The sequence below is a fragment of the Paracoccus sp. J39 genome (genome assembly GCF_000518925.1).
GTDB lineage: Bacteria > Pseudomonadota > Alphaproteobacteria > Rhodobacterales > Rhodobacteraceae > Paracoccus.
Genome location: NZ_JAEN01000008.1, coordinates 55877 through 112658 on the forward strand (window position 1 = coordinate 55877; position 56782 = coordinate 112658).

Below are 56782 nucleotides of genomic sequence, written 5' to 3' on the forward strand. Positions count from 1 at the left end.
AGCAGCGGCAGGCCGGTTTCGTCATAGTCGAACCAGCCCGAGACCGGCGCCGTGCCGCTGGCAAAACCCGTGGCCAGAATCGGCGCATGGGACGAAAGCCAGCTGCGCCCGTCGCCCGCAAGGATGCGGATGCCGCCCGGCTCCTCTTCCAGCGCGACGACCTCGGCGCCGTCGGTCAGCGTGATGGCGCCGCCCTTCATCGCCACGTCCAGCCGCTGGCGGGTAAAGGGCGACAGGGCGCGGCTGGGATCCTTGTCGCCGTCCTGCCAGGGCGCCGCCCCGCGTTCCAGCACCGTCACCCGCTTGCCCGCGCGGGCAAGGCCAAGCGCCGCGTCGATGCCGCTTTCATAGCCACCGATGACGAAGACCTCGTCGCCCGGCACATCCTGCCAACGGCCGACCGCGGCGTAGTGGCGGGCATGTTCCGCACCGATCAGGCCGCCATCCGAAGGGGTGCCGAACTGGCCGCAGGCCCAGATCACGAAATCCGCGCCGATCTCGCCGCAGCCCGTGCGCAGGGCGAATCCCTCGCCATGCGGCTCCAGCCCCAGCACCTCGATGCCGCATGCGACGTTCAGCCCGAAGGCCAGCGCCGCCTGCTCCAGATATTGGGCGTAGCGCCCGCCGTCGGGATGTTCGCGCTTCAGCGACCAGCCGGGCGAGCTGTCATAGCTGATCGCGTTCAGGTCGGTCAGGCCGAAGACATTGCCGGGAAAGGACGGCGTCAGCAGCCGCGTGCCCGAGGGCCAGCGCAGGAAGCTTTGCCCGATCCGGCCGCGTTCCAGCACCCAGACATCGGGGATCGCCAGGTCGCGCAGCACCCGCGCCACGCCCAGGCCCGCCGGCCCCGCCCCGACGATGGCCACGGTGACGTGATCGGGGATGCGACGGTCTTCGGACAGGCTCATGGCGTCACCTCGGCGGAAAGATAGCCGACGGGCAGCACATGCTCGGACACGGCAACGGAGTTCAGGGCGGAGAAGAGATCCCGCAGCTCGGGATCGGTGAAGTCGCGCAGGATCAGCACCAGTTTCGAGCGGCGATCCTCGCCCTGCCAGTCGGTCAGCAGGACCGGCGGATGAAAGATGTGCTGGACGCCGTGGACCACGAAAGGATGCGGCACGCCCTGCAGGTGGATCAACCCCTTGAAGCGCAGCAGATCGGCGCCGCGCTGCGCCATCAGCATCTCCATCCAGAGATCGAAGGCCGTGGCCGAAATCGGCTCGTCGATCACCCAGGAGACCGAGCGGATCGCGTCCAGATGCCTGAGGGCGTCAAGATCGGCCAGCTTCGGAACCGGAACGGCCTCCTGCCGCAGCCAGCCCTGCGCCTCGGCCGACTTCATCGTCGGATCGAAGTGCCCCAGCCCGGTCAGCCGCCGGGGATCGATCCGGCCCTGCAACGCGATCTGGACCGGCGCAGCGGAGTTCAGCGCCGCGATTTCGCGGCGGGCGGCGGGCTCGTCGGCCTCGGGCAGGTCGGTCTTGGTCAGCAGGACAAGATCGGCCAGGGCAACCTGGCGCCTTGCTTCCTCGTGCCGGCGCAGGGTGTCCGGCCCCGTCGCGGCATCGACCGTCGCCACGACGCCATCGGTCACGAAACGCTCGGACAGGTCCATGCTGGTCAGCAGCGTGTGCAGGATTGGCGCCGGATCGGCCAGCCCGGTGGTCTCGATCATCACCCGCTCGAAGTCCAGCTCTCCCGCCTCGCGCCGTTCCGCAAGTTCGACCAGCGTGTCCAGCAGATCGCCCCGCAAGGCGCAGCACATGCAGCCCGACTGCAGCAAGACCAGAGTCTCGGTCGTCGAGACGACCAGTTCGTGGTCCAGCCCGATCTCGCCGAATTCGTTGATGATGATGGCCGTGCGGCCGAAATCGCGATGGCGCAGCAGCCCGTTCAGCACCGTGGTCTTGCCGCTGCCAAGAAAGCCGGTCAGCAGCGTGACGGGAAGAGGCGTCGGGGAAGGGTCCGTCATGCCCGCCCCGCCCTTATCCGGCCCTGGCGCTTGGGGACGGCGGCGGCATCCCGGCAATCGGCGCAAGTTCCCTGCAATTCGATGACGCGACGTCCGACCTGGAAGCCCAGCGAAGCCGCGCGTTCGGAAAGGACCTCGGCAAGGCCGGCCAGTTCCAGTTCCACCGTGGCGCCGCAGCTGTTGCAGAGAAAGAAGAGACCGGCATAGCGATCCTGTGGATGCGCCGAGGGGACAAAGGCGTTGCGCGTCTCGATCCGGCTGATGAACCCCTGCTCCAGCAGAAAGTTGAGCGCCCGATAGGCGGTCGGCGGGGCCAGGGGCCGGCCCAGCCTGTGGCCCAATGCCCGCAACAGCTCGTAAGCTCTGACGGGGCCGTCGAATTTCAGCAATACCTCAAGCACCGTCCGCCGCAGCGGCGTGAAGCGGACGCCCCGTTCGGCGCAGATGCGCTCGACCGCTTCGATGCTCAGGGTGTGAGCAGGACTGGGACCGGACCCCGACATGCAACTGCCTCGCCAATGGATGAACGTAATGTTATTACGTTACCAAAACGCGCGCAAGCCTCGCCGGCATGAATGGCCCGCGGCCGGATCAAGGCGGACCCCGCAGGCCGCAACCAGCTTGATTGGCAACCCCTCTGGTCCTGTCGGGTAGACGCGCCGGGATCGGCGCAGTTCAGAACGGCGTCTGGAGCAGGCGCAGCGCCGTCGAGAAGGCAAAGATCGCCACGAGACCGCCGAGGACGATCTCGACCAGGCTGGCAAGGACCGGCGCGCGACCAAAGGCCGGCAGCGAGACATGCACGCCGCGACGCAAGCCGACCGCGACGACCGCGGCAAGGCCCGTCACCATCATGGTGCCGATCCCCATGGCATAGACCCCGGCGATCCCGACGGCGTCCAGACCGAACCGCCAGGTCAGGATCAGCAGGAACAGCGCCCCGGTGCAGGGACGCAGGGCCACTCCGGCGACCAGCGCGGCAGCTTCGCGCCACGAGCGGGTCGCCAGAACCTCCTGGGCATCGGGGACATGGGCATGGCCGCAGCCGCAGGTTTCGGAATGCGCGTGACCGTGCCGATGCCGGCCGGCGGCCAGCCTGCGCAATCCCCGCCAGCACAGGATCACCCCCAGCAGGGCGATCGCCGCGGCCGAGAACGGTTCGAGACTGGCCGAGGCGCCCTCGACGCGGTCGCGCGCGCCGCCGAAGATCCAGACGCCGACATAGACGAGGACCACCGCCACCGTCGCCTGCGCAAGGCTGGTGATCGCGGCCAGGCTGACCATGCGCTTCATCGGCACGTCGGTCGCGACCCCATAGGCGCCGATCAGCGCCTTGCCGTGTCCCGGCCCCAGCGCATGCAGGAAACCATAGGCGAAGCAGATGCCCAGAAAGGTCGTGACCGCCCCGGCCTCGCCGCCCCGCAGGGCGCGCAAGGCACGCGCCAGCGCGTTCTGATAGTCGCGCTGCCAGCCCACCGCCATCCGGGCGACTCGGTCGTCCAGCCCGGTCCAGAAGACCAGGCCGGCGGCCACCGCAAGAGCCAGCAGGGTGACGGGGATCACCTTGCGCATTCCAGCCTCATGTCGTCAGCGAAATCGCCGCCCACATCGGGATATTTGCCCTGATCCATGATCTCGTCATTGGTCAGCTTGGCCAGTTCGTCGCCATATTTGCGTTGCGCGGCGGCGATGTCGGCCTTTTCGATCTCGATCCGGCAATCGTCCCGGCCGTTGATCCGGGGGGCTCCGGCCAGGTCATAGAAGGTGTAATAGGTCGGATCATAGACCTGCGCCTCGATCCGCTCGTCCTCGGGCCTGATCCGGTCCAGAAGCGCACGGATATGGGTCACGATGATCCGGCCCTGCTGATAGCGCACGGCAATGTCCAAAGGGCCGGACAGCGCAACCGGCTTGCCGTCACGGGTCAGATAGAGGTCGCCCGCGAAATCCTCGGGCCAGTCGCTGAACATGGCGGTGAGGCGGGCGATCTCGTCATCCGTCAGCACGCCATCGCCGTCCTTGTCCATCTCCATGTCCTCGACCATCAGCATCGAGGAGAAATCGTCGAAGGCCCAGACCACGCTGACGGCGCCCAGCCTGCCCTCACCGTCGAAGCGGAACGTCAGCCCGGTGTCGATGAAGACATGCGGATGCGCCTCGGCCTTTCCGAGCGAAAGGACCGACAGCAGACACAGTGTAGCAAGCCCGAGACAGCGCATGGAGCCTGCCTTATGCGCTGGCGTCCGCCTGGACAAATCACAAAACCGGCGTCTCGGCAGTTCCCCGCCGGAGTCTCGGCCCGCTTTCACGTGCCGTGCCACCCTCTCGGACGGAAGCGGAGGGTTGTTGAACCTCGTCTCTTGCCGTCGCAGTTCGGTAATGTAATAACATCACGCAAATTCGAGTCTGTCATGCAGCGACGCCCGGAGCCGCCTGAAATGAACCCCCGCACGGCCGATGCCTGTATCACCTTCGAGGATCTGACGGTCGGCTATGGCAGCCATGCCGCTGTCCATCACCTGAACGGCCCGGTTGCGGCCGGCGCGCTGCTCGCCGTGGTCGGGCCGAACGGATCGGGCAAGTCCACGCTGGTCAAATGCATCACCGGGCTGCTCAATCCGCTCAGCGGCAGCTGCCGCATCGCGCCGCGGACCAGCCTGGCCTATCTGCCGCAGCAATCCGAACTGGACCGCAGCTTTCCGGCGCGGGTGGTGGACCTGGTCGCGCTTGGCCTGTGGCGCAAGCGCGGCCTGCTGGGCCGGCACCGGGCCGAGGATCGCAAGGCCGTGGCGGATGCATTGCGCGCCGTAGGGCTGGAGGGCTTCGAAGGGCGTCCCATCGACAGCCTGTCGGGCGGTCAGTTGCAGCGCGCCCTGTTCGCCCGGGTGCTGGTTCAGGATGCCGATCTGATCCTGCTGGACGAGCCCTTCAACGCCATCGACGAAAAGACCATCCGCGACCTCATCGGCCTGATCCTGCACTGGCATGGCGAAGGGCGCACGGTAGTCGTGGTCGTCCATGACCTCGACCTGGTGCGGGCGCATTTCCCGCAGGCGCTGCTGCTTGCCCGCCGTCCCATCGCCTGGGGACCCACCGCCAAGGTCGTCACGCCCGCAAACATGCAGCGCGCCCGGCAGTTCCAGGAAGCCTGGGACGAGAAGGCGCCCTGGTGCGAGCCGTCCCCCGCCCCGGCCAGAGGCGCTGCGTGATGTTCGACTGGGTCGTGGCGCCTTTCATGGAATTCGCCTTCATGCAGCGCGCGCTGGCGGGGGCGCTCTTGCTGTCGCTCTCGGCCTGCCCGGTCGGCGTCTTCCTGATGCTGCGCCGGATGAGCCTGACCGGCGACGCCATGTCCCACGCCATCCTGCCGGGCGCGGCGGCGGGCTTCCTGCTTTACGGGCTGGAGATCGTGCCGATGACCATCGGCGGGCTGATCGCCGGTGCCATCGTGGCGCTTGGCGCCGGCGCTGTCGCACGGCTGACGGTGCAAAAGGAGGACGCCTCGATGGCGGCCTTCTACCTGGTCTCGCTGGCCATCGGGGTCGTCATGGTCAGCCTGCGCGGCTCCAGCGTCGATCTGATGCATGTTCTGTTCGGCACGGTGCTGGCGCTGAACGACGATGCATTGCGGCTGATCGGGCTTGTCGCCGCCGTCACGCTGGCGACCACGGTGCTGCTGTGGCGTGCGCTGGTGGCGGAATGCCTCGATCCGCTGTTCCTGCGTTCGGTCTCGGGCCTGGGGGGCGTGGTGCACTTCGCCTTCCTGGGGCTGGTGGTGCTGAACCTGGTCGCCGGGTTCCAGGCGCTTGGCACGCTGCTGTCGGTCGGGCTGATGATCCTGCCGGGCGCTGCGGCGCGGTTCTGGGTGAACACGACCCTCGCGATGTGCGTCGTCTCGGTCGGGATCGGCATCGTCTCCTCGCTGGGCGGGCTCTTGCTGTCCTATCACGCCAGCCTGCCCTCGGGTCCGGCGATCATCCTCTCGGCAGGGGTGGTCTATCTCGTCTCGCTTCTGGCGGGGCCGCGCGGCGTGCTGCGGCCCGCCCTGCCCCGCCGCCACCACCGGACGGCCTGACGCCATGAAAGGATATCCCATGAAAGACTGGCTCTTCCGCATCGCCGCCTGCTCGGCAATCACGCTTTCTTCCTTTGCGGCTGCGCAGGCGGAACCGCTGGACGTGGTCGCGACCTTCTCGATCATCGGGGATTTCGCGGCAGAGGTCGGCGGCGATCGGATCAGGCTGAACGTACTGGTCGGCCCGGATTCCGACACGCATGTCTATGAGCCGCGCCCGGCCGACGCGATCGCGCTGGCCGGCGCCGATGTGGTGCTGACCAACGGGCTGGAGTTCGAGGGCTTCCTGACCCGCCTGATCGCCGCCAGCGGAACCGATGCCGCCGTCGCCACCCTGACCGACGGGGTTGAGACCATGGAGGAGCCGGGCGGCGGCCATTACCACTATATCGACGGCAAGGCGATCTTCCATGCCGGCGCGCATGATCCCCATGCCTGGCAATCGGTGCCGAATGCCAAGATCTATGTGCAGAACATCGCCGCCGCCTTCTGCGCCGCCGATGCCGAGGGCTGCCCCGCCTATGAGGCGAATGCGGCCCGCTATGCCGGCGAACTGGACGCCCTCGATACCCAGATCCGCAGCGCCGTCGCCGCCCTGCCCGAGGACCGCCGCACCGTGGTGGTCGCCCACAACGCCTTCCGCTATTTCGAAGCCGCCTATGGCGTGGATTTCCTGTCGCCGCAGGGCATCTCGACCGAATCCGAGGCCGCTGCGGCCGATATCGCGGGCCTGATCCGCGAGATCCGCGACCGCAAGGCCGCGGCCATCTTCGCCGAGAACATCAGCGACACGAGGCTGCTGGAGCAGATCGCGCGCGAGGCCGGACTGCCGCTGGCCGGCACGCTCTATTCCGACGCGCTGTCCGGGCCGGACGGTCCCGCGTCCGACTACATCGCGATGATGCGGCACAATGCCGGTGCCATCACCGCGGCGCTGGCCGCCGACTGACCCGACCGCGCCGGGCCGCTTCAATTCCTTCATCCCGAACCTCATCAAGGAGAGACCATCCATGTTCAGACAACTCGCGGGCGCCAGCACCCTGGCGCTGATCCTGGCCGGCGGCGCCGTCGCCCAGGATCACGACCACGACCACGATCACGACCATGGCGACGTCACGCTTTACCGCGTCTTCGTCGGCGACCATGAAAAGGGTCAGGTCACCGCGTTCGACCTGTCCGAACCCGACCATCGCTGGACCTTCCCGACCACCGGCCAGGTCAAGCTCTATTCCGTTGCCGGCGGCGCGGTGGTGGCCGCGGTGCAGTCCGATGCCGATACGGTGCAGTTCATCCGCAGCGGCATCTCGTTCCACGACCACGGCGACCATCGCGACATCGAGGTGGGCGATCCCGCGGCCATCGACGCCAGCCTGACCGGGCCGCGCCCGTTCCACTTGGTCGAGCATGACGGCAAGGTGGTGCTGAACTACGACAATGGCGGCTATGCCGAGATCCTCGACGGCGGCGCGCTGGCCGAGGGCAAGGTCGAGCCGGTGAAGTTCCCGCAGGCCCGCGCCCATCACGGGTTCGTCGCGCCCTTGGGGGGAAGCTGGCTCTCCACCGTCGCCTCGGACGAGAAGGTCGAGGGCGACGCCTCGGTGCCGCGCCTCGGCCTGCAGGCCTTCGATGCCGAGGGCAATCCGGCGGGCGAGCTGGCCACCTGCACCGCGATCCATGGCGAGGCCTTCTCGGGCGCCTATCTGGCCGCCGGCTGCAAGGAGGGCGTGCTGACCGTCAAGGCCGGCGCGAACGGCCCGGAATACAAGCTGCTGCCCTATCCCGAGGATCTGCCGCAGGGCGTGACCACCGGCACGCTGCTGGGTTCGACCGGCATCCAGGTGTTCCTGGGCAATTACGGCCCCGACGGGCTGGTGGTGCTCGACCCGGTGGACGAGCCGCATTACCGCTACATCAAGCTGCCCTTCCGCCGGGTGGATTTCGCGCTCGACCCGGCCAAGCCCTCGACCGGCTACGTGCTGACCGAGGACGGCAGCCTGCACCGCATCGACCTGCTGAAGGCCGAGATCGCGGCCAGCGCCAAGGTGACGGAGCCCTATTCGATGGACGGGCATTGGAACGACCCGCGCCCGCGCATCGCCATGGCCGGCAATGAAATCGTCGTCACCGACCCCAACGCAGGTCTGGTGCGCCGCATCGCGACCGAGAGCCTCGAAGAACTCGGGACGGTCGAGGTCGAGGGCAAGCCCTACAACATCGCCGTGACCGGCGGCAGCGGCGTCACGCATTGACGCAGGCACGACACGAAAGGGGGCGGTTTTCCGCCCCCTTCTTTAATTCGGGCAGGACGTATCAGCCGATCCGGCCGCCGCCCTGTTTCGTGATCGCCACCACCGCCGGGCGCACCGGCATGTCGTCGCGGAAATCCGGCCAGCGGGTCGACAGGTCCTCGTAATAGGACGGCCGGCCGTGGCCCTCCCAATCCTCGCCGCCGTCGCCGGGATGCTGCACCGCCACGAAGAAGGTGGTCAGGTCCGGCGTCGGACAGGGGCCGCACATCTCGGCCCCCACGGGCACGCGATAGAACAGCCGCGAGGTGCCGCGCGCCGCGCCCTCGACATCCACCGCCCAAAGACCATCCGTGCGCCCGGTATCCGAAGGCGAATTGCCGTCGGTCGAGACCCAGAGCCGCCCGTCGCTGTCGATGGCGCAATTGTCGGGCATGCCGAACCAGCCATTCGCCGTGGTTGCGGTCGAGAAGGTCGCGCCCACCTCGGCCACCGAAGGATCGCCGCATTGCAGCAGGATCTCCCAGCTGCCCTTGGTCGCCGCCAGATCGCCCCCGTCCTCGAGGATCTCGATGATATGGCCGAAGGCATTGTCCACGCGCGGGTTGGCGGCATTCGCCTCTTCGCGCTTGGTGTTGTTGGTCAGCATGACATAGGCCCGGCCGGTCTCGGCATTGGGCTCGATATCCTCGGGCCGGTCCATCGGCGTCGCACCCAGCAGGTCGGCGGCGCGGCGGGTCTCGATCAGCACGTCGGCCTGGCTCTCGAAGCCGTTCTCGGCAGTCAGCGGTCCCTGCCCGTGCACCAGCGGCAGCCAGACGAAGCTGCCATCCTCGTCGAAGCGCGCGACGTAAAGCGTGCCTTCGTCCAGCAGGTCCAGGTTCGCGGCGCGGTCCTCGGGATCATAGCGGCCGGCGGTCACGAACTTGTAGACATAATCGAAACGCTCGTCGTCGCCCAGATAGAAGACGACGCGCCCGTCCTTGGCCAAGGCGCTCGCCGCGCCCTCGTGCTTGAAGCGGCCAAGCGCGGTGCGCTTCTTCGGGGTCGAGTTCGGGTCCATGACATCGACCTCAACGATCCAGCCGAAGCGGTTGGGCTCGTTCGGTTCCTTGCCGATGTCGAAGCGGTCGTGGAACTTGCCCCAGGCATAGCTGTCCTCGGGGATGCCCATGCGCTTGTAGTTCTCGGCCTCGGGGTGGCCTTCGGGCAGCGCGCCGGTAAAATAGCCGTGGATGTTCTCCTCGGCCATGATGTAGGTGCCCCAGGGCGTCACGCCGCCGGCGCAATTGTTGATGGTGCCCAGGACGCGGGTGCCGTCCGGATCGGCGGCGGTCTGCATCCGCGCATGCCCGGCGGCCGGACCGCGGATATCCATCGGCGTCTTGGCGGTGATGCGGCGGTTCAGCGCGCCGTCCAGCACCGGCTGCCATTTGCCGTCCACCTTGCGGATCTCGATCACCGTGCCGCCATGCGCGGCCATCTCGATGTCCACGCGGTCCTCGGTCGCATCGGCGACGGCGATCTTGCCGTCCTCGACGGTGACGATGCCGGGGAACATCAGGTGTTCGTTGGTATATTCGTGGTTCACCACCAGCAGGCCGCGGTCATCGGCGCCGTCCAGCGGGATGAAGCCGACGAAATCGTTGTTATAGCCGAACTGGCGTTCCTGCGCGGCTTCGGACTGGTTCAGCGGGTCGAATTCCGGCGCGTCGGCAAAAACCTTGTCGCCCCAGCGCAGCAGGATGTCGGCGTCATAGCCCTGGGCCACGTGATGGTCGGCATCGACGCCGGCCGTCACCTCGGGGAAGTCGAAGGCCGAACCTTCGACGGCATCCTGGGCGCGCGCCTCGTCGGCGGCCAGCAGGGCGAAGGGGCTGACGGTGGCCGAGATGGCGGTCGCGGCCATCGAGCCCTTCAGGAAACCGCGGCGCGAGAAGCGCGCGGCGATGATCTCGCCCATGGTGCGGTTGTCGGTCGGATTGTGGCCCGGTCCGTCAGCCTCCTCCAACTGGCTGGTGCGGAAGACATGGCGGGACGGATGTTGCTCGGTCATGAGACGCTCCTGGCTGATGGCGCGGCCCCGGCCGAAGACGGGACCGCCCCTTCCATAGCGGCCCAGTTTGACCAAAGAGTGACAGTGACCTTCCCTTTCAGTTCCGGGATGATCCGCAGCACGGGGAACGGCAGGCACAAGAGGTTGAACGCGGTTTGATCCCGGTTCCGGCCGACACGCGGATCTGGCCGATGGCAGGCGGCATGGGCAAGGGTTTTGCGACGCAGGCCGAGGCGGGGCTGAAGCAGGATCGTTCGCCGGGCCTTTCTTCGTCTTCGGGCAGCCTATCCTATTTGGTCGTGTAGCCGCCGTTGACAAGAATGGTCTGCCCGGTCATCCACCAGCCCTCCGAGACCAGGAAGCGGATATGGGGCACGATGTCCTCGATATCGGTCAGGCCGGTCCTGGAGAACCTCGAAAGCGCCGCCGCCGTCCTGTGATAGGCAACCGCATCCTCGCCCTCTGCCGGATAGAAGAAGGGCGTATCCATCGGGCCCGGACCGATCGCAGTCACCGAGATGCCGCGATCGCCGAACTCCTTCGACGCGGCGCGGGTGAAATGCTCGACCGGCGCCTTGGTGCCGGCATAGGCCGCATAGAAGGGCGTGAAGGCGCCCAGCAGCGAAGTGACGAGCGTGCAGATCTTGCCGTTGTCGTTGAGATGCTTGCCGGCTTCCTTCAGGAAGAAGAAGGCGGTCTTGGCATTCACCGCCGCCATCTCGTCATATTCGGCTTCCGAAACTTCGACGATGGGCTTCTTCAGCACCTTGCCGACGGTGTTGATGGCGATGTCCGGCCTGCCGATGGCGGCGATCGCGTCGCCAAAAAGCCTTTCCATCGCTCCGGCGGTGGTCAGATCGGCCTGCAAGGCGATGGCCTCGGCACCAGCGGCCTTGACGGCGGCGACGGTCGCGTCGGCATCCGCCTTGGTCGATGCGCTGTTGTAGTGGATGGCGATGGCTTTCGCGCCGTGCCCGGCAAGATCGCGCGCGACGAGCCCGCCGAGATTCTTCGCACCGCCGGCGATGATGACGGTCTTGCCCTTGATGCTGTGGTCGGTCATGGATCGTTCTCCTTTGTCCGCAGGGCGCCGGTATGGGCGCCGCTTCCGTCCGGACAACATACCGTATGGAAATTGTGGATAAATCCGGCTATTCTGACATCACCTGTCAGAAAAACGGCACAATAGGGCAGCCGAACTTGGACCGCATCGACCTGTTCCGCGTCTTCACCCGTGTCGTCGAATGTTCCAGTTTCACCCGGGCCGCCGACACGCTCGGCCTCCCACGCTCATCGGTGTCGGCGGCCGTGCAGGAACTCGAGGGTCGCGTCGGCGCGCGCCTGCTGCATCGCACCACGCGCCGCGTCTCGCCGACGCAGGACGGCAGGGCCTTCTATGATCGCTGCCTGCGGGTCATTTCCGATGTCGAGGACACCGAGAACCTGTTCCGGCAGACGGCGGCGCAGCCCTCGGGCAGGATCAGGGTCGACGTTCCGGGCCGGATCGGGCAGCTGATCATCGCGCCGGCCCTGCCGGAATTCCTTGATCTCTACCCGCAGATCGACATCGACCTTGGTGTCACGGATCGGGCGGTGAACCTTGTCGAGGACGGCGTGGATTGCGTGCTGCGCGTCGGGCCGCTTGACGATTCCGGGCTGATCGCAAGGCCGCTCGGCAAGCTGGCGCTGATCAATGTCGCCAGTCCCGCCTATCTCAAGCGCCATGGCATTCCGGACAGCCCCGACCGCCTTGGCGCCCATTGGGGCGTCAACTACGCTTCGCCCTCCAGCGGCAGGGTCGAGGAATGGGAATGGATGGACGGCGGAATCCTCCGCACCCGGCCATTGCGTGCCCGCGTCACCGTCAACAGTGCCGAAGCCTGCATCGCCTGTTGCCTGGCGGGTCTCGGACTCATCCAGATCCCGGCCTATGATGTCCGCGCGCATCTCGAAGCCGGAGAGCTTGTCGAGGTGATGCCCGATCACCGGGCCGAGGCCCTGCCGATGACATTGCTCTATCCGCACCGGCAGCATCTTTCACGCCGGCTCCAGGTGTTCGCCGACTGGCTGGAGGCGCTGCTGAGGCGGGACGTGATCGCGGAATAGCCGGTCATCGTCCTTGCTCGGCCGTATCGGGGCGAGCATTGATCGCCGCCAGATCCTCGGCCATCCTGCCTGCCAGCCATTCGCAGATCTGCGGAACCACCGGCGGCAAGGGTTTCGACCGCGGTGCGATCAGGGAATGCTGGCGGCCCGTGCGCAATCTTTTGTCCGACGCTTCAACCATCCTTCCCTCGCGCAATGCACGCGAGACGACGCTGATCCAGCCAAGCGCGATGCCCTCGCCCCGCTCGGCCGCCTGCAGGATCACGGAATAGTCGGAAAAGCGGTGCCACTGTCCCGACCGGGCGAAGCCGGGGCCCAGCAGCCTTTGCCAATGGGCCCCGTGCGCGTCATCGAGGTTCAGGAAGACATGGCCTGACGGATCGTCCGTCAACGGTCCCCGCTTGGCCAGATAGTCGGGGCTGCAGACGGGCAGGATGACCTCGGGCGCGAAGGGCCAGACATGATAGCGCGGGTCGTCGTCGCGCACGATCCGGGTGGCGATGTCTGCATGGGCGGGCGGCTCGCCCAGCATGCCCGGGGCCAGGTCCAGGCGCAACTCGATGCCCGGAAAGGCGGCTTTGAAGCTGCCCAGCCGGGGCAGCAGCCAATGGGTCGCAAAGGAACTGGAAAAGGACAGCGTGACCCGGGTCCGGGCAAAGCGGTCCTGCGCCTCGGCAATGGCCGCGCCGATGCCGGCAAAGCCTTGGGAGACGGCGTCGAAGATGCGCTGCCCGTCTGCGGTCAGGGCGATGCCCGCCGGGCTGCGGTCGAACAGGCGCAGGCCCAACTCGGCTTCAAGCTGGGCGACGGCCCGGCTGACCGAGGGTTGGGTCACGTTGAATTCCCGCGCCGCGGCCGAGAAGCTGCCGGTGCGCGCCGCGGCTTCGAAAACGAACAGCGCGCGCGTGGCTGCGCCCAGTCGGAGCGGAGGGGTCATGCCTGCAGCGTATACCCCCTGTCAGGATTATCAAGCTTCCTGCCACGCCCGTCCTCGCGCAGGTTGAAAGGACAGCTTGCGCCCGGAAGTGCCGCTGCAGACAGGACCACAGCATGCCGATGATCGCCCCCGACGCCCCATCAGACGACCCGCTTCTTCGCCCCTTCCGCCTGCGGGGACTGCAACTGCGCAACCGTGTCGTCAGCACCAGCCATGCCTCGATGCTGGACGATGGCGGAATGCCGGGGGAGCGTTACCAAGCCTATCACGAGGAGAAGGCCAGGGGCGGCATCGGCATGACGATGATCGGCGGCTCGGCCATGATCTCGCGCGATTCCAGCTGGGGCGGGGGGCAGCTGAACCTGGCGGATGACGCGGTCATCCCGCATCTGGCGGCGATGGCAGAGCGGATCCATGGCCAGGGGGCGGCGATCATGTGCCAGATCTCGCATCTGGGCCGGCGGGCGACGGCGCTTGGCGGGGCCTGGCTGCCGGCCATTGCGCCCTCCCGCGTGCGCGAGACCCGGACCCGCAGCTTTCCGAAAGAGATGGACCGCGCCGATATCGACCGGGTGATCGCGGATTTCGCCGCCGCCGCCCGGCGCTGCCAGGAGGCGGGGCTGGACGGGGTCGAGACGCTGACCGGCGGGCACCTGATCGGCCAGTTCCTGTCGCCGCGCACCAACCATCGCAGCGACGGCTTCGGCGGATCGCCTGCCAACCGCGCCCGCTTCGCGCTGATGGTGCACGAGGCGATCCGCCGTGCCGTGGGCGACGATTTCGTGGTGGGCATCCGCTATGTCGTCGACGAAGGCGGCACGGACGGGCTGACCGCTGGCGACGCTCTGGACATCGCCCGGATGATCCAGGCCGAGGGGCATGTGGACCTGTTCGACTGCATCTATGGCCGCATGGACAGCGACCTGCTGTTGACCGAGGACAACATGCCCGGCATGTTCCAGCCCTCGGCCCCCTATCTGGCGCATATCCGCGCCTTCCGGCAGGCGGTGTCGCTGCCGGTCCTGCACGCGGGCGGCATCCGCGACGTGGCCACCGCGCGCCATGTGCTGCGCGACGGGATCGCGGATCTGGTCGGCATGACGCGCGCCCATATCGCCGACCCGCATCTGGTCGCCAAGATCGCGGCCGGGGTCGAGGATCGCATCCGCCCTTGCGTCGGCGCCTCCTATTGCCTGTATCGCAAGGCGCATTGCGTCCATAACCCCGCGACCACGCGCGAAACCACCCTGGGCCACGCGATCCCCCGGTCCCCCGCGCCGCGCCGCGCCATTGTCGTGGGCGGCGGCCCGGCGGGGATGGAGGCCGCGCGCGTGCTGGCCGAACGCGGCCACCGCGTCACCCTGATCGAGGCTGCGGCGCACCTTGGCGGGCAGATCCTGGTGGCGGCCAAGGCTCCGGGGCGCCGCAACCTGCTGGGCATCATCGACTGGCGGCGCAGCGAATTGGAGCGGCTGGGGGTGGATGTCCGCCTGAACACCTGGGCCGAGGCCGCCGACATCCTGGCCGAGGTCCCCGACATCGTCGTCGTGGCGACCGGCGGCATTCCCGACCTGGACTGGCTGGAGGGGGCCGAGCATTGCCACAGCACCTGGGATCTGCTGACCGGCGCGGTCGCGGCCCAGGGCGAGGTGCTGGTCTATGACGGCACCGGGCGGCAGGCAGCCCCGTCCTGCGCGCTGAAGCTGGCCGATGCCGGGCGGACCGTCACCCTTGCCACCCCCGACGCGGTCCCTGCGGCCGAGATGCCCTATCAGGACGCGACCAGCTTTCGCAAACGCTTCTATCAGGCGGGCCTCGCCATCCTGACCGATCATGCCCTGATCCGGGTCGAGCGCCGGGGAAACCGGCTGCGCGCCACCTTGCGCAACGAGATGACGGGGGCGGAACGCAGCCTGGACGTTGCGCAGGTGGTGATGGAACACGGCACGCTTCCGGTGGACGATCTGTTCGCCGAATTGCGCCGGTCAAGCAAGGGCTTCGCGCTGCACCGGATCGGCGATGCGGTCGCCAGCCGCGACCTGCATGCCTCGATCCTGGATGCCTATCGGCTGTGCCTGGGGTTGTGACGGCGGGCCTTGGGCGCAGGCCTTGGGGTGGGCTTCACCCCGCCGCGCGCCCGGAAAAAGGTGGGTAAAACCCCACCCTGCAGGCCGCTTGCCCTTTCATGGGGGTGTGACAGCGTTTCGAGAAGGGGCGGGCCTTACAGCCCGCCGAAATGGAACGCCTTGGTTTCCAGATATTCCTCGATCCCGTCCTGCGCCCCCTCGCGGCCAAGGCCCGAGGCCTTGACGCCGCCGAAGGGCGTTTCGGCATGGCTGACCGCGCCGGTGTTCAGCCCGACAAGGCCGAACTCCAAGGCCTCGCCCACGCGGAAGGCGCGCGCGATGTCGCGGGTGAAGAAATAGGCGGCCAGGCCGAAGGGCGTGCCGTTGGCGATGGCCAGAGCCTCCTCCTCGGTCTCGAAGCGGAAGATCGGGGCGACGGGGCCGAAGGTTTCCTCGGCGGCCAGCTGCATCTGGGTCGTGGCGCCGACCAGAACCACCGGATCGGCATAGGCATCGGGCAGATCGCGCGCGGCGGTGGCGCGGGTCGCGCCCTTGGACAGCGCGTCCTCGACATGGGCGCGGATCTTGGCGATGGCGGCGCCGTTGATCATCGGGCCGATGGTCGTGCCCTCGGCCGTGCCGGGGCCGACCTGCAGCGCATCGACACGCTTCGCCAGCGCCGCGACGAAGGCGTCGTGGATGCCCGACTGCACCAGGATCCGGTTCGCGCAGACGCAGGTCTGCCCGCCGTTGCGGAACTTGGACAGCATCGCGCCCTCGACCGCCGCGTCCAGGTCGGCATCGTCGAAGACGATGAAAGGCGCGTTGCCGCCCAGCTCCAGCGACATGCGCTTCAGCGTCGGCGCGCATTGTTCCGCCAGCAGCGCGCCGACGCGGGTCGAGCCGGTGAAGGACAGCTTGCGCACCACCGGGCTGGCGGTCAGCGTGGCGCCGATCGCCTCGGGGCGGCCGGTCAGGATGTTGATGACGCCCGCCGGGATGCCCGCGCGTTCGGCCAGCACGCCAAGCGCCAGCGCCGAATAGGGGGTGAGGTCCGACGGCTTCACCACCATCGTGCAGCCCGCCGCCAGCCCCGGCGCCACCTTGCGGGTGATCATCGCGATGGGAAAGTTCCAGGGCGTGATGATCGCGCAGACGCCCACGGGTTCCTTCATCGCAAAGACCTTCTTGCCCGGCACGGGCGAGGGGATGATCTTGCCGTTGATCCGCCGCGCTTCCTCGGCGAACCAGCGCAGGAAGGAGGCGCCATAAAGCACCTCGCCCCGCGCCTCGGCCAGGGGCTTGCCCTGTTCCGCGGTCAAGATCTGCGCCAGGTCGTCGGCGTGGTCCAGCATCAGCTGATACCAGCCCATCAGCAGGTCGGCGCGCTCGGCATGGGTGCGCTTGCGCCAGGCCAGCATGGCGCGTTCCGCGGCGGCGATGGCCTGCGCGGTTTCATCTGCCGTGCAGTCGGGCATGGTGCCCATGGCGCGGCCGGTGGCGGGGTTCATTACCTCCATGTCGGGGCGGGCGATCCACTGGCCGTCGATCAGCGCGGCCTGGCGGAACAGGCCGGGATCGTTCAACTGCGGGCCGAAATCGGTCATCTGGTTCATGCTTGTTCCTCCAGCGCGGCCAGGACGGCTGCGGTAATGGCATCGGTGCCGTGCAAGCCGGGGCGGATGCCGATGCCCCGGGCGGTGGCGGATTCGATGGCGGCCAGCACCGCATCGGCGGCGGGCTTTTCGCCCAGGTGCTCCAGCATCATCGCCCCCGACCAGATCGCGGCGATGGGATTGGCGAGGTTCCTGCCCGCGATGTCGGGGGCCGATCCATGCACCGGCTCGAACATCGACGGGCCGCTGCGGTCGGGGCAGATATTGGCCGAGGCCGCGAAGCCCAGGCCGCCCTGGATCGCCGCGCCCAGATCGGTCAGGATGTCGCCGAACAGGTTCGAGGCGACGATCACGTCCAGATCCTGCGGCGCCATCACCATCTTGGCGGCCATGGCGTCGATATGCATGGGACTGACGGTCACGTCGGGATATTCGGCGGCAACCTGCTGCGTCACCTCGTCCCAGAACACCATCGAGTATTTCTGCGCATTGGATTTCGTGACCGAGGTCAGATGCCCCCGCCGCGCCCGCGCCTGTTCGAAGCCGAAGCGGATGATGCGCTCGACCCCCTTGCGGGTGAAGATCGCGGTTTCGGTGGCGACCTCGTTGTCGCGGCCCTGGTGGACGCGGCCGCCGGCGCCGGAATATTCGCCCTCGGTGTTCTCGCGGATGCAGAGGATGTCGAAGCCTTCCGCCCTCAGCGGACCTTCCACGCCGGGCAGCAGCCGGTGCGGACGGATATTGGCATATTGGTCGAAGGCCTTGCGGATCGGCAGCAGCAGCCCGTGCAGCGACACCGAATCCGGCACCGTGGCGGGCCAGCCGACCGCGCCCAGATAGATCGCGTCGAAGGCGCGCAGCTGCTCGATCCCGTCCTCGGGCATCATGCGGCCGGTGGCCAGACAGGTCTCGCAGGACCAGTCGAAGCGGGTCGGTTCCAGCGTGAAGCCGAAGCGCGCGGCGGCGGCGTCCAGCACCTGCATCGCGGCGTCGGTCACATCCACGCCGATGCCGTCGCCGGGGATCAGCGCGATCTTGTGGGCGGTCATGGTCTTCTCCTTCAGATGTCGATCAGCACCGATTTCGTGCGGCGGTTCGCGGCGAATGCCTCGCGCCCCAGATCCTTGCCAAGCCCCGAGGCCTTCCAGCCGCCGGTCGGCAGGATATGGTCGCGCGACCGGCCATAGCGGTTGACCCAGACCGTCCCCGCTTCCAGCCGCCGCGTCAGGCGCAGGGCGCGGGACAGGTCGCGGGTGAACAGCCCGGCGCAAAGGCCATAGGTCGGGTGCTGGGCCAGGGCCAGCCCCTCCTCCTCGGTGTCGAAGGTCTGGAAGGTGGCGACCGGGCCGAAGATTTCCTCGGTCACGGCGGGGTTGTCGGCCGAAACGCCGCCGATCAGGGTCGGCCGGTAGAAGCTGCCCTCGTGATCGAAGCGGGTGCCGCCGCACAGGATCTCGCCGCCCTGCGCCCGCGCCGCCTGCACGATGCCGTCGATCCGCCGCAGCTGCGGGTCCGAGATGATGGGCGAGAAGCCGGGGCTTTCCGCCCAGGTCGGCGCCGGGCGCGGCCTGGCGAAGCGGTCGGCCAGCCGCGCGGCCAGCGCATCGGCGATGCCGCGCTGCACGATGATGCGCGATCCGGCGATGCAGAACTGGCCGGCATTGGGCAGGATGCCGCGTTCCAGGCAGGTGGCGGCCAGGTCGATATCGGCATCGTCGAACACCAGCATCGGGCTTTTGCCGCCCAGCTCCAGGGTCATCGGCTTGATGCCGGTGCGCGCGATATTCTCCATGATCGCCGCGCCTGCGCGGGTCGAGCCGGTGAAGCTGACCTTGTCGATGCCGGGATGCCCGGTGATCGCCGCCCCGGTGACCGGCCCGTCGCCCAGGACGACATTGACCAGCCCCGCGGGAATGCCTGCGCGCACCGACAGTTCGGCCATGTAAAGCGTGGACCAGGGCGTCATCTCGGACGGTTTCAGCACCACGGCATTGCCTGCGGCCAAGGCCGGCGCCAGCTTCCAGCCCGCCATCGAGATCGGGAAGTTCCAGGGCGCGATGGCGCCGACCACGCCATAGGGCTCGGCCGCGATGAAGCCCAGGCTGCCCGCGCCCGTGGGCACCAGGTCGCCGCCTTCCTTGTCGGCGAATTCGGCGAAGAAGCGGATCTGTTCTGCCGTCACCGGCACGTCGCCTGCGGCCACATGCGCGACGGGGCGGGACGAGCAGACCGCCTCCAGCCGGGCGAGCACCGGGGCCTCGGCCTCGATCAGGTCGGCCCAGGCATGCAGCGCGCGCAGACGGTCGCGGGGATGCAGGGTCGCCCATCCCGACACGGCAAGCGCCCGCCGCGCCGCCGTCACCGCGCGGTCAACCATGGCCGCATCGGCCACCGGGACATGGCCGATCACCCGGCCGCTGGAAGGCGCGCGCACCTCAAGCCGCGCCTCGTCCTCGACATAGGCGCCGTCGATGAAATGGCCTGCGGGCAGGGTCAGGGACAGGGGATCGAAGGCAAGGGTCATGGCATCCTCGGCTGTTGGGACAAGGGTGGCGCGGGGCGGCCGGCGAAAGCTGCCGAAGGGGCGCGTCGGGCAGCAGAAATCACCGTGCCGCACCGGGGCACGGAAGATTATGCTGTCAGTCCTCCAGCAACGCGCCGACGGGCACCGGGCGCACCGGGGGCTGGCCGCGCAGCCGGCCCACCTCCTGCGGGGCAAGACCGGCGTGGCGGGCGATCAGCGCGGCGGCGGCAAGCTGGCAATAGCGACCCTGGCAGCGGCCCATGCCGATGCGGCCCAGGGACTTCACGCGATTGGCCTCGGCCCCGCCCAGGCCTGCGGCATCGCGCATCTGCCCCAGGGTGATCCCCTCGCAGCGGCACAGGACAGCCGCATCGGGCAGCGCATCCAGCTGGCCCGAGGGCCAGGGAAAGGCACGAGCCATCGCGGCGGCGAAGCGGTGCAGCCGCCGGGCACGGCGCAGCAGCGCGCGCGTGCCGGGCGTGGCGATTCCCAGGTCGGTCAGGCAGGCATTGGCGGCCAGGGCACCCGCGACCTCGGCGCCGTCCGCACCCAGGATGCGCAGCCCGTCGCCCGCCAGATAGAGGCCCGGCCCCGCCCGGCCCATCTCATCCGCGACCGGCAGCCATTGCGCCCAGGTGTCGGACCAGGCAAAGCGCGCGCCCGCCAGGTCGGCCAGTTGCGTTTCCGCCCGCAGGTGCCAGCCAAGCGCCACCGCGTCGCATTCCGTGACCTGCGCCCGGCCCCTGCCATCGCGCCAATGGACCGCATCCGCGGCGATCCGCTCCAGCCGGACGCCGGCGTGATAGAGCCGCCCAAGCCGCGCCCGCATCGCCAGTCCCCGCGCCGTCACCGCCGGGCGGGCCAGGGCCATGCCGATGCCGCCCCGCATCTGCGTCGCCAGGGACGAGGTGTCCAGCACCGCCGCGACCCCTGCCCCCGCCGCCAGCAGCTGCGTCGCCACCAGGGTCAGCAGCGGCCCCGATCCTGCCAGCACGATCTGCCGCCCGATGGCCACGCCCTGCGCCTTCAGCGCGATCTGCGCCGCGCCCAGGGAATAGACCCCGGCACGCTGCCAGCCATCCACCGGGACCAGGCGATCGGTGGCCCCCGTCGCCAGGATCAGCCGGTCATGGGGAATGCGTGCCGCACCGACATGCGCCACCCCGTCGCGGATCGCATGGACCGCGGATTGCGGGCGATAATCCACCTGCCCCGCCGCCACCATGGCGTCGAACAGCGCGTGCAGCGCCCGCGCCTTCCCGGCCTCGGAGCCGTAGAGCTTTTCCGGCGGGCGGGTGAAGCCTTCGGGCGGGCGGCGATAGATCTGGCCGCCGGCCCGCGCGGCTTCGTCCACCACGACCGGGCGCAGGCCCGCGCGGACCAGCCGCTCTGCCGCGCGGATGCCCGCAGGCCCGGCGCCGACGACCAGCACCCGCGTCATGCGGGCCACCCTTGCGGCGCCTCGGAAAGCAGCCGCATCCCCGCCGCAAGGGGCGTCGAGCAGGCGCGCAGGCGCGAGCCGTCCTCGGCCCAGATCCAGCAATCCTGGCAGGCGCCCATCAGGCAGAAGCCCGCGCGCCGCTCCGGCCCGAACTCGGCCGGGCGCAGCGATCCGGCGCCGGTCAGGATCGCGGTCAGCACCGTGTCGCCCATCAGCCCGGTCATGTCCCGCCCGTCGAAACGGAAGGCCACCGGCGCGCGCCCCGTCTCGGCCAGCCGGACCAGTTGCCCGGTCATTCCGCGGCCTGCGCAAGGGCCGGGCGCGGCAGGTCGGGGAAACGCGCGCAGACGGCATCGAAGGCGCGGTGCACGGCCTCGGGGCCGTTGCCCTCCATGCGGCGGAAGATCTCGGTCTTGGCGAAGAAGCGCCAGTGGATCGGCAGCGCCGTCAGGATCGCCGTCAGGGCCTCATAGGCGGCGCTGGTCCAGCGCGCCTCGAAGCCGTCGCGTTCGGGGCCGAAATGGAAATGCCCCTGATGTTCCGTCGCCTGCGCCCGCAGCGCCGCCGTGGCATCGGCATCGCCGACGACCACGCCGTAATCGCGCCGCGCCGCATCGGCCGAGACATAGCCCCGCGCCACATCCTGCTCGACGCGCCAGACCTCGCGCTCGAAGGGGTTGCCGCGCCCGCCGCCGCCGGCGGAACGGATCATCAGCACATCGCCGGGGCCAAGGATCGCGGTATCGGCGGACCCGGTGCGCCGTTCCTCGGGCGTGCCGGGGTTCACGATCATCTCGGCCAGGCCCGCAGCCTTGCCGCCCAGGATCCCCCAGGGGCGGAAGAGGCTGCGGTCGCGGTTGCGCGCGGTGATGCGGCTGTCGGGGGCGAAGACGCGGAAGGCCATCTCGGTGGCCAGCCCGCCCCGCCAGCGACCGGCCCCGCCGCTGTCCTGCGCAAGGCCGTAGCGGACGAATTCCACCGGCACCTCGGTCTCGGTGATCTCGATGGGAGTGTTCTTCAGATAGGCCGCGTCCGCGCCCGAGCCGTTGGTGCCGTCGCGCCAGGGCATGCCGCCGCCGCCGCCCACCACCGGGTTCACGGCAGCGATGACCGTCTTCTGCGTGCGCTCGTCCCGCGTCATCACGTTGATGATGCAGTTGTTGCCGGCGGGCGCGGCGGGCATCCGGTCGGGAATGGCCTGCGAGAATGCCCCGAAGATCACCGACCGCAGCCGCGCGCAGGTCAGCGACCGCATCCCCACGGCAGCGGGCGCGACCGGGTTCAGCACCGTGCCTTCCGGCGCGATGCAGGTGAAGGGCCGCGTCAGCCCGGTGTTCAGCAGGATGCGCGGGTTGAGCGTATAGAGGACGTAATAGACCCCCACCAGCAGCATGGTATGGCGCGGATCCCCGCCCGAGGGCACGTTCAGCGAACTGCCAAGCTGCGGGTCCGATCCGGTGAAATCCAGCACCGCGCTGTCGCCGCGGATCTTCAGGGTCAGGTTCAGCCGGCAGGGATTGGCCTGGTCGCTGTCCTCGTCGGCGTAATCGGCGAAATGGTAATCCCCGTCCGGGATCGCGCGCAGGATGTCGCGGGCCTGCGCCTCGGCCTGGTCCTTCAGCGCCGCGACGCCCTGGACAAAGCCCTGCTTGCCGAAACGGGCGATCATCTGGTGCACCTTGCGCTCGCCGGTGTTCAGCGCGCCGACAAGCGCCTTGATATCGCCGATGTTCAGCGCGGGCTTGCGGACATTGGTCTGCATGATCCGCAGGATCTGCTCGTCGAAGACGCCTTCGTTCACCAGCTTCATCGGCGGAAAGCGGATGCCTTCCTGGTGGATCTCGGTCAGGGACCGGGACAGGGACGCCGGCACCGCGCCGCCCATGTCGGTGTTGTGGATATGCCCGCCGGTCCAGGCGACGATCTCGCCATCCGCGAAGACCGGCTTCCACAGGTGGGTGTCGGGGGCATGGGTCGCGACATGGCCGGAATAGGGGTCGTTGGTGAAGGCCACGTCGCCGGGGCGGTAATCGTCCACCATGGCGATGGCCCGGCCATAGGTCAGGCCCGGATACCAGGTCGCGCCCAGGTCCATCGGCACCGCGAAGGTGTCGCCGCCCTTGTCCATCAGCATGACGGTGAAGTCCTGCGTTTCCTTGACGAAGGCGGAATGAGCGGTGCGGTGCAGCGTATGGGCCATGTTCTCGGCCGCCGCGCGGGCGTGGTTGGCCAGGACCTGAAGCGTCATCTTGTCGAACATGGGCTTACTCCGCAAAGCTCAGGTGGATGTTCAGGTGGTCGTCCACCCGGGCCGTCGCGCCTTCGGGGATGGCGAAGGTGGTGTCTTCCTGCGCGACGATGGCGGGGCCGTGGAAACTTGCGCCCCCCGTCAGGTCCGCGCGGTCATAGAGCGGGATCTCCTGCCACGCCCCCAGATGCACCGGCACATGGCGCGCGGGCCGGGCGGGGGCGGGATCGCCCGTCTCTGTCGGAAATTCGGGCTTCGGCCCGGCACCGATGGCGGACAGGCGCAGGTTCACGATCTCGATCCGGCCCTCGGGGTCGTCGAAATCGTAAAGACGCAGATGCGTGGCGTGGAAGGCCTGCGCGATGCGGGCGGGATCGTTCAGCCAGGCGGGTTCCAGATCGACCTCGATCTCGTAGCTCTGGCCGGCATAGCGCATGTCGGCGGACAGGCGCAGATCGGCGGCGCCGTGATGGCCCTGGGCGGCCAGCCAGGCGCGACCGTCATCGGTCAGCGCCCGGAACGGCGCGGTCAGATCCGCGCCCAGATCGGCAAAGACCGTGCGGATGAAGTCGCCGCGCAGATCGGCCACCAGACCGCCAAGCGCAGAGACCACGCCCGGACGGCGCGGGGCGATGACGCGCGAGATCCCCAGTTCGCGCGCCAGGAAGGCCCCCAGCATCGGCCCGCCGCCGCCAAAGGGCATCAGCGCGAAATCCCGCAGATCGACGCCGGCGCGCGAGGACAGCTTCTCGACCTCGACGAACATCTCGGAAATCGCGATGTCGAGGATCGCCTGCGCGGTTTCCTCGGGGCTGCGGCCAAGCTGCTCGGCCAAGGCAGCAACGGCCTGCCGGGCCAGCGCCACGTCCATCTGCAACTGGCCGTAGGCCATCTGGCTGTGGCCCAGCCAGCCGCAGACCGCCATCGCATCCGTCACCGTGGCCTGTGTCCCGCCGCGTGCGTAGCAGGCCGGACCGGGGTTCGATCCCGCCGATTCCGGCCCGACGCGCAGCACCCCCTGCGCGTCCACGCTGGCGATGGAGCCGCCGCCGATGCCGATGGAGCTGACTGAGACCGAGGGGATGTGCAACGGAAACTCGCCGATCAGCTCGTCCGATCCGAACTGCACCTGCCCGTCCACGATCAGCGCGAAATCGGCCGAGGTGCCGCCGATGTCCAGCGTCAGGATACGATCCTCGCCGGCCTGACGGGCCAGCCAGCTTGCGCCGATCACGCCGGATGCCGTGCCCGACAGCAGCATCGACACGCAGTCGCGCCGCCCCTCGGCCGCGGTCATCAGCCCGCCGTTCGACTTGGTCAGCATGGCGCGGGCCGGAACCCCCTGCCCCGCCAGCCGCGATTCCAGCGCCGTCAGATAGCCCGCGACGCGCGGGTGGACATAGCCGTTCAGGATCGCGGTCGAGCTGCGCTCGTATTCGCGGATCACCGGCCAGACCTCTGCCGAGGTGAAGACGAACAGATCGGGCGCCTGCGCCTCGATCTGCGCCTTGACGGCGGCCTCCTGCGAACCGTCGCGCCAGGAATGCAGCAGCGCCACGATCACCCCCTCGGCGCCTGCGGCCTTGGCGCGGGCCACGGCATCGGCGATGGCGACCCCATCGGGGGCGAGGGTCTGGCGGCCGTCGGCGCGCATCCGGGCGGGGATGCCGAAGATCATGTCGCGCGAGACCAGCGGGTCGGGCCGGTGGCAGAACAGCGAATACATCTCGGGCATCCGCAACCGGGCGAGCTCGATCACATCCTCGAAGCCCGCATTGGTGATCAGCGCCAGGCGCGCGCCCTTGCGCTGGATGATGGTGTTGATGCCGACCGTGGTGCCGTGCACGAAGCGGCTGACCGTCGCCGGATCCAGCCCCTCGCGTTCGGCCAGCAGCCGAAGCCCTTCCAGCAGTTCGGCGCCGGGATCGTCGGGCGTGGTCAGCACCTTCAGCGATGCGACGCGGCCCGAGGTCGCCTCCAGCGCGCAGAAATCCATGAAAGTGCCGCCGATATCGACGCCGATCTTCCAGTCCGCTACGGTCCCGTCCATTCCGCCACTCCGTCATTGGTCGAGGCGATGGAACCAGAAGCGGCGATCCGCGTCCAAGACGCAAAGCGGCGCGGGCTATAAGTCGGGCTTATGCCTTCGGATCGTGTCCCGCATCAGGCTTTCCGCGCGCGACAGCACGCGGCCCTTCAGCGTCAGCAGCGACAGGGGCAGCGCCGCATCGTCCAGCAGCGGGCATTGCCGGATGCCCGCGAATTGCGCCCAGGGCAGCAGGGAATCGACCACCGCAATCCCCAGCCCCGCCTGCACGAAGCCGACGGCGGTGATCGACATGTCGATTTCCAGGACCGGCTCGAACCGCAGGCCCTGGGCGCGGGCCGCCTGGGACAATTCGTGATGCGGCCGGGTCGCCGCGCGATAAGAGATCAATGCCTGATCCTGCAGGTCGGCAAGCCTGAGCCCGTCGCGGTCCAGGAACGGATGGCCCGGCGGCAAGAGACAGGTAAACCGCGTGCCCCCCAGCGGCTCGACGTCGATATCGGGCGGCATCGTGTCGTCCAGCGCCAGCGCCAGCATGGCATCCCCTGCGCGCAGCATGGTGATCAGCGAGGCGACCGGGGCGACATGGGCGCGCACCAGGATGTCGGGATGCGCCTTGCGATAGGCGGCCAGCACCTCCGGCAGGAAGGACATCGCCGGCGGGGGCGAGGCCGCGATGCGCACCAGCCCCGCCCGCCCCTGCCGTAGGTCGGCGGTCTTGCGGCGCAGCCCTTCCAGCCCGCCGAACAGCCGCTCGGCATCGGGCAACAGCTCCAGCGCCTCGGGCGTAGGGTGCAGGCGGCCCTTTTCGCGGGTGAACAGGGCGAAACCCAATTCGTCCTCGGCATGCAGCAGCACCTGGCTGAGGGCGGGTTGCGAGATGTTCAGCATCCGCGCCGCGGCGGTGATCGAGCCTGCGCGCATCACCGCCACGAACACCTCAAGCTGCCTGGCCCGCATCACCACCCCATAGGTTCGACTTATGGCTCACCCAAGAACCCGTCCTTGACCCTTCATGGCCCAGGGCGTTCCCTTGGGCAAGATTTTCGGGGGAACGCGGATGTCGGCGATCGTTCTGGGTGGCGGCTTGATGGGCAGCGCAACGGCGTTCTTCCTGGCGCGCCGGGGCATCGCCGCGACCCTGATCGACACCGGCCGCATCGGCGCCGGGGCGACCGTCGCATCTTTCGGCAACATCCGGCGCAGCGGGCGCTACCTGCCGCAATTGCCGCTGGCGCATCGCTCGCTTGCCCTGTGGCACCGGCTGGAGGCGCTGCTGGGCCGCGACGTGGAGTTTCGCGCGACGGGCCATCTGCGGCTGATCTTCGACCCCGAGGGCCTGGCCCTGATGCGCGGCTTTGCCGAAGACGCCCGGCCCTGGGGCTTGGATCTCGAAGAGCTGGGCCCGGACCAGATCCGGCAGCGCTTTCCGGGGCTTGGTCCGGAGGCCATCGCCGCGTCGTTCTCGCCCCGCGACGGCTCGGCCAACCCGCGCCTGATCGCGCCGGCCTTTGCCGATGCCGCGGCGCGGGCGGGGGTGCAGGTGGTGGACCAGGCGCAGGTGCTGTCCGTCAAGCCCGGCTTTACCGTCGAGACCTCGCGCGGGACCTTCCATGCCGATCGGTTGGTCAACTGCGCGGGCCATCACGGCGCGGCTCTGGCGGCGCAGTTCGGCGAACCCGTGCCGATCGAGGTTCGCGGCCCGCAGATGGCCGTGACCGAGCCCCTGCCGCACCGCATCCTGCCGGTCGTCGGGGTCTGGTCGGCGGATCACGGCGCCTATCTGCGGCAGGTCGAACGCGGCAATGTGGTCTTTGGCGGCGCGGTGGACCGGGCAGCGGTCGGCGCGGATGGCCGCGCCCATGCCGACCCTGCCCGCCTGCCCGCGCAATTGCGCGCCGTGGTGCGCCTGTGCCCGGCCCTGCGCCATGTTGCCGTTATCCGGCAATGGTCGGGGGCCGAGGGCTATGTCCGCGACGGCCTGCCGGTCATGGGCGCCTCGGGCACCACGGCGGGGCTGTTCCATGCCTTCGGTTTCTGCGGCCACGGCTTCCAGCTGGGCCCCGGCGTGGGCGATGCGATGGCGGAACTGGTCGCCACAGGCCGCTGCGAAACGCCGCTGGAGGATTTCCACATCGGGCGTTTTGCGGCATGAGCTCAGAATTTCGCCACCTTGCCCCATTGGCTGCCCTTGAAGCGGTCCAGCCGGTATTGCGCGATCTCGGTGATCGGCGTCCGGCCCAGGATCATGTCGGCCACCAGATGCCCGACCCCCGGCCCGATCCCGAAACCATGGCCCGACAGGCCCGCCGCCAGGACCAGGCCCGGCAGGCCGCAATCCGCGTCGATGACCGGCACCCCGTCGGGCGTGCTGTCGATGAAGCCCGCCCAGCTGGCCTGCACGGGAATGTCCCGCAATGCGGGCAGCAGGCGGCGGGCGCGGGCCAGCGTTTCCCTGACCAGGGCCTTCGACGGATGCGGGTCGAGAATCCGCACCCGCTCCATGGGCGTTTCGCGATCCAGGGACCAGCGGGCGCGGGTCTCGAACCCCGCAGCCCAGCCCTGCAGCCCGCCGGGGCGCAGGGCGCGCCAGCGTTTCGCGAACATCGGCAGGAAATGCCTGGCGCCGGCGATCATCCGCGGCGTCGGATCCACATTGGCCCGGCCCGAGATCGCCAGCGTATAGCCGCCATCGCCCCGGCGCGTGGCCGATACGGCAGCGGTGTGCAGGGCATCGGGCAGCCCCTCGGCCCCCGGCATCACCGACAGGATCGAACTGCGCACCGAGGCTTGCGGGAAGCCGATCCCCAGCTGGTGCAGGAAACTGCCGGCCCAGGCCCCGCCGGCCATCACCACCGTGCCGGTGCGGATCGTGCCGCGCTCGGTCACGACGCCCGCGACGCGGCCGGCCTCAAGCTCCAGCCCGCGGGCGGCGCAGGACTGGATCACATGGCCGCCATGCTTGACGATGCCCTGCGCGATCAGCGGTGCGGCGCTGGCGGGGTCGGCAATGCCGTCCGTGGGCGACCAGACGCCGCCCAGCCAGGATTTGCCGGTGGCGCGGCCGCGCTCGGCAGCCTCGGGGCCCGACAGCATCCGCGTGTCGATGCCTTCGCCTTGCGCGAAGCGGCCCCAGGCGGCCCAGCCTTCCAGCTCGGCGGGGTCATCGGTCAGATACAAGAGCCCGCAGCGGCGAAAGCCGATGCCGGGGCCCAGGTCGGCGGCCATCTGCTCCCACAGGTCCAGGCTGCGCGTGGACAAGGGCAATTCGCGGGCATCGCGGTTCTGCTGCCGGCACCAGCCCCAGTTGCGGCTGGACTGTTCCGCCCCGATGCGGCCCTTTTCCAGCAGCACCACGCTTTGCCCGGCGCGGGCCAGCCAATAGGCGGCCGAGACCCCGACAATGCCGCCGCCGATCACGACGCAATCGGCGCGGGCGGGCGGGTCTCCGGCGGTCTCGATGGACAAAAGCGGTGCGGGCATGGGGTTCTCCGGTCGTGTCACCGCAGGCTAGCGGCGGGTGGCCAGCCGCATCTGCCGCATCTCGCGGCGGCGGCGGCATTTCCTGTCGAATCGCAGCCGGTTGGCAGCGAGGCCGAATTGCAGCAGAAGGGACCCGGAACGGGAAGGAAGATCGAATGGCACCGCCGCTGAAACTGGACCGCATCGATGTGAAGATCCTGGCCGAGTTGCAGAAGAACGGCCGCATCACCAATGTCGAGCTGGCCGATCTGGTCGCGCTGTCCCCCTCGCCCTGCCTGATGCGGGTCAAGAAGCTGCAGCAGGCCGGATACATCACCGGCTACAGCGCCCAGATCAACGTGGCGAAGCTGGGCGAGACGCTGACCGTCTTTACCGAATTCACCCTGAAGAACCACCGCCCGCCGGACTTCGCGCGCTTCCAGGAGGCGCTGGAAAAGATCGACAGCTGCATCGAATGCCATCTGGTGTCGGGCGGATACGACTATCTGGCGAAATTCGTGACCTCGGGGATCGTGGACTACCAGAACATCATCGAATCGCTGATCGACCGCGACGTCGGCGTGGACAAGTATTTCAGCTTCGTGGTCATCAAGACGCCCTTCGTCAAGACGCAGATCCCGCTGACCAGGCTATTCGCGGAACGGTCCTGACGCCCGGCCGGACGAAACAGGCGGCGCCCGCCGGGCCTGTGCGGTCCGGCGGCATCCGTGGACAGGACAGCTGGCCGCGAAGGCTTGGGCCCTTGCCCGTCGCAGCTACCGTCCCGCGAACTGCGCCATCAGGGCGGGGTCCTGCTCCAGCCCCTTCAGCCAGCCGGTATCCAGCTGGGGGATCGAGCCGATCAGCAGCCGCGAATAGGGATGCGCGGCCTCGGTCGACATGCGCGCGGCGGGCAGCGCCTCGACCACCCGGCCCTTCAGCATCACCAGGACCTCGTCGCAGATCGCCTCGACCGTGGACAGGTCGTGGCTGATGAACATGTAGGACAGGTTCAGCTCTCGCTGCAGTTCCTTCAGCAGGTCCAGGATGGCCGCCGCGACGACGGTGTCCAGCGCCGAGGTGATCTCGTCGCACAGGATCAGCTCGGGCTCGGCGGCCAGGGCGCGGGCCAGATTCACCCGCTGCTTCTGCCCGCCCGACAATTCCGAGGGCAGGCGGTGGCGCAGGTGGCCGGGCAGGCGCACCATGTCCAGAAGCTCGATCACCCGGGCATTGCGCGCGGCCCCGGTCATGCCGTGATAGAAGGTCAGGGGCCGGGCCAGGATCGTCTCGATCGACTGCGCGGGGTTCAGCGCGGTATCGGCCAGCTGGAAGACGATCTGGACGCGGCGCAATTCGTCCTTGCTGCGCTGTTGCAGCGCGGGCGCCAGTTCCTTGCCGTCCAGCAGCAGGTTGCCGCGATAGGCGGGCAGAATGCCGGCAATGGCGCGGGCGAGCGTCGACTTTCCCGATCCGGATTCGCCGATCACGCCCAGGTTGCGGCCACGTTCCAGCCGGAAGCTGACATCCTGCAGGATCTTCGCCGCCGGCACGCCGTCGCGGATCACGCCATAGCCCGCGCAGAGGTCCTGCACCGCAAGGATCGGCTCGGCCGCGTCGGGCCGGGCCACGGGGACATGCGGCACCGGCTCGAAGGCATCCAGAAGCTGGCGGGTATAGGGATGCTTCGGCGCGTGCAGGATCTGCTCGGTCGCGCCCTCCTCCTGCACCACGCCGTTCTTCAGCACGATGATGCGGTCGGCGATCTGGGCCACCACGGCCAGGTCGTGGCTGACATAGACCCCCGCCATAGCGCCCTTGTCCATGACCGACTTGAAGGCGCGCAGCACCTCGATCTGGGTGGTCACGTCCAGCGCGGTCGTCGGTTCGTCGAAGATCACCAGCGCCGGATCGCCGATCAGCGCCATGGCCGCCGACAGGCGCTGCAACTGCCCGCCCGAGACCTGGTGCGGATAGCGGCTGCCGATGGTGTCGGGATCGGGCAGCGCCAGGGCGCGGAACAGCTGCCGCGCCTTAGCCTCGGCCTGCTCGCGCGGCATCAGCTGGTGGATGGCGGTGATCTCGACCACCTGGTCCATGATGCGCTTGGCCGGGTTGAAGGCCGCCGCCGCCGATTGCGGGACATAGGACACCTCGGTCCCGCGCATGGCGGCGCGCTGGCGCTCGGGCATCGCCGTCACGTCGCGGCGGCCCACGCGGATGCTGCCGCCCTGGATGGCGCAGCCGGGCCGCGCATGGCCCATCAGCGACAGGGCGATGGTGGTCTTGCCCGACCCGCTTTCGCCGATCAGGGCCACGATCTCGCCCGGGGCGATGTCGAAGCTGACGCCCTTGATGATCTCGACCTCGCGGCCCGAGTCGGTCCTGGCGCCGATCTTCAGGTCGCGCACGGAAACAAGCGGCTGATCCATCATTCGCTCCTGTCGCGGATGCGGGTGGGCAGGTTGTCGATGAACATGTTGACCGAGATGGTCAGCGAGGCGATGGTGATCGAGGGAAAGATCACCGCCGGCGCCCCGAGGCTGAGGCCCTCGATGTTCTCGCGCACCAAGGCGCCCCAGTCGGCATTGGGCGGCTGCACGCCAAGGCCCAGGAAGGACAGGCCCGACAGCACCAGCACGATGAAGACGAAGCGCAGGCCCAGATCGGCCAGGACGGGGCCCAGGATGTTGGGAAAGATCTCGCGCAGGATGATATGGCCGAAGCCCTCGCCCCGGGCCCGGGCCACGGTGACGAAATCCATGGTGTTGACGTTGACCGCCAGCGCGCGCGCAAAGCGATAGGAGCCCGGCAGATACATGGCCGCCAGCGTCACGATCAGGATCGGGATCGAGGATCCGACGGCCGCCACCACGACCAGGCCGAACAGCAGGTGCGGAATGCCGTTGAAGGCGTCCAGGAAGCGCGACAGCAGCGTGTCGAACCAGCCGCCGACCACGGCCGCGATCATGCCCAGAAGCACGCCACCCGCGCAGGCCAGCATCACCGCGGCCAGCGCGATGCCGACGGTATAGCGCGTCCCCATGATGATGCGGGACAGGATGTCGCGCCCCAGATAGTCGCTGCCCATCCAGAACTGGCTGCTCATCGGGCCGAAATAGTCGAAATCGACCATGTCGCCGGGGGGATAGGGCGCGATCCAGGGGCCGATGATGGCGATCACCGCCCAGAACAGGATCACGGCCAGGCCGATGCGGCCCACCCAGTTGAAGGAATATCCCAGCCGGGCCGGGGTCGGAAGGCGCAAAGCAAGGGACATCAACGGCGCAACCTCGGGTTGGAGAGAATGGCAATCATATCGGCCAGCGTGATCAGCAGCAGATAGCTGATGCAGAAGATCATCGCGCAGCTCTGGATCAGGGGCAGGTCCCGGGTGGACACCGCGTCGACCATCAGCTTGGCCACGCCCGGATAGTTGAAGACCGTCTCGACGATGATCACGCCGCCGACCAGATAGGACAAGGACAGCGCCACCGCGTTGGCAATGGGGCCAAGCGCGTTGGGCAGGGCGTGGCGCAGGACCATCCGCGTCCGCGACGCTCCCTTCAGCAGCGCCATCTCCACATAGGGGGTGTTGATCGTCTCGATCACCGCGGCCCGCGTCATGCGGATCATCTGGGCCGAGACGACGAAGGACAGCGAGATGACGGGCATCGCATAGGCGCGCAGCATGTCACCGATGCTGTTCACATTGACCCCGAAGGACAGCGCCGGCAGCCAGTCCAGCCAGACGGCGAAGACCAGCACCGCCAGCGTCGCCACCATGAATTCGGGCACCGAGATGACGGAGATGGTCAGCACCGAGACCAGGCGGTCCAGCCAGGATCCGCGCCACATGGCGGCGGCGATGCCCAGGGTCAGCGCGACGGGCACGCAGACCAGCGTGACGATGCCCGCCAGGCGCAGCGTGTTCATCAGCCGCCCCGACAGCAGGTCGGCCACGGCCATCTTGTTGACATAGGACATCCCCAGATCACCCGTAGCAAGCCCGCCCAGCCAGGACAGGAAGCGCCAGATCGCCGGCTCGTCCAGGCCCATGGCGGTGCGCAGCCCGGCCACGGCCTCGGGGGTTGCGGCCTGACCCAGCAGCACCTCGGCCACGTCGCCGGGCAGCAGTTCGGTCGCGAAGAAGACTGCGAAGGACACGATCAGCAGCGTGATGAGCGCGATGCCCAGGCGCTGGCCGACCAGGATCCAGGTGGTTGCGGAACGCAGCATGTCACACCTCCATCAATGGGGATGCCCCTGCGCGCATTGCACAGGGGCGCGGGGCGTGGGGATGTCAGCCCTCCAGCCAGACATATTCGGCGAAGGCATAGCCCATCTGGCCGCCCAGGGGATTGGGGCGCATGCCCTTCATCTTCGCCGAATGCGCATCGACGTTGGAAATATAGGCGGGAATGATGGTGCCTGCCTCGGCCGCGATCATTTCCTGCATCTCCCAATAGATCGCCTTGCGCTTTTCCTCGTCCAGCAAGCCGCGCGCCTCGACCAGCATGGCGTCGAACTTCTCGGACTTGTAATGGCTTTCGTTCCAGGGCGCGTCGGATGCGTAAAGCAGCGAGAACAGGATATCCGGCGTCGGGCGCGGATTGATGTTGCCGAAATGGACCGGTGCCTTCAGCCAGTAGTTCGACCAGTATCCGTCGGACGGCACGCGCTCGATCTTGAAGGGCATGCCGGCTTGGGCGCCCGCCTGCTGGACGACCATGGCATAGTCAATGGCCGAGTTCGCCGCGTCCGAGGTGACGATGGGGATCGCCTGGCCCAGCACGCCGGCCTTTTCGAACAGCGCCTTGGCGCGCTCGGGGTCGAATTCGCGCGGCTTCAGGTTCGGGTTGTGATAGCGGTCCATGGCCGAGACGGGCTGGTCGTTGGCGACCTCGCCCAATCCGCGCAGCACGCCGTTCACGATGGCCTCGCGGTTCATCAGGTATTTCATGCCCTCGATGAAGTCGGCCTTGTCGCCCGGCGCCATGTCCAGCCGGATGTTGAGGTTGGTATAGTTGCCCGCCGTCGAGATCGAGCTGACGACATGGCCCTGCCCCTCGACCATGCGCATCGACCGCGGGTTGATCGCGGCGGCCAGGTGGATATCGCCCGACAGCACGGCATTGACGCGCGCATTGTTGTCCGAGATGGCGAAATATTCGAAGCTGTCCAGATAGGGGCCGGTGCCCTTGAAGTAGTTCGGGTTGCGCGTGCCGATGGACCGCACGCCGGGTTCGAAGGTTTCGCAGAGAAAGGCGCCGGTGCCGTTGGCCTTGCTGAAATCGCTGGTCCCTTCGGCCAGGATCATGAAATGGTGCAGCGACAGGATCGTGGGCAGGTCGGCATTGGCCGCCGCCAGCACGATGCTGACGGTGCGGTCGTCCACGGCGGTGATCTCGGCCATCTGTTCGGCGATGGCGGCGGCCTTGGACCCCACGGCCGGATCCTGATGGCGCTTGAGCGACCAGACCACGTCCGACGCCGTCAAGGTCTTGCCGTCGTGGAAGGTCACGTCGGGCTTCAGCCTGATCTGCCAGGTCTTGCCGTCCGTCGTCTCGATGGACTCGGCCAGTTCCATCTTCACCTCGCTGCCCTCCTCGAGGAAGGTCAGGCGGTTATAGAAGGCGCAGCAGCGGGTGTAGTCGGTGGACAGGGACGCCTTGGCCGGGTCCAGCGTGTCGGCGGTCGAGGCCGACCAGCCCGCGGCCTTCAGGTGCCCGCCCGTGACCGGGGTTTGCGCGACGGCCTGACCGGCGCGCAGCAGCAGCGACCCGCCCGCCGACAGCGCCACGCCCGACGCCATCAGCATCTTGAGCAGGTCCCGGCGCGAGGCGCCGCGGCGGATTGCGGCCTCGACCATCGCGTCGTCGCGGCCCGTCCAGTTGTTCGGCTTGAGGTCTTTCATGTCGTCATCCCTGTTGCTTGCCCGGCGGCTCTCGTGTCCGCTCGGGCGGGTGAAGTCAGTTGTCGAAGGCCTTGTCGGCGGCCTCGGCCAGGTCGATCAGTGCGTGAAAGTGGTAGTCGGGTTCGGTGAATTCCGCGGGTTCGATGGTCCCGCCATAGCCTTTCTGGGCATGGCGGCGCTGGATCCAGGCATTCGTCATGCCCAGTTGGCGCGAGATGCCGATATCGTGGTGCTGGCTTTGCGCGGTATGCAGGATGTCGTCCTTGGTCCCGCCATTCTTGCCGACGAAGTCGAAGACCTGCCGGAAGAAGGCCGGATCGGGCTTTTCGGTGCCGGTATCGTCGGTGGTGAAGCTGGCCCAGAAGGGATTGCCCAGCTTTTCCTCGTATTTCTCGAAGGCCCAGCGGCGGGCATTGGTCATGGCGATCAGCTTGTAGCGCGCCTTCAGCCGGGCCATCGCCTGGACGCTGTCGGGAAAGGGCTGCGCCTCGCCCACGGCGTCGATCATGAACCGGCGGTTTTCCGGCGTGTCGGGCAGGCCGGTCGCTGCCGCGATCCGACCGTAGCAGCGGCCCAGGTCGTCCGGGAAGCGCAGCGCGTCCGGCTGATAGCGGGCGTTGCGGTAAACCGCCAGCGCCTCCTCGCCGTCGACGGTCATGCCGGCATCGGCCGCGATCGTCGCCAGCGCGCCGGTGATCGCACCCTCGAAGTCGATCAGCGTGCCGACCACATCGAAGGTGACATAGGAAAAGCGGTCCAGGGGTCTTGCCGCCGTCAGGGTGGCCATGGGGTGAGCTTCCTTTCGCAGATGCCGCGGGCCGCGGCGGTCAGATCGGCGGACGCGCGGGTCGTCACATCCCCTCACATCCAGATTGCGCCATTCCGGGGCTGCAAAACGCCGAAACGGGCGGCCGGCGCAGCAGATTCTTTCGTATTGGGCGGGGGCGCGGCATATCGCGAGCGCCCTAGTATCCCCGGCTGCGGTCCACCAGCCCCGGCACCGGCTGTCCGTCGCGGTCGGCGCGGATGACGGCCAGGGCGTGGCGCGCGCCTTCCTCGGCATCGGTATGGGCGGCGATATGCGGGGTGATCAGCACGCGCGGATCGCGCCAGGCCCAGTGATCGGCGGGCAAGGGTTCGGGGTCGGTCACGTCCAGCATGGCGGCAGAAAGCCGGCCGCCGTCCAGCGCCCGGCGCAGCGCCGCCATGTCCAGCTGCGCGCCGCGCCCGGCATGGACCAGTCCCGCGCCCTGCGGCAGCCGGTCGAAGAAGCCGCTGCCCATCAGGCCGCGGGTTTCGTCCGTCAGCGGCAGCAGGCAGACCAGGATATCGGCCCCGGCCAGAAAGGCGTCCAGCCGATTCGCGCCGAAGATCTCGATCCCCTCGACCGGCCTGCCCGAGCGGCTGTATCCCGAAACGGCAAAGCCCAGGGCTTGCAGGCTTGCGGCGGCCAGGCGCCCGATCCGGCCCATGCCCATTATGCCCACGCGCCGCGTGCGCGCCAGCCGCGCCGGGCGGGGCTGCCATTCGCCGCGCGCGGCATGATCCAGATAGAACGGCAGATCCCGGTGCAGCGCCAGCGTGGCCATGACCACCCAGTCGCGCACCATGGCCTCGATCCCCGGCGCGATGGTGCGCGACAGCGCCACGCCCTCCGGCAAGGCCGGGAAATGGTCGGTGCCCGCGCCGACGCAGATCACCGTGCGCAGGTTCGGATAGCGCGCCAGATCGGCGGGCGGCGTCCAGCAGGCCAGATGCGTGACCTGCGCGGGGTCGGTCACGCTGGCCTCGTCGGCGATGAAGCCCTCGCCCGCCTCGGCGAAGATGCGCCCCCAGACGGCGCCGCGTTCGGGGGTGGAATGCAGCAGCAGCGCCATCAGCGCAGGACCGCGCGGATTTCCGGGTCTTCCAGCGTCAGATCCAGCACCTTGCGGGTGCGGGCGACGATCTGGTCGATCTGGTCCTCGGTGCAGCACAGGGGCGGCGCATAGCCGAAGATGCCCTGCGCAAAGGACCGCACGATCAGCCCCTGTTCCCAGGCCCGGTCGAACAGCCGCGTGGCGGGCTGGACCTCGGGCGGCAGAGGGGTCCTGGCCTCCTTGTCCACGACCAGCTCGACCGCCGCCAGCATCCCCCTGCCCCGCACATCGCCCACCAGCGGATGATCGCGCAGGCTTTCCAGCCCGGCCTGCAACCGCGCACCTGCGCGGCGGCCGTTTTCCAGCAACCCGCCTTCATAGAGCGCCAGCACCTCCAGTGCCACGGCGGCGCTGACCGGATGCGCGGAATAGGTGAAGCCATGGCCCACGGCCTTGGCCCCCGCGCCGTCGGCGATGGTCTCATAGACATGGTCGCGCATGAAGACCGCGCCCATCGGCACATAGCCCGAAGTCAGCCCCTTGGCCGTGGTCATCAGGTCGGGAACGATGCCCTCGTCCTCGCAGGCGAACAGCGGGCCGGTGCGGCCAAAGCCGGTGATCACCTCGTCGGCGACAAACAGCACGCCGTATTCCGCGCACAGATCGCGCATTGCCCTGATCCAGCCCTTGGGCGGCACCAGCACGCCGCCCGAGCCCTGGATCGGCTCGACATAGAAGGCGGCGACGCGGTCGGGACCAAGCGATTCGATCTTCGCCCGCAGTTCCGCGACCGAGGCCTCGGTCACGGCCTGCGGATCGCGGCCCGCCGGGTTGCGATACAGGTCATGCGACGAAATCTTGTGCTGCCAGTCATAGGGCACCCCGAAACCGTCGTGAAAGCCCGGCAGCGCCGTCAGCCCCGCCCCCATGGTGGTCGAGCCGTGATAGCCGTTGGCGACCGAGATGAACTGGTCGCGGCCCGGCTGGCCCTTGGCGTGCCAGTAATAGCGGATGAAGCGGATGGTGCTGTCCACCGCGTCCGATCCGCCCAGCGTGAAATAGACGTGGTTCAGATCGCCCGGGGCGCGTTCGGCCAGGGCGGCGGCCAGGCGGATCGGCGCCTCGGCGCCCAGGTCGAAATAGCCGGTGGCATAGGGCAGCTTGCGCATCTGCTCGGCGGCGGCCTCGACGATGCTTTCGTGGCCATAGCCCGCGTTCACGCACCACAGGCCCGCGAAGCCGTCGATCAGGGTGCGCCCCTCGCTGTCGGTGACGGTCGCGCCCTGCCCGCCGGTCAGGATGCGCACGCCGCGCTGTTCATGCCCGCGAAAGGACGAAACCGGGTGGATCAGGTGCCGGCGGTCAAGCTCGGCCAGGGAATTGCTCAGCATGGGGGTCTCCGGGTTCAGCCCAGGGCTTGCGAGATCAGGGCCTGGGTCGTGGGGGCTGGGGTGCGCGGGTTGCGGGTCATGGCGGTGCCACCGCCGGCATGGGCAAGGCCCAGCGTCGCCGCGAAGCCGTCAAGACCCTGTTCCGCGCGCAGATCGACACGCAGGAAGCTGCCTTCCCAGCGGCGCGCGGCCTCGGCCAGCAATGCGCGGGCGGTGGCGGTGTCGGGGGCGACAATCGGCCCGACCACGCGGCCGCGGCCGAAATCGCGCAGCAGGGCAAAGCCGGCATCGCAGGTCAGGACCTCGCCGCCGGCGGCGATGTCGCGCAACAGGGACGCGCGGTCCATGCCGCTGGCGGCGCGGTCGGCATCGGCGAGCCGGTCGATATCGGCGGGACGGCCGGTGGCGACGGGCCGTTCCGGCGCGGTTGCGACAGCAAGGCCCTGATGCTGAACGATCTGGCCGCTGGCCCGGAAGCCGAGTTTTTCGTAAAGCGGCAGCCCGTCCGCGGTGGCGATCAGGCGCATTTCGCGGTCGCCGGCCAGGGCGATGATCGCCTCCATCAGCGCGCGGCCCAGGCCCCGCCCGCGCATCGCCGCATCGACGATGATCATGTTCAGCGTGGCGACCGCGCCGAAGGGCGAACACAGCGCGGTGCCGACCACGCGGCCTTCGTCCAGCGCCACGACGCCCTGGGATACAGACAGGGTCAGCGCCCAGTCCTCGGCCCGGTGGGGCCAGCCGGCCTGCTGCGACAGGCGCAGCGCCTGCGGCAGATGGGCGGGGGTAAAGGCGGCAAGTGCAGGGGTGATGGTCGTGGTCATGCGCTTTGTCCTTCTTGGCACCATCCTGCCACGGGCGCGCCCGCAGGATTGCCGAACTGGCAAGGGCGCGCGGCATGTCCTGCGGATCGCAGAACGGCCGCCGCAGAAAATGCTGTCATGGGCAGAGCCGCCGCCCCAGGCGACGGATCAGGGCGCAGGCGTCCTGCAATTCGGCCATCGTCAGGTATTCCTCGGGGCGGTGCGCGCGGGCGATGTCGCCGGGGCCGCAGATGATCGCGGGGATCCCGGCCTGCTGGTAAAGCCCGGCCTCGGTGCCATAGCTGACCGCGCCCAGGGGCGTCGCGCCCGTCAGCTCGGCCAACAGCCGCGCCAGCGGGTGATCGCCGTCAAGCGCAAGCGCCGGATAGGAGGACAGCCAGTCCACGGCCAGCCCCCCTGCCGCCGCGACCACCGGCTCCAGGACCGCCCGGGGATCGACGCCGTGGATCGCGCGGGCCTCGATCTGCGCCTCGGCGCGGTCGGGGATGATGTTGACGGCCTGCCCGCCCGCGACGGTGCCGATCTGCAGGCTGGACCAGGGCGGCGCGAAGCGCGGGTCCTGCGGCCCGGATTGCAGCGCCACGGCCTGCGCCGCGGCTGCGTTCAGCGCCGGCAGCAGCGCGTGGATCGCGTTCGCGCCCAGGTCGGGGCGCGAGGAATGCCCCGCCACCCCCGTCGCCACCAGCCGCAGCGCCGCCTTGCCCTTGTGCGCCAGCACCGGCACCAGGCCGGACGGCTCGCCGATGATCACCCCCAGCGGCGGCGCGCAAAGCCCGGGCAGGGCCGCCAGCAGATGCGGCACGCCCCGGCAGCCCGCCTCCTCGTCATAGGAAAGCGCGATATGGACCGGCGCGGACAGCGGCATCGCGACCAGTTCGGGCACCATCGCCAGGGCGGCGGCGACAAAGCCCTTCATGTCGCAGGCCCCGCGCCCGATCAGCCGGTCGCCGTCGCGGCGCAAGACGAAGGGATCGGCCCGCCAATCCGGCTCGCCCGCCGGAACCACGTCGAGATGGCCCGACAGGACATAGCCGGGGCGCGAGGCATCGCCGATGCTGGCGAACAGGTTCCAGCGGTCGCCCTCGGGTCCGGGGACCAGCGCCGGCTCGATCCCGTGCCCGCGCAGGTAATCCGCCGCGAAGCCGATGATGTCGCCGTTCGGGCCGCCCACGACGCTGGGAAACCCGACCAGCCGGGCCAGAAGATCAGTCGGCGAAGACATAGATCTTGCGCACGGTTTCGATGGTTTTCCAGATGCCCTTGAAGCCGGGCTTCATCAGGAAGCTGTCGCCTGCGGTGAAGCGGCGCGTCTCGCCGCCTTCCTCGGTCAGATCGACCACCCCGGAGAGGATATGGCAGAATTCCAGCGCCTCGCCCTTGACGGAACGGGTGGTGCCGGGCGTCGCTTCCCAGATGCCGGTGCGGATCTTCGACCAGTTGCCCAGGGGCACCTCGTCCAGGGCCCAGGTCTTGAAGGCGGGGGCGCCCTCGATCAGCTTCTCCGGGGCGGCTACGTCCTCGCGCGGGGCAAAGGCCGGGGCGGTGTCGATGGGGGTCAGCAGGGTCATGGGGTTCCTTTCCGTTACGCCGCCAGCCTGGCCCGATCCGCGCAGGGTCGGGCACCGTTGTCGGGTCCTGGGCGGCAGGGCCTGCCGTCCATTGCCGGAATTTCGCAATCTCCTGCCGTCAGGCGCCCGACTGCCGCATGCGCTGTCGCAAGACCGCGCCAATGATGGATCAGACGGACCAACAGGAGGCCCCCATGGCGCTGCGCCCGAAATTCATTACCTTCGACTGCCACGGCACGATGATCTTCTTCGACATGGCGGGCGCCGCGCGCGACCATTACGGCGCGCAGCTCAGCGGCCCGCAGATGGAGAAATTCATCGCCAATTTCGCGGCCTACCGCCTGGACGAGGTGCTGGGCGCCTGGAAACCCTATGCCGAGGTCGTCCACAACGCGCTGGAACGCACCTGCAAGCGCAACGGCATCGCCTTCGATCCCGCGGTGGCCGAGGACATCTATGCCCGCGTGCCGACCTGGGGGCCGAACCTCGACGTGCCCGCGGGGCTTAGGCGCATTGCCGGGAAGATCCCGCTGGTCGCGCTGACCAATTCGATGAACGACCAGATCCCGCATAACATCGCCAAGCTGGGCGCGCCCATCGACCATGTCTTCACCGCCGAAAGCGCGGGCGCCTACAAGCCGCAGATGCGGGCCTTCGAATACATGTTCGACCAGCTTGGCTGCGGCCCCGAGGACGTGCTGCATGTGTCGTCGTCGTTCCGCTATGACCTGATGACCGCGCATGACCTGGGGATCCGCAACAAGGTCTGGGTCAATCGCGGCCATGAGCCGGCCAATCCCCATTACGGCTATACCGAGGTCCGGGACATCTCGGGGCTGGCCGAGGTGGTGGGGCTGTGACGAAATACGCATCCTATTGGCATGATGGCGTGCCCCCCTTTGCGGGCGCCGAGGCCGGCCCGGTCGAGGGGCGCTTCGACGTGGCCGTGATCGGCGGCGGCTTCACCGGGCTGAACGCCGCCCGCAGCCTGGCGAAAGCCGGGGTGCGCGTGGCGCTGCTGGAGGCCGAGCATGTCGGCTGGGGCGCGTCGGGCCGCAATGGCGGGCACCTGAACAACGGCATCGCCCATGGCTATGCCGATGCCAAGGCGCATCTGGGGGCAGAGCGCGCCCATGCCCTGTATCGCGCCTATGACCGGTCCATCGACATGATCGAGCAGATCGTGGCCGAAGAAGGCATCGCCTGCGATTTCCGCCGCTCGGGCAAGCTGAAGCTGGCCTCCAAGCCCAGCCATGTCGCGGGGCTGCGCGCGAATTTCGACCTGATCCATGCCGAGGTCGATCCCGACACCCGCTGGCTGGACCGCGACCAGGTGCGAAGCGAGGTCGGGTCCGACAGCTTCCACGGCGCGATGCTTTATGAGAAATCCGCGATGATCCACATGGGCCGCTATGCCCAGGGGCTTGCCACGGCGGCGCATCGCCATGGCGCGCGGATCTGGCAAGGCGCGCCCGTGACCGGCCGGACAAGGCTGGCCGATGGCTGGCAGCTGCAGACCCCGCGCGGCAGCCTGGCCGCGGGCCGGGTGATCGCGGCGACCGGCGCCTATGGCACGACGGCGCCCTTCCGGCATTTCCGGCGGCGCATCATCTCGGTCGGGTCGTTCATCATCGCCACGCGGCCTCTGTCGGATGCCGAGGTCGCCGCCACCCTGCCCGGCGACCGGACCTGCGTGACCTCGATGAACATCGGCAACTATTTCCGCCTGTCGCCCGACCGGCGGCTGATTTTCGGCGGACGGGCACGGTTCTCGGCCCGGTCGGACCAGACCTCTGACGCGAAATCGGGGACGATCCTGCGCCGGTCCATGGCCGCGATCTTTCCGCATCTGGCGGATATTCCCATCGATTATTGCTGGGGCGGGCTGGTGGACATGACCAAGGACCGCTTCCCCCGCGCCGGAGAGGTGGACGGCATGATCTATGGCATGGGCTATTCCGGCCATGGCGCGCAGATGTCCACGCTGGTCGGGCAGGTCCTGGCGGACATCGCCCTGGGCCAGCACGGCACGAACCCGCTGGAGGGCCTCGCCTGGCCCGCGATCCCGGCGCATAGCGGCAAGCCCTGGTTCCTGCCGCTGGTGGGGCTGTGGTTCGGGCTGAAGGACCGGCTGTCCTGATCGCGCGGGGACGGAAACGCTATCCCAGAGAATGCGACGCCAGGCCGTAGGTCACCGGCCCTTCCGCGGCGCGGCGGTGGGGGCCGATGCACATTTCCGTAACCGTGTCGAAGGCCACCAGCCCGGCATCGGTCAGGAAGGACAGGAAGCCGTCGCTGTCCACCGGCGTGTCGAGGCGCGTGAAACGGCCGGCATTCGCCCGGATCAGCGGGGCGATCAGGGCCTGGGCCATGGCGTCCCCCTCGGCCACGACGGGACCGATCACCGTGCCCTTGCCGAAATCGCGCTGCAGCGCAAAGCCGCAGACGGCACCGTCGCGCAGCGCGACCGTGCCGGTCGACAGGGGCAGCAGCGCGTCCAGAACCCGCGTTCGCTTTGCGCCATAGGCGTTTGCATCCAGGGCCCGAAGGCCCGCATCATCCTCTGCCCGCAGATCGCGGACCAGGATGCCGGGTGCGTCAAACGGCCCGATATCCCGCGCCATGCCCTGCTGCTGGCGGATGATGCCCACCGGCCGGAACCCCGCCGCCGCATAAAGGCGATACCCCGAATGCGTCGCGCTGAGCCGCAGGTCCCGGCCCGCGCAATCGGCCATCACCCGCTGCAGCAGCCACTTGCCCGCCCCCCGCGCCTGCAACCGCGGCACCGTGACCATCATCCCCAGCATGGCGAAATCGTCGCCCGTCGGGAAATACATGGCCGATCCAAGGGGGCGCCCGATCTCGTCGACCGCCAGGTAGCCCTGCCCCAGCGACAGGAACAGATCCAGGTCGCGGGGACGATGCGGCCACAGCACCCCCACCGTCAACTCGTGCAGCAACTGCCGCTGCGCCATGCGCAGGGGCTTGGCGCTGGCATCATAGGCGTCGATGCGCAAATGCGGCACGGGGTTGCGATCACCAGCTGCCAATCCCGCTTCGTTCTGACCCATGTCGCCCCGCTTCCAGACCATTCTCCGGGCAGTATGCCCGCTGTTCCTCGCCATTTGATGCCGTATCACGGCCTGCAGGGCAAAGATCGTGCCGCCGGGCCGGCCGCTTCAGGCGCGCCCGCATCGCTCGTGCTGAAATCCTCTGTGCCAGTGTCCGGGGAACGCGCGGTTTTAGCTTGCTGGCATAAGTGATGCGGAGGGCTGCGTGCTTGTCGCATCCCCCAGCCCATCGTCGCCGTCCGGGGACCGGATCAATGAAACGATCGGTAACATGCAACCGGAATTGTTTCCGAGAGGCGTCGGGAAACAGTCTGTTACAAATTCGGCCCTGGCGGAAACCTCTCGACACAGACGGGACCAACGATGGAAACGCCCAGCGGCTATGTCGGAACAATGCGGAAAAACCGGCACCGTTCCTGATCCTCGGCTACCTCCCGGCCGTCAACGCAGCAAAACTCGGCCCGTCAAAGCACTCCAAAAAGGATGAAAGGGGGGTGTTTCCCGAGACTATGTAAAAAGGAAAATATCGTGAAAGTCATTCCCCTGCTTGCCCTGGTGGCCACGCTGGCCGCATGTTCGGAAAAGGATGAACCGACGGGGCATATCTACCGCTATCCCGGCGGCACTGCCCCCGCGACTGTCGAGCCTGCGGCACGCAGCGGCCGCAGCGTGGCGGTCGATTATCACAACCACGCATTGCCGAAACCCGATGAGGGCCAGCACTGGGAATTGCAACCCGGCGCCTTCCTGCTGGTGGATGCCTCCGGGCAAGTGCTCTCGACCGTGCCGGCGCGTTACTCCGGGCTGTGAGATTGCGGATCTCGCAAAAAAGGCGGCGACCGGATTGCCCGATCGCCGCCTCTTGCCTGACCCGTGGAATGATCAGCGAAGAATGTCCGAAACCAGTCCCAGAACCTGCACGACTTTCATGGTGTTGGAATCGACCAGAACCACGCGCTCATCCATCACGCGATAAGCGCGGCCGGCCGTCGGTTTTGCCAGCCTGCGGCCCTCGGAAGTGTTCAGAGAGCGGCCGCTGCGCGCGACGTCGCCAATTTTCGGCCCCCTGCTTTGCTGTTTCGCATCCGAGGCGGAATGCTTTTGCGCCCCCAGGCTTTTGGGCCCGAGCTCGGCTTTTTTGCCCGGCTCGGTTTTGACCGCGCAATTCCGGTCTCCCTGCGCGCAACGCGCGGAAGGGTCCGCAAGTGCCGGCGTCGTGCTGATGTGAAGCAGCGCCAAGCCTGCCAGAATGATGATCTTTCTCATGGGAAATTCCTTTCGGCGTTACCGGTTGGCCGGGCCAAGGATCTGCACGATCCGCTTGGTCTTCTGGTCCACCAGCACGACCTGGTCATGGACGACACGATATTCCTGACCCCGCGGCGGCGCAGCGAAACGGCTGTTGGCCGCGCGCTGGAAGGGACGACCGTCACGGATGCTGTCGCCTACGCGCAGGGCTTTGCGCCCGTCGGGGGCGTGCTTGCCTTTCGCGTTGCGCGGCGGTGCCTCGGCCGGGCGGGGCTTGTGCTCGCCGCGTTTGACCTCGGCCGGAGGCGGGGGTGCCTTGCGCTCGCTGCGCTTGGCCTTGCGCGGGGCGTCCTTGGACGGAGGCGCGGGGCATTTGCGGTCGTTCTGCCGGCATTCCGGCGGCGGGCCGTCCGGGCGGGTTTCGGCCATGGCCATCTGGCCGCTGCCCAGGGCCGTTGCCGCGATCGCGGTCATCATGAAAAAGCGACGCATTGCATCTGTCCTTGCTGTTCTGCGGTCTGGAAGAAAGGCGCGTCGGGCGCCCTTGCCCGACGCAGGCCGGTTCAGCGCGCCGGCGCGGGGTGATGCCGGGGACCGGGCTGCTGCCGCCCCGGGCCTTCGTGGCGCGGGCCGTGCGGGCCGGGACCAAAGCCCGGATCGACCTGCTGCAGCCTCTCCAGCTGTGCCGGCTCCAGCGACCCGCGCAGCGCGGTCGCTGCCGCGAGCAGCGCGCGGGCCTTCTCGGCGCGGGCCAGCGCATGTTGCGCCATGCGCTCGGCGGCCAGCGGCCGGGCCTGATCGGCCGGGGGCTCGCCGCCCTCGGCACGGGCGTCGGGAGCCGGCGGTTCGAGGAAGGCGATCAACGCCTGGCTGTAATCGCGCCAGGCATCCTGCTGCTCTCCGGTGATGCCCAGATAGGTCTCGGTCGCGGCAAGATGCGCGGCAAGGCCAAGAGCCGGCGTCATGCCTGCCGGGCCGGGCCGGCCGATATGGGGACGGAAGACGTCGTCTCGACCATGAGGAGCCCCGGCAGGACCAGGCTGGGGACGCGCCGGTTCCTCCGCCGGGGCGGGGGATGCCCCGCCGGCGTTCTGCGCCGTCGCGGCAAGGGGGATGCCGGCCGCGCCCAGCAGGGCGGCCATCGCCAGAGCTTTCATCGGGATGTTCTTCATCGGAGAGACCCTTCATCGGTTGCGATGCCGATGACGCTACAGGGACCGCTTGTCCGGCTTAGGTCTTGCCGGTGACGAATTCTTTCCGGGCGGCCAAGTTTTGCAAACGAGTGTTTCCAAAGGGCGATCCAGCAATGTTTCGTCACAAATTTGCCTGAGCGAGGCGCGCCGAAATCCGCTAGAACGGACGCATCTCAAGGTGATGACGATGAATCATATCCTGATCGTCGACGACGATCCCGAAATCCGCAACCTGCTGCGCCGCTATCTGGAAGGGCAGGGTTTCCGCGTCTCTGTCGCCGCCGACCGCCGCGAATGCGAGGCGCGGGTGACGGACGGCGCCCCGGACCTGATCGTGCTGGACGTGATGCTGCCCGACGGCTCCGGCCTCGATATCTGCCGCAGCCTGCACGAGCACCGGCCGGAGCTGCGCATCATCCTGCTGACCGCGCTGAAAGAGGACGTGGACCGCATCATCGGGCTGGAACTCGGCGCCGACGACTATCTGGGCAAGCCCTTCAACCCGCGCGAACTGGTCGCCCGCATCAAGGCCGTGCTGCGCCGCACCGGGGGTCAGGACGAGCCCGCCGCCCCCGATACCCGGACCTACGGCTTTGCCGGTTTCGAGCTCGATCCCGGCCAGCGCCGGGTGCGGGCCGCGGACGGCAGCGAGATCGAGCTTACCGGCGCCGAGTTCGACCTGCTGCGCGTGTTCCTGGAGCGCCCGGGCCGGCTCTTGTCGCGCGACCAGCTTCTGGACCTGACCCAGGGCCGCGACCGCGATCCGCTGGACCGTTCCATCGACGTGCTGATGAGCCGGCTGCGCCGCAAATTGGCCGAGAAGGAGCCGGCGCCGATCTTCCGCACGGTGCGCAACGGCGGCTATCAGCTGTCCGTGCCGGTCAGCGTGGGGGCGACGCGGGGATGAGCTCGCTCCAGACCCGCATCGCCGCCCTGCTGATCGCGGCCATTGTCACCGTCGTGGTGCTGGCGACCTATACCGCGACCAGCGTGATGCGCCCCCCCTTGCCGCAGGCCACGATGGAGCCGGTGGCGCGGCAGATCCATGCGACCCTGGCATTGCTGGGCCATGGCCGGCCCCAGGACCGGCCGCGCGCCTTGCAGCCCGCCCCCGCGGGGGGCGAGCCGGACGAGCGGATGTCGCGCTTTCTCGGCGCCGCCCTGCGCCATACCGGCCAGCCGCTCGATGCACGGGTCACCAAACTGCCGGGCCAGGAATCCTTTACCGCCTCGATCCGCATCGGCGACGGGCGCTGGTTCATCACCGAGATACCGGACCTGTCGCCGCCGCCCGGCCGCTGGAAGGTGCTGGTGATCTGGCTGACCCTGATCGTGCTGGGCAGCGCCGCCATTTCGATCCACGCCGCGCGCCGGCTGACGCGGCCGCTGCAACTGCTCGAGGATGCGGTGGATCGCGTCGGCCCGGACGGCGTGCTGGAGCGGATCCCCGAAACCGGCTCGGGCGAGGTGCGGACGGCGGCGCGGGCGCTGAACCGGCTTTCGGCGCAGTTGCGGCAGGCGATGGAAAGCCGGATGCGGCTGGTGGCGGCGGCGGGGCACGACCTGCGCACGCCGATGACCCGCATGCGGCTGCGGGCCGAGTTCATCGAGGACGATGCCGAGCGGGCGAAATGGCTCTCGGATCTCGAGGAACTGGACATGATCGCCGACAGCGCCATCCGCCTGGTGCGCGAGGAGGTCGGGATGGACGGGGGCGAACCGGTCCGGCTGGACCGGCTGCTGCGCCAGATCGCCCTGGAATTGCAGGTTCTGGACCAGAAGGTCGAGCTGGGCGCGCTGCCGCCGCTGACCGTCCATGCCGGCCCCATCGCGTTGAAGCGCGCGCTGCGCAACCTGATCGCCAATGCCGCGACCCATGGCGGCGGGGCGCGCGTGGCGCTGACGCGCGAGGGCGGCAATGCGGTGATCCGGATCGAGGACGACGGCCCCGGCGTGCCGCCCGAACTGCTGGCGCAGATCTTCGAGCCCTTCTTCCGCGTCGATCAGGCCCGGCGCAAGTCCTTCCCGGGCGCCGGGCTTGGCCTTGCCATCGCGCGCGAGATCATCGAGCGCCACGGCGGCAGCATCACCATCCGCAACCGCCAGACCCACGGGCTGGAACAGGTCTGCAGGCTGCCATGCGATGGGCGATAAGCGCCGGATCATCACGACAGGTTTCGTGAGGCGCTACACCAGCCCGCAAGCCCCCATTATGCCAGGGGCGGCTCGCCCTTTCCGCAGGATCTTCTCCTTGGCTTTCCTTTCGCCACCCGGACACCGCAGACCATGCCCTTGATCGGAACGCGCCGGATTCATTCGCGGGGTCTGGGCGAAAACTTGTCTCGAAATCGGTCTGGTCCTCCAGCTGCTCCGGGCAACAGCCCGTCAACCAGGATGATCTCATCGACCCTGGCTTTGATCCCGGTGTCCACGATGCTTCTGCGGCATCGTCCCCATGATCAAGCGCCCGCGTGGCCGCAGCGCGCGGGGCAGGATGGGGATCTTTCCGGGGCAGCGCCCGGAGCCTTGCGGGCCCCGGGCGCCATGCCGTCATTGCAGGCAGGGCTCGAACTGCTGGCGCGAGGCGTCCAGATGCAGGTCCACCGGCAGGCCGTGCCGGGCGGCGGCGTCGAAGAGGATGTCCCGATAGCGGTCGGGGTCCTCGGCCACGGCGGGAGTGCGGCCCATGGCGTCCGAGAGCCCGGCGGCGCGGTCGATATTGGCGCGCCGCCAGTCCAGATCCTGCCCGGGATGCGGGGGCATGAAGCCGACCAGCTGCAGGCGCACGCGGTCCGCCCAGTCGCCGCGCAGCTGCGCCAGCGCCTCGATCCCGGCAAATCCGGCATCCTTGTCGACATTCACATGGCTGCAGATCGCCGGGGTGCCATGCGACAGGCAACGGGCCAGCGTGCGGCTGGCGCGGGCGGTGACATCGCCCGGCATCGCCCCCCCGTTCAGCACCAGGTTCAGCGTGACCGCGGGGACCCTCCCATCGATGTCCATTGCAGGATGCCCCGCCTCGGCGACACCGGAGTGATGCCGACGAAGCCAGATCATGCAGGCGGGGTTTTCAGGCAACGCCTGATGCGCCATGACGGCGTCACTATTGTCCCCGCATTCAACCCCGCAGCCTTCGGGCGGTAAATCCGTCCGCGTCCTGATCGAGGAGGATGCCTCGAACCGCAGCCAGGCATTGACCTTGCTCGTCCCCACGCCGATGCCCCGATCCCGCTCCCTTCCCGGATCACCCCGGCCAGCCCGAATCCTGTGCCGCAGGACGCGGCGAGGGCGGGCTCTTCAGCGGCCTGCTAGTCGTAAAGCCCGGCGAAGCGGTCGCGCAGCAGGTTCTTCTGCACCTTGCCCATGGTGTTGCGCGGCAATTCGTCCACGAACAGCACGCGCTTGGGCTGCTTGAACTTGGCCAGCCGCCCCTCCAGCGGGGCCAGCACCTCGGCCTCGGTCAGGGCGGGGCTGCCGGTCGGGACCACGACCGCCGTCACCCCTTCGCCGAAATCGCGATGCGGCAGGCCGATCACGGCGGATTCGACCACGCCGGGCAGCGCGTCGATCTCGGTCTCGATCTCCTTGGGATAGACGTTGTAGCCGCCGGTGATGATCAGGTCCTTGCCGCGGCCGACGATGTGCAGATAGCCGCGCTCGTCGAATTTCCCCAGGTCGCCGGTGATGAAGAAGCCGTTCGCGCGCAGTTCGGCGGCGGTCTTTTCCGGCATGCGCCAGTAGCCCTTGAAGACGTTCGGGCCGCGCACCTCGATCATGCCGATCTCGCCCCGCGGCAGTTCGGCGCCGGTCTCGGGGTCGGTGACGACGATCTCGGTGCCGGGCAGCGGCAGGCCGACGGTGCCGGCGATGCGCTCGCCGTCATAGGGGTTCGAGGCGTTCATGTTCGTCTCGGTCATGCCGTAGCGTTCCAGGATCGCATGGCCGGTGCGGGCCTGCCATTCGCGATGTGTCTCGGCCAGCAGCGGCGCCGAGCCCGAGACGAACAGCCGCATGTTCGCGGTGGTCTCGGCGTTCAGCATGTCGTCCTGAAGCAGGCGGACATAGAAGGTCGGCACGCCCATCAGCACGGTCGCCCGCGCCATCGCCTCGAAGATCCGGTCGACGTCGAATTTCGGCAGGAAGATCATCGAGGCGCCCGAGAACAGCACCACGTTGGTGGCGACGAACAGGCCATGGGTGTGAAAGATCGGCAGGGCGTGGATCAGCACGTCCTGCGCGGTAAAGCGCCACGCCTCGCGCAGCACCAAGGCATTCGAGACCAGGTTGCCATGGGTCAGCATCGCGCCCTTGGACCGGCCGGTGGTGCCCGAGGTGTAAAGCAGCGCGGCAAGGTCGTCGCTGGCCCGCGCCACGGTGGCGAAGGTTTCGGGCGCGGCATCGGCGGCGTCGGTCAGGCTGCCCCGCCCCTCGGCATCCAGCGTCACCATGCGGGCACCGGCGGCCTCGGTGGGCTCGCGCAACGCCTCTTGCCGGGCGGGGTCGCAGACGAAGACCCGCGGCTCGGCATCGCCGAGGAAATAGCCGATCTCGGCGGGGGTGTAGCCGGTGTTCAGCGGCAGGAACACCGCGCCCGCCCGCAGGGTGGCGAGATAGAGGATGATCGCCTGCACCGATTTCTCGACCTGCACCGCCACCCGGTCGCCGGGCTGGACGCCAAAGGCCGCCAGCGCATTGGCCATGCGGCCGCTGCGGGCGATCAGGTCGCCGTAGCGGATGCGTTCGCCGGCCTGCGTCTCGATGGCCACGGCCTCGGGGTCGGTGATGCCGGCGGCGAGAAGGTCGAACAGATTGTCACTCATGCGTTGTCCCCGTGGTTCATGGGTTGGAAGCCGGCAGCGCGCGCTTGACGCTGTCCGATGCGGCGATGGCGCTGCGTTCGGCGAAGGCTTCGTGGTTCGCCTCGATCCGGTCGAGGTCGTAGAGATAGTTCACCATCAGCCCATGCGACTGCTTCAGCCCGTTGGCCGAGATATCGCCCAAAAAGTTCAGCCGTTCCAGCCGGGCGCCGTTGCCCAGGTGGAAGCGCGCCACCGGATCGACGACGCGACCCTTGCCGTCGCGGGCGCGCAGGAAATAGGCCGCGGCGGCGGCCAGAAGCGGGGCGCGCAGGCTTTCAGCCTTGGCCGGGTCCTTGTGCCAATCGGGATCGTCCAGCAGGGCGAAGGCCAGGCGCTGGTCGGCGTCGATCAGTTCCGACATCGCGTCCTTGCGCTGCTGGGCCAGCCAGGCGGCAAAGCCCGGCACCGGCGACAGCGTGACGAAGCTGCGGATGTTGGGCAGTTCGGCCTTCAGCTCCTCGACCACCTGCTTGATCAGGAAATTGCCGAAGGACACCCCGGCCAGCCCGCGCTGGGTGTTCGAGATGGAATAGAACACCGCGGTGCTGGCGCGCTCCGCCTCGATCGGCTGGCGGTCGAGGTCGAGGAGGCCCGCGACATTGTCCGGGATCTCCTCGGTCAGCGCCACCTCGACGAAGATCAGCGGCTCGTCCACCAGCTGCGGGTGAAAGAAGCCGTAGCAGCGCCTATCGGTCGGCTGCAGGCGGTTGCGCAGGTCGTCCCAGTTCTGGATGGCATGCACCGCCTCGTAGCGGATGATCTTTTCCAGGATGCTGGCGGGCGTGTTCCAGTCGATATGGCGCAGCACGAGAAACCCCCTGTTGAACCAGGACGCGAAGAGATGCGCGAAATCGCCGTCCACCCGGCGCAGCGCGGGGTTGCCCTTCAGATGGCGCAGCAGCTCCTCGCGCATCCGCACCAGCGCCGCCGTGCCGCCGGGCGCCAGGTTCAGGCGGCGGAACAGTTCCTGCCGGCGCGGCTCGGCGGCGTCGTGCAGCGCCTCGATGGCCCGCCCGTCCTCGGGGTCGCGCTGCACCGCCTCCAGCGCCGCGCGGACCGCCGCCGGATCGGGGCCGAAACGGTCGGCGAGGTTCTGCAGGAAGGCCAGCCGCGTCGCCTCATCGGCATCCTCGAAGGCGGCGAGCAGACCCTGCGCGATGGCCACCCCCGAAGCCTCGCCCCGCCGCGACAGCAGCGCCTCGCCCAGCTCGCACAGGTCGGGCACCTCGGTGGCGGTGCCGGCGCCCCGCCGCCCAAGCAGGCGGCGGCCGCGCTCTGTCAGCACCTCGAACAGCTCGCCCAGAAAGGCCGGGCGTCCGGGGCGCGGGGTCTCGACGGTCTTGATCATTTCGGGCCTCCGAAAAGCGGGTGGCCTGCCGGGATCATCCCGGCAGCACGACGAAGATCAGCCACAGCACGACCGGGGCGACCAGCGTCACCAGCGCGCCGTAGTTCAGCAGTTTGCGGAAAAACACCTGGCGGTCCACCCCGCGGGCATTGGCCAGAACCAAAGCGCCGTTGGTCGAGAAGGGGCTGACATCGACGATGGTCGAGGCGACGGCCATGCCGGCGATGAAGCCGATGGCGCCCACGCCCGTATCGCCCTGCAGGAACGGCACCGCCAGCGGGATCAGCGAGCCAAGCACCGCCGTGGACGAGGCGAAGGCCGAGACCACGGCGCCGATCAGGAACAGCATCAGCGCCGCCAGCAGGGGCGAGGCCATGCCGGCCACGCTGTCGCCGACGAAGTCGATGGTGCCCATGTGCTCCAGCACCGCGACATAGGTGGAAACGCCGGTGATCAGCACGATCTCGGGCCAGGCGACCTGGGCCATGGCGCGTTTCTGCATGGTCGGGTCCCACAGCGCCAGCGCCAGCCCGATGGTCAGCGAGACGAAGCCGATATCGAGGTTGAAGGCCAGCACCAGCACCGCCAGCAGCGCCAGCCCGGCCAGCGTCGCGATCTGATAGGGGGTGCCGTCGGGTTGGTTGCCTTCCTCGACCTCGGCGACGAGGCGGTTCGATTCGCCACCGCCCTCCTCGCCGATGCGGCGGCTCAGCGCCTCGGCCTCGCTGTCGCCGAAGATCTGGGGGCCGGTGGCGGGGCGGGCGATCTCGACATGCGGCACCGTGACCGGCTCGATCCGGTCCGCGTGCGCCTGCATCAGCTTGCGCCCGCCCAGGGCCATGAACAGCAGCAGCGCCACCGCCGCGTTGACGAAGAAGCTGGCGGCGAAGGTGGTCATCGGCGACAGCGGCAGCCCGGCCTTGGCCACGACGCCGTTGGTGATGCCGCCATAGATGCTGATCGGCGAAAAGCCCCCGGCCTGGGCGCCATGCACCACCATCAGGCCCATGAGCAGCGGCGAGATCTGGTAGCGGAAGGCGAAGCCCAGCGCGATCGGCGCGACGATGGCAACAGCGCCGGGGCTGACGGCGCCGACGGCGGTCAGGACGGCCGAGATGCCGAACATGATCCACGGGATCGCGCCGATGCGGCCCTTGACGGCGCGCACCGCCATGCGCACCAGCCAGTCGATGGTGCCGTTGTTCTGCGCCAGCGCGAACAGCCAGGTGATGCCGACCAGCGTCAGGAACAGGCCGCTGGGGAAACCGGCGATGATCTCCTTGGCGGCCTGGCCGGCCAGCAGGGTGCCGACCAGGAAGGCGCCGACATAGGCCAGCACACCCATGTTGATCGGCCAGATCGTGGCGACGACGAACATCGCCGCCAGCGTATAGATTGAAAGCAGATGCGGGGTCATGCGCGGCTCCTCTCCATGCAAACCTCCTTGTCGATTCCCGCGCCCTCCTCCGGCGTGCGAATCCTCTCACGGCGCTGTTATACGTTTCCGGTGCGGTGTTGTATATAACAAAACGGAACATGGATAAATGCCAGCGAACCGCCTATCTTCTGGGCAGAGAGGCGAAGGAGGCTTTCATGGCGACGATTCCCACCCCGCTGCGCATCCGCAACGCGCTGGAAAACGCCATCGTGGAAGGCAGATACCTACCCGGCGCCCGTCTGGACCCCGAGGCGCTGGAGCGGGAATTCGACGTCTCGCGCACCCCGATCCGCGAGGCGCTGCACCAGCTGGAAGCATCGGGGCTGGTCCGGGTGGTGCCCAAGCGCGGCACCTTCGTCACCGAATGGAGCCCCAGCGAACTGGCCGAGCGTTTCGAGGTCATGGCCGAAATCGAGGCCACCTGCGGCCGCCTGGCCGCCCGCCGCATCACCGAGGCGGAAATGGCGGCGCTGGAGGCGGTGCATGGCGAATGCCGCCGGCTGGCCGAGGCGGGCGAGGTCGAGGCCTATTACGCCCGCAATTCGGATTTCCACCATTGCATCTATCGCGCCACGCACAACGCCTTCCTGGAGCAGGAGGCCTCGCGCCTGCATGCCATGCTGCAACCCTATCGGCGCATGCAGCTGAAGGTGCGCAACCGGATGATGCGGTCCTTTGCCGAACATGACGCGGTGGTGGCGCGCATCCGCGCCGGCGACGGCGAGGGCGCGGCCGAGGCGCTGCGTGCCCATGTCATCGTGCAGGGCGACCGTTTCCACGACCTGATCGCGGCGCTGCGGCAAGGGGGCTGAACCGCAGCGGCGGCATCCTGCGGCAATACCCCCGGGCGCATGGGGCCGAAGGGATGGAACAAGACCCATGGCCTGCTTGCGCGCAGGCAGCCCCGGTCGCGCGAGGCGGGCCATTCCAGCCGGTCGCGCACGGCGGTTCCTGGCCAAGGCGCGGCGGGTGGCGCTTTTGTCCTTCCCGACCGCCGGCTCGGCCGATCACCCGAGCCTGGGGCGCCTGCGCGAGACGCTGGCGGTGATCCGCGCCCCCGACCCCGGCTCCGCCGTCACCCGGCGGAACCACGGCGGTTGATCTGCGGCGGCTAGGACCGCTCGCTCGCCTTCCATTCCTCCCAGCTTGGCTGGCCCTTCATGAAGTGCTCGATCTGCTGGCGGTTGGCCTCCAGCCGCGGATCGTGGCGAAGGTAGAAGCGGGTCTCGCGCGCGATCAGGCCGGACAGGATCAGCAGCCCGATCAGGTTCGGAATGGCCATCAGCCCGTTCATCACGTCCGAGAAGCTCCAGACCACGCCCAGCTGGACCGTGCAGCCCAGCAGCACCGCCAGCGAGAACAGGATGCGGAAGGGCATGACGCCGCGATGGCCCACCAGCCGTTCCAGGTTGCGCTCGCCGTAATAGGCCCAGCCCAGGATGGTCGAATAGGCGAAAAGCACCAGCCCGACGGTCACGATCCAATGCCCCCATTGCCCCGGCAGGCCATGGGTGAAGGCCTGCCCGGTCATGATCGAGGGCGAGATCTGCAGCCCGGTCTGCGGATCGATCTCGTTCCAGACGCCGGTGGTGATGATGACAAGGCCGGTGCAGGACACGACGATGATCGTGTCGATGAAGGTCTGGGTCATCGACACCAGTCCCTGCCGCACCGGATGCGTGGTCTGCGCCGAAGCCGCGGCGATGGCGGCCGAGCCCATGCCGGATTCGTTCGAGAAGATGCCGCGCGCCACGCCGAACTGCACCGCGACCATGATCGTCGAGCCGAGGAAGCCCCCTGTCGCAGCCGTGCCGGTGAAGGCCTGCGAAAAGATCTCGCCCAGCGCGGCAGGCAGCGCCTGGATGTTGACCAGCAGGATATAAAGCGCCCCCAGCACGTAGAACAGGATCATCGCCGGCACCAGCCCGGCGGTCACCCGGCCGATGGACTTGATGCCGCCGACCAGCACCACCAGCGTCAGCCCGGCCAGAACCACGCCCGTGATCCAGGTCGGGATCATGAAGCTGCGCTCCAGGTTCGAGGCGATGGAATTGCCCTGGGTCATGTTGCCGATGCCGAAGCAGGCGCAGACCGCGAAGACCGCAAAGCACAGCGCAAGGGCCTTGCCGAAGCCGTTCGGGATGCCGCGCTCGAGGTAATATTGCGGGCCGCCGTTCTTTTCGCCGACCTCGTCGGTGGTGCGGAAGCGCACGCCGAGAAAGGCCTCGGAATATTTCGAGGCCATGCCCAGGATCGCCGTGACCCACATCCAGAACAGCGCCCCCGGGCCGCCGGCGGCGATGGCCGTCGCCACGCCGACGATATTGCCGGTGCCGACGGTTGCGGCCATGGCGGTGGTCAGCGCCTGGAATTGCGAGATGTCGCCCTCGGCATCGTCATCCTTGCGCTTGAGCAGACCGAGACGCAGGGCAGCGCCCAGCCGGACAAGCTGGATGCCCTGCAAGCGGATGGTCAGGTAAAGCCCGGTGCCCAGCAACAGGGGAACAAGAAGGTAAGGTCCCCAGACGATGCCGCCGATCTTGCCCAAGGCTTCTTCTATCTGATCGAGTCCCATTGATCCCGCGTTTCGTTATTGCAATGCCTACAGACGGGGAATTTCGGCGCCGAATGTCAAGCTCTGCCTCGCCCGGCGCCCGGCACGCGACGGCGGGCCGGCGGGGCTCCGCCGCCCGATTTCGCGCCCTGCCCCGCCCCCTGGCGCCCCCGGCCGTCCCGCCATGCCTCAGCCCGGTATCTGCCGCAGGATCAGGAACAGGAGGGCCGACAGAAGCGCCGCGGCAGGAACGGTGACGACCCAGGCCGCGCCGATGGTCAGCACATGCAACCTGCGGACCAGCTTGCGGCGACGGCGCTCGTCCGCAGGGATATGTTCCGGTCGGGGAACGGCCATGCGGGCCTTCTTCAGGCGCCGCTCGGCGTCCCATTCCCGGAAAAAGCCCACCCCGAAGATCGCGCCCACCGCGATATGGGTCGAGCTGACCGGCAATCCCAGCCAGCTTGCCAGAATGACCGTGATCGCCGCCGACAGGGCGACGCAATAGGCGCGCATCGGGTTGAGCTTGGTGATCTCGCTGCCGACCATGCGGATCAGCTTGGGACCGAACAGGCTGAGCCCGAAGGAGATCCCGAAGGCGCCGATCAGCATGACCCACAGCGGAATGGTCACGTCGCTATTGAAATTGCCGGTCTGAACGGTCTGCACGATGGCCGCCAGCGGGCCCACGGCATTGGCGACGTCGTTCGCGC

General features: G+C 68.5%; 52 protein-coding genes (2 of these 52 cut by a window edge). 15 read left to right on the plus strand and 37 right to left on the minus strand.

Annotated features, from left to right (window positions below; all coding sequences use genetic code 11):
- From L632_RS0109705 to L632_RS0109725, 5 genes are all read right to left on the minus strand, one after another.
- On the minus strand, positions 1-908 hold the 5' portion of the coding sequence (locus tag L632_RS0109705; protein ID WP_036697872.1) for an NAD(P)/FAD-dependent oxidoreductase. Its footprint begins 235 nt before the window's first position; 908 of the gene's 1143 nt are visible here — the first part of the coding sequence; it begins with the start codon at positions 906-908; its stop codon lies off the left edge, out of view.
- Positions 905-1975: a GTP-binding protein gene (locus L632_RS22415; RefSeq protein ID WP_036697873.1), complete on the minus strand. Its 1071-nt coding sequence runs from the start codon at positions 1973-1975 to the stop codon at positions 905-907. The genes L632_RS0109705 and L632_RS22415 overlap by 4 nt, the downstream gene beginning before the upstream one ends.
- Entirely contained in the window at positions 1972-2478 is a 507-nt protein-coding gene (locus tag L632_RS22420; protein WP_051416216.1) for a transcriptional repressor, read from the minus strand. Before L632_RS22420 ends, L632_RS22415 begins: the two co-directional genes overlap by 4 nt.
- A 172-nt stretch (positions 2479-2650) precedes the next feature.
- The gene (locus tag L632_RS0109720) at positions 2651-3547 is read right to left on the minus strand and encodes a nickel/cobalt transporter (RefSeq protein ID WP_028712746.1); all 897 of its coding nucleotides are present in this window, start codon (positions 3545-3547) and stop codon (positions 2651-2653) included.
- Positions 3535-4194: a DUF1007 family protein gene (locus tag L632_RS0109725; RefSeq protein ID WP_036697877.1), complete on the minus strand. Its 660-nt coding sequence runs from the start codon at positions 4192-4194 to the stop codon at positions 3535-3537. Before L632_RS0109725 ends, L632_RS0109720 begins: the two co-directional genes overlap by 13 nt.
- Positions 4195-4413: 219 nt before the next feature.
- Between L632_RS0109725 and aztA the strand changes: the two genes are divergently transcribed.
- The 4 genes from aztA to L632_RS0109745 all read left to right on the plus strand — a co-directional run bounded on the left by aztA (position 4414) and on the right by L632_RS0109745 (position 8299).
- A complete protein-coding gene (aztA, locus tag L632_RS0109730; RefSeq protein ID WP_028712744.1) occupies positions 4414-5184 on the plus strand; it encodes a zinc ABC transporter ATP-binding protein AztA in 771 nt (256 codons plus the stop codon).
- A complete protein-coding gene (gene aztB / locus L632_RS0109735; protein ID WP_028712743.1) occupies positions 5184-6050 on the plus strand; it encodes a zinc ABC transporter permease AztB in 867 nt (288 codons plus the stop codon). The genes aztA and aztB overlap by 1 nt, the downstream gene beginning before the upstream one ends.
- Before the next feature lie 19 nt (positions 6051-6069).
- A complete protein-coding gene (gene aztC / locus L632_RS0109740) occupies positions 6070-6999 on the plus strand; it encodes a zinc ABC transporter substrate-binding protein AztC (protein WP_028712742.1) in 930 nt (309 codons plus the stop codon).
- Positions 7000-7060: 61 nt separating this feature from the next.
- Positions 7061-8299 carry a metallochaperone AztD gene (locus tag L632_RS0109745; protein ID WP_028712741.1) on the plus strand — a complete coding sequence of 413 codons (1239 nt, stop codon included), beginning with the start codon at positions 7061-7063 and terminating at the stop codon, positions 8297-8299.
- A 61-nt stretch (positions 8300-8360) separates the two neighbouring features.
- Here L632_RS0109745 and L632_RS0109750 read toward each other — a convergent pair whose 3' ends face one another.
- Complete coding sequence (locus L632_RS0109750; protein ID WP_028712740.1) at positions 8361-10352, minus strand: PhoX family phosphatase; 1992 nt, start codon at positions 10350-10352, stop codon at positions 8361-8363.
- A gap of 289 nt (positions 10353-10641) precedes the next feature.
- Positions 10642-11415, minus strand: a complete 774-nt coding sequence (locus tag L632_RS0109755; RefSeq protein WP_028712739.1) for an SDR family oxidoreductase — start codon at positions 11413-11415, stop codon at positions 10642-10644.
- Positions 11416-11447: 32 nt separating this feature from the next.
- On the opposite strand from L632_RS0109755, the gene L632_RS0109760 reads away from it, so the two are divergent.
- Positions 11448-12458, plus strand: a complete 1011-nt coding sequence (locus tag L632_RS0109760; RefSeq protein WP_232220962.1) for a LysR family transcriptional regulator — start codon at positions 11448-11450, stop codon at positions 12456-12458.
- A gap of 4 nt (positions 12459-12462) precedes the next feature.
- Here L632_RS0109760 and L632_RS0109765 read toward each other — a convergent pair whose 3' ends face one another.
- Positions 12463-13395: a LysR substrate-binding domain-containing protein gene (locus L632_RS0109765; protein ID WP_028712737.1), complete on the minus strand. Its 933-nt coding sequence runs from the start codon at positions 13393-13395 to the stop codon at positions 12463-12465.
- 113 nt (positions 13396-13508) lie between these two features.
- Between L632_RS0109765 and L632_RS0109770 the strand changes: the two genes are divergently transcribed.
- Positions 13509-15482 carry an NADH:flavin oxidoreductase gene (locus tag L632_RS0109770; protein WP_028712736.1) on the plus strand — a complete coding sequence of 658 codons (1974 nt, stop codon included), beginning with the start codon at positions 13509-13511 and terminating at the stop codon, positions 15480-15482.
- A 134-nt stretch (positions 15483-15616) separates the two neighbouring features.
- Here L632_RS0109770 and L632_RS0109775 read toward each other — a convergent pair whose 3' ends face one another.
- The 8 genes from L632_RS0109775 to L632_RS0109810 all read right to left on the minus strand — a co-directional run bounded on the left by L632_RS0109775 (position 15617) and on the right by L632_RS0109810 (position 26297).
- A complete protein-coding gene (locus L632_RS0109775; RefSeq protein WP_305809637.1) occupies positions 15617-17077 on the minus strand; it encodes an NAD-dependent succinate-semialdehyde dehydrogenase in 1461 nt (486 codons plus the stop codon).
- Positions 17074-18126, minus strand: coding sequence for a tartrate dehydrogenase (locus L632_RS0109780; RefSeq protein WP_028716725.1), 1053 nt, complete (start codon positions 18124-18126; stop codon positions 17074-17076). The genes L632_RS0109775 and L632_RS0109780 overlap by 4 nt, the downstream gene beginning before the upstream one ends.
- 11 nt (positions 18127-18137) lie before the next feature.
- Positions 18138-19601 carry an aldehyde dehydrogenase gene (locus L632_RS0109785; protein WP_028712733.1) on the minus strand — a complete coding sequence of 488 codons (1464 nt, stop codon included), beginning with the start codon at positions 19599-19601 and terminating at the stop codon, positions 18138-18140.
- 115 nt (positions 19602-19716) lie between these two features.
- Positions 19717-21042, minus strand: a complete 1326-nt coding sequence (locus tag L632_RS0109790) for an FAD/NAD(P)-binding oxidoreductase (protein WP_028716726.1) — start codon at positions 21040-21042, stop codon at positions 19717-19719.
- Entirely contained in the window at positions 21039-21338 is a 300-nt protein-coding gene (locus tag L632_RS0109795; RefSeq protein WP_028716727.1) for a (2Fe-2S)-binding protein, read from the minus strand. The genes L632_RS0109790 and L632_RS0109795 overlap by 4 nt, the downstream gene beginning before the upstream one ends.
- Positions 21335-23302: a hydantoinase B/oxoprolinase family protein gene (locus L632_RS0109800; protein ID WP_028712730.1), complete on the minus strand. Its 1968-nt coding sequence runs from the start codon at positions 23300-23302 to the stop codon at positions 21335-21337. Before L632_RS0109800 ends, L632_RS0109795 begins: the two co-directional genes overlap by 4 nt.
- A 4-nt stretch (positions 23303-23306) precedes the next feature.
- Positions 23307-25340: a hydantoinase/oxoprolinase family protein gene (locus L632_RS0109805; RefSeq protein WP_028712729.1), complete on the minus strand. Its 2034-nt coding sequence runs from the start codon at positions 25338-25340 to the stop codon at positions 23307-23309.
- Positions 25341-25415: 75 nt separating this feature from the next.
- The gene (locus L632_RS0109810) at positions 25416-26297 is read right to left on the minus strand and encodes a LysR family transcriptional regulator (protein WP_028712728.1); all 882 of its coding nucleotides are present in this window, start codon (positions 26295-26297) and stop codon (positions 25416-25418) included.
- Between the two features lie 100 nt (positions 26298-26397).
- Here L632_RS0109810 and L632_RS0109815 point away from each other — a divergent pair, with 100 nt between their 5' ends.
- Positions 26398-27492, plus strand: coding sequence for an FAD-binding oxidoreductase (locus L632_RS0109815; RefSeq protein ID WP_028712727.1), 1095 nt, complete (start codon positions 26398-26400; stop codon positions 27490-27492).
- 2 nt (positions 27493-27494) lie between these two features.
- On the opposite strand, the gene L632_RS0109820 is transcribed toward L632_RS0109815, so the two are convergent.
- The gene (locus L632_RS0109820) at positions 27495-28820 is read right to left on the minus strand and encodes an FAD-binding oxidoreductase (RefSeq protein WP_028712726.1); all 1326 of its coding nucleotides are present in this window, start codon (positions 28818-28820) and stop codon (positions 27495-27497) included.
- Positions 28821-28975: 155 nt separating this feature from the next.
- Between L632_RS0109820 and L632_RS0109825 the strand changes: the two genes are divergently transcribed.
- Positions 28976-29470, plus strand: a complete 495-nt coding sequence (locus L632_RS0109825) for an Lrp/AsnC family transcriptional regulator (RefSeq protein ID WP_198019337.1) — start codon at positions 28976-28978, stop codon at positions 29468-29470.
- Positions 29471-29575: 105 nt separating this feature from the next.
- Here L632_RS0109825 and L632_RS0109830 read toward each other — a convergent pair whose 3' ends face one another.
- The 10 genes from L632_RS0109830 to L632_RS0109875 form a co-directional block, all read right to left on the minus strand.
- Entirely contained in the window at positions 29576-31231 is a 1656-nt protein-coding gene (locus L632_RS0109830; protein ID WP_028716728.1) for an ABC transporter ATP-binding protein, read from the minus strand.
- A complete protein-coding gene (locus L632_RS0109835; RefSeq protein ID WP_028712724.1) occupies positions 31231-32079 on the minus strand; it encodes an ABC transporter permease in 849 nt (282 codons plus the stop codon). Before L632_RS0109835 ends, L632_RS0109830 begins: the two co-directional genes overlap by 1 nt.
- Positions 32079-33038 carry an ABC transporter permease gene (locus L632_RS0109840; RefSeq protein WP_028712723.1) on the minus strand — a complete coding sequence of 320 codons (960 nt, stop codon included), beginning with the start codon at positions 33036-33038 and terminating at the stop codon, positions 32079-32081. Before L632_RS0109840 ends, L632_RS0109835 begins: the two co-directional genes overlap by 1 nt.
- A gap of 64 nt (positions 33039-33102) precedes the next feature.
- Positions 33103-34716, minus strand: coding sequence for an ABC transporter substrate-binding protein (locus L632_RS0109845; protein WP_028712722.1), 1614 nt, complete (start codon positions 34714-34716; stop codon positions 33103-33105).
- A gap of 55 nt (positions 34717-34771) precedes the next feature.
- Entirely contained in the window at positions 34772-35503 is a 732-nt protein-coding gene (locus L632_RS0109850; protein WP_051416214.1) for an HAD-IA family hydrolase, read from the minus strand.
- A gap of 178 nt (positions 35504-35681) precedes the next feature.
- Entirely contained in the window at positions 35682-36593 is a 912-nt protein-coding gene (locus tag L632_RS0109855) for a glyoxylate/hydroxypyruvate reductase A (RefSeq protein WP_028712720.1), read from the minus strand.
- Entirely contained in the window at positions 36593-37966 is a 1374-nt protein-coding gene (locus L632_RS0109860) for an aspartate aminotransferase family protein (RefSeq protein ID WP_028712719.1), read from the minus strand. The genes L632_RS0109855 and L632_RS0109860 overlap by 1 nt, the downstream gene beginning before the upstream one ends.
- 14 nt (positions 37967-37980) lie before the next feature.
- Entirely contained in the window at positions 37981-38790 is an 810-nt protein-coding gene (locus L632_RS0109865) for a GNAT family N-acetyltransferase (RefSeq protein WP_028712718.1), read from the minus strand.
- Positions 38791-38905: 115 nt separating this feature from the next.
- Complete coding sequence (gene argE, locus L632_RS0109870) at positions 38906-40012, minus strand: acetylornithine deacetylase (RefSeq protein ID WP_028712717.1); 1107 nt, start codon at positions 40010-40012, stop codon at positions 38906-38908.
- On the minus strand, positions 39996-40358 hold the full coding sequence (locus L632_RS0109875; RefSeq protein WP_028712716.1) for a cupin domain-containing protein: 363 nt from the start codon (positions 40356-40358) through the stop codon (positions 39996-39998). The genes argE and L632_RS0109875 overlap by 17 nt, the downstream gene beginning before the upstream one ends.
- 194 nt (positions 40359-40552) lie before the next feature.
- Here L632_RS0109875 and L632_RS0109880 point away from each other — a divergent pair, with 194 nt between their 5' ends.
- Both L632_RS0109880 and L632_RS0109885 read left to right on the plus strand, forming a co-directional pair.
- Positions 40553-41218: a haloacid dehalogenase type II gene (locus L632_RS0109880; protein ID WP_028716729.1), complete on the plus strand. Its 666-nt coding sequence runs from the start codon at positions 40553-40555 to the stop codon at positions 41216-41218.
- Complete coding sequence (locus tag L632_RS0109885; protein ID WP_028716730.1) at positions 41215-42498, plus strand: FAD-binding oxidoreductase; 1284 nt, start codon at positions 41215-41217, stop codon at positions 42496-42498. The genes L632_RS0109880 and L632_RS0109885 overlap by 4 nt, the downstream gene beginning before the upstream one ends.
- Positions 42499-42517: 19 nt before the next feature.
- Here the strand turns inward: L632_RS0109885 and L632_RS0109890 are convergent, their stop codons facing one another.
- The gene (locus L632_RS0109890; protein ID WP_198021817.1) at positions 42518-43429 is read right to left on the minus strand and encodes a GNAT family N-acetyltransferase; all 912 of its coding nucleotides are present in this window, start codon (positions 43427-43429) and stop codon (positions 42518-42520) included.
- A gap of 528 nt (positions 43430-43957) precedes the next feature.
- On the opposite strand from L632_RS0109890, the gene L632_RS0109895 reads away from it, so the two are divergent.
- Positions 43958-44239, plus strand: a complete 282-nt coding sequence (locus tag L632_RS0109895) for an RcnB family protein (protein ID WP_028712712.1) — start codon at positions 43958-43960, stop codon at positions 44237-44239.
- 72 nt (positions 44240-44311) lie between these two features.
- On the opposite strand, the gene L632_RS0109900 is transcribed toward L632_RS0109895, so the two are convergent.
- The 3 genes from L632_RS0109900 to L632_RS22425 form a co-directional block, all read right to left on the minus strand.
- On the minus strand, positions 44312-44695 hold the full coding sequence (locus tag L632_RS0109900; RefSeq protein WP_028712711.1) for a hypothetical protein: 384 nt from the start codon (positions 44693-44695) through the stop codon (positions 44312-44314).
- 18 nt (positions 44696-44713) lie between these two features.
- On the minus strand, positions 44714-45169 hold the full coding sequence (locus L632_RS0109905) for a hypothetical protein (RefSeq protein WP_028716732.1): 456 nt from the start codon (positions 45167-45169) through the stop codon (positions 44714-44716).
- A 71-nt stretch (positions 45170-45240) separates the two neighbouring features.
- Positions 45241-45849 carry a Spy/CpxP family protein refolding chaperone gene (locus L632_RS22425; protein WP_084648084.1) on the minus strand — a complete coding sequence of 203 codons (609 nt, stop codon included), beginning with the start codon at positions 45847-45849 and terminating at the stop codon, positions 45241-45243.
- 208 nt (positions 45850-46057) lie between these two features.
- Here L632_RS22425 and L632_RS0109915 point away from each other — a divergent pair, with 208 nt between their 5' ends.
- Positions 46058-46777: a response regulator gene (locus L632_RS0109915; RefSeq protein WP_156929458.1), complete on the plus strand. Its 720-nt coding sequence runs from the start codon at positions 46058-46060 to the stop codon at positions 46775-46777.
- Positions 46774-48024, plus strand: a complete 1251-nt coding sequence (locus L632_RS0109920) for an ATP-binding protein (RefSeq protein WP_028716733.1) — start codon at positions 46774-46776, stop codon at positions 48022-48024. Before L632_RS0109915 ends, L632_RS0109920 begins: the two co-directional genes overlap by 4 nt.
- Positions 48025-48420: 396 nt before the next feature.
- Here L632_RS0109920 and L632_RS0109925 read toward each other — a convergent pair whose 3' ends face one another.
- From L632_RS0109925 to L632_RS0109940, 4 genes are all read right to left on the minus strand, one after another.
- On the minus strand, positions 48421-48873 hold the full coding sequence (locus tag L632_RS0109925; RefSeq protein ID WP_028716734.1) for a hypothetical protein: 453 nt from the start codon (positions 48871-48873) through the stop codon (positions 48421-48423).
- A gap of 305 nt (positions 48874-49178) precedes the next feature.
- On the minus strand, positions 49179-50690 hold the full coding sequence (locus tag L632_RS0109930; RefSeq protein ID WP_028712706.1) for a malonyl-CoA synthase: 1512 nt from the start codon (positions 50688-50690) through the stop codon (positions 49179-49181).
- A 16-nt stretch (positions 50691-50706) separates the two neighbouring features.
- Positions 50707-52077, minus strand: coding sequence for a malonyl-CoA decarboxylase (locus L632_RS0109935; protein ID WP_028716735.1), 1371 nt, complete (start codon positions 52075-52077; stop codon positions 50707-50709).
- A gap of 34 nt (positions 52078-52111) precedes the next feature.
- Entirely contained in the window at positions 52112-53494 is a 1383-nt protein-coding gene (locus L632_RS0109940; protein ID WP_028716736.1) for an SLC13 family permease, read from the minus strand.
- Positions 53495-53670: 176 nt separating this feature from the next.
- Here L632_RS0109940 and L632_RS0109945 point away from each other — a divergent pair, with 176 nt between their 5' ends.
- Together L632_RS0109945 and L632_RS24300 are read left to right on the plus strand one after the other, a co-directional pair.
- The gene (locus tag L632_RS0109945) at positions 53671-54327 is read left to right on the plus strand and encodes a GntR family transcriptional regulator (RefSeq protein ID WP_028712703.1); all 657 of its coding nucleotides are present in this window, start codon (positions 53671-53673) and stop codon (positions 54325-54327) included.
- Positions 54328-54484: 157 nt separating this feature from the next.
- Positions 54485-54616, plus strand: coding sequence for a phosphate acetyltransferase (locus tag L632_RS24300; protein WP_232215684.1), 132 nt, complete (start codon positions 54485-54487; stop codon positions 54614-54616).
- A 10-nt stretch (positions 54617-54626) separates the two neighbouring features.
- Here L632_RS24300 and L632_RS0109955 read toward each other — a convergent pair whose 3' ends face one another.
- Together L632_RS0109955 and L632_RS0109960 are read right to left on the minus strand one after the other, a co-directional pair.
- Complete coding sequence (locus L632_RS0109955) at positions 54627-56090, minus strand: sodium:alanine symporter family protein (RefSeq protein WP_028712702.1); 1464 nt, start codon at positions 56088-56090, stop codon at positions 54627-54629.
- Positions 56091-56258: 168 nt separating this feature from the next.
- A protein-coding gene (locus L632_RS0109960) for an inorganic phosphate transporter (RefSeq protein WP_028716737.1) crosses the window boundary here: on the minus strand, positions 56259-56782 show its end. The gene runs 961 nt beyond the window's last position; the window shows 524 of its 1485 coding nt (coding positions 962-1485); its start codon lies beyond the right edge, outside the window — the gene reads right to left on this strand; it ends in the stop codon at positions 56259-56261.

Coding starts and splice junctions, on each gene's coding strand:
- L632_RS0109790 (WP_028716726.1), bottom strand. CDS start 21,042: ATGACGCGGGTGCTGGTCGTCGGCGCCGGGCCTGCGGGCATCCGCGCG.
- L632_RS0109815 (WP_028712727.1), top strand. CDS start 26,398: ATGTCGGCGATCGTTCTGGGTGGCGGCTTGATGGGCAGCGCAACGGCG.
- L632_RS0109860 (WP_028712719.1), bottom strand. CDS start 37,966: ATGCTGAGCAATTCCCTGGCCGAGCTTGACCGCCGGCACCTGATCCAC.
- L632_RS0109955 (WP_028712702.1), bottom strand. CDS start 56,090: ATGGGACTCGATCAGATAGAAGAAGCCTTGGGCAAGATCGGCGGCATC.
- L632_RS0109760 (WP_232220962.1), top strand. CDS start 11,448: ATGGGCGCCGCTTCCGTCCGGACAACATACCGTATGGAAATTGTGGAT.
- L632_RS0109915 (WP_156929458.1), top strand. CDS start 46,058: ATGAATCATATCCTGATCGTCGACGACGATCCCGAAATCCGCAACCTG.
- aztB (WP_028712743.1), top strand. CDS start 5,184: ATGTTCGACTGGGTCGTGGCGCCTTTCATGGAATTCGCCTTCATGCAG.
- L632_RS0109830 (WP_028716728.1), bottom strand. CDS start 31,231: ATGGATCAGCCGCTTGTTTCCGTGCGCGACCTGAAGATCGGCGCCAGG.
- L632_RS0109720 (WP_028712746.1), bottom strand. CDS start 3,547: ATGCGCAAGGTGATCCCCGTCACCCTGCTGGCTCTTGCGGTGGCCGCC.
- L632_RS0109865 (WP_028712718.1), bottom strand. CDS start 38,790: ATGACCACGACCATCACCCCTGCACTTGCCGCCTTTACCCCCGCCCAT.
- L632_RS0109825 (WP_198019337.1), top strand. CDS start 28,976: ATGGCACCGCCGCTGAAACTGGACCGCATCGATGTGAAGATCCTGGCC.
- L632_RS0109900 (WP_028712711.1), bottom strand. CDS start 44,695: ATGAGAAAGATCATCATTCTGGCAGGCTTGGCGCTGCTTCACATCAGC.
- L632_RS0109755 (WP_028712739.1), bottom strand. CDS start 11,415: ATGACCGACCACAGCATCAAGGGCAAGACCGTCATCATCGCCGGCGGT.
- L632_RS0109845 (WP_028712722.1), bottom strand. CDS start 34,716: ATGAAAGACCTCAAGCCGAACAACTGGACGGGCCGCGACGACGCGATG.
- L632_RS0109935 (WP_028716735.1), bottom strand. CDS start 52,077: ATGATCAAGACCGTCGAGACCCCGCGCCCCGGACGCCCGGCCTTTCTG.
- L632_RS0109855 (WP_028712720.1), bottom strand. CDS start 36,593: ATGGCGCTGCTGCTGCATTCCACCCCCGAACGCGGCGCCGTCTGGGGG.
- L632_RS22415 (WP_036697873.1), bottom strand. CDS start 1,975: ATGACGGACCCTTCCCCGACGCCTCTTCCCGTCACGCTGCTGACCGGC.
- argE (WP_028712717.1), bottom strand. CDS start 40,012: ATGTCTTCGCCGACTGATCTTCTGGCCCGGCTGGTCGGGTTTCCCAGC.
- L632_RS0109925 (WP_028716734.1), bottom strand. CDS start 48,873: ATGGACATCGATGGGAGGGTCCCCGCGGTCACGCTGAACCTGGTGCTG.
- L632_RS0109905 (WP_028716732.1), bottom strand. CDS start 45,169: ATGCGTCGCTTTTTCATGATGACCGCGATCGCGGCAACGGCCCTGGGC.
- L632_RS0109840 (WP_028712723.1), bottom strand. CDS start 33,038: ATGCTGCGTTCCGCAACCACCTGGATCCTGGTCGGCCAGCGCCTGGGC.
- L632_RS0109940 (WP_028716736.1), bottom strand. CDS start 53,494: ATGACCCCGCATCTGCTTTCAATCTATACGCTGGCGGCGATGTTCGTC.
- L632_RS0109875 (WP_028712716.1), bottom strand. CDS start 40,358: ATGACCCTGCTGACCCCCATCGACACCGCCCCGGCCTTTGCCCCGCGC.
- aztC (WP_028712742.1), top strand. CDS start 6,070: ATGAAAGACTGGCTCTTCCGCATCGCCGCCTGCTCGGCAATCACGCTT.
- L632_RS0109745 (WP_028712741.1), top strand. CDS start 7,061: ATGTTCAGACAACTCGCGGGCGCCAGCACCCTGGCGCTGATCCTGGCC.
- L632_RS0109750 (WP_028712740.1), bottom strand. CDS start 10,352: ATGACCGAGCAACATCCGTCCCGCCATGTCTTCCGCACCAGCCAGTTG.
- L632_RS0109945 (WP_028712703.1), top strand. CDS start 53,671: ATGGCGACGATTCCCACCCCGCTGCGCATCCGCAACGCGCTGGAAAAC.
- L632_RS22420 (WP_051416216.1), bottom strand. CDS start 2,478: ATGTCGGGGTCCGGTCCCAGTCCTGCTCACACCCTGAGCATCGAAGCG.
- L632_RS0109810 (WP_028712728.1), bottom strand. CDS start 26,297: ATGCGGGCCAGGCAGCTTGAGGTGTTCGTGGCGGTGATGCGCGCAGGC.
- L632_RS22425 (WP_084648084.1), bottom strand. CDS start 45,849: ATGAAGAACATCCCGATGAAAGCTCTGGCGATGGCCGCCCTGCTGGGC.
- aztA (WP_028712744.1), top strand. CDS start 4,414: ATGAACCCCCGCACGGCCGATGCCTGTATCACCTTCGAGGATCTGACG.
- L632_RS0109765 (WP_028712737.1), bottom strand. CDS start 13,395: ATGACCCCTCCGCTCCGACTGGGCGCAGCCACGCGCGCGCTGTTCGTT.
- L632_RS0109775 (WP_305809637.1), bottom strand. CDS start 17,077: ATGAACCAGATGACCGATTTCGGCCCGCAGTTGAACGATCCCGGCCTG.
- L632_RS0109930 (WP_028712706.1), bottom strand. CDS start 50,690: ATGAGTGACAATCTGTTCGACCTTCTCGCCGCCGGCATCACCGACCCC.
- L632_RS0109835 (WP_028712724.1), bottom strand. CDS start 32,079: ATGTCCCTTGCTTTGCGCCTTCCGACCCCGGCCCGGCTGGGATATTCC.
- L632_RS0109795 (WP_028716727.1), bottom strand. CDS start 21,338: ATGACCGGGCAACTGGTCCGGCTGGCCGAGACGGGGCGCGCGCCGGTG.
- L632_RS0109785 (WP_028712733.1), bottom strand. CDS start 19,601: ATGACCCTTGCCTTCGATCCCCTGTCCCTGACCCTGCCCGCAGGCCAT.
- L632_RS0109920 (WP_028716733.1), top strand. CDS start 46,774: ATGAGCTCGCTCCAGACCCGCATCGCCGCCCTGCTGATCGCGGCCATT.
- L632_RS0109800 (WP_028712730.1), bottom strand. CDS start 23,302: ATGTTCGACAAGATGACGCTTCAGGTCCTGGCCAACCACGCCCGCGCG.
- L632_RS0109850 (WP_051416214.1), bottom strand. CDS start 35,503: ATGGCCACCCTGACGGCGGCAAGACCCCTGGACCGCTTTTCCTATGTC.
- L632_RS0109770 (WP_028712736.1), top strand. CDS start 13,509: ATGCCGATGATCGCCCCCGACGCCCCATCAGACGACCCGCTTCTTCGC.
- L632_RS0109820 (WP_028712726.1), bottom strand. CDS start 28,820: ATGCCCGCACCGCTTTTGTCCATCGAGACCGCCGGAGACCCGCCCGCC.
- L632_RS0109880 (WP_028716729.1), top strand. CDS start 40,553: ATGGCGCTGCGCCCGAAATTCATTACCTTCGACTGCCACGGCACGATG.
- L632_RS0109725 (WP_036697877.1), bottom strand. CDS start 4,194: ATGCGCTGTCTCGGGCTTGCTACACTGTGTCTGCTGTCGGTCCTTTCG.
- L632_RS0109890 (WP_198021817.1), bottom strand. CDS start 43,429: ATGGGTCAGAACGAAGCGGGATTGGCAGCTGGTGATCGCAACCCCGTG.
- L632_RS0109805 (WP_028712729.1), bottom strand. CDS start 25,340: ATGGACGGGACCGTAGCGGACTGGAAGATCGGCGTCGATATCGGCGGC.
- L632_RS0109780 (WP_028716725.1), bottom strand. CDS start 18,126: ATGACCGCCCACAAGATCGCGCTGATCCCCGGCGACGGCATCGGCGTG.